Annotated in this window: 58 protein-coding genes and 2 tRNA genes (1 of these 60 running past the window's edge); 31 read left to right on the top strand and 29 right to left on the bottom strand. The window is 41.1% G+C overall.

Translation table 11 applies throughout. The features are described from left to right. Together QW087_07040 and QW087_07035 are read right to left on the bottom strand one after the other, a co-directional pair. Positions 1-10 carry the beginning of a nitroreductase family protein gene (locus QW087_07040; GenBank protein ID MEM2944475.1) on the bottom strand. 509 nt of this gene lie to the left of the window's left edge, so 10 of the gene's 519 nt are visible here — the first part of the coding sequence; the start codon lies at positions 8-10; its stop codon lies beyond the left edge, outside the window. A 361-nt stretch (positions 11-371) separates the two neighbouring features. After that, complete coding sequence (locus tag QW087_07035; protein ID MEM2944474.1) at positions 372-2039, bottom strand: glutamate synthase-related protein; 1668 nt, start codon at positions 2037-2039, stop codon at positions 372-374. Between the two features lie 289 nt (positions 2040-2328). On the opposite strand from QW087_07035, the gene QW087_07030 reads away from it, so the two are divergent. Beyond that, positions 2329-3138, top strand: a complete 810-nt coding sequence (locus QW087_07030; protein MEM2944473.1) for a site-specific DNA-methyltransferase — start codon at positions 2329-2331, stop codon at positions 3136-3138. Between the two features lie 369 nt (positions 3139-3507). Then, positions 3508-4470 (top strand): prenyltransferase, encoded by a 963-nt coding sequence (locus QW087_07025; GenBank protein ID MEM2944472.1) that lies wholly within the window; start codon positions 3508-3510, stop codon positions 4468-4470. Here the strand turns inward: QW087_07025 and QW087_07020 are convergent. Further along, the gene (locus QW087_07020) at positions 4430-5359 is read right to left on the bottom strand and encodes a radical SAM protein (protein MEM2944471.1); all 930 of its coding nucleotides are present in this window, start codon (positions 5357-5359) and stop codon (positions 4430-4432) included. The genes QW087_07025 and QW087_07020 overlap by 41 nt on opposite strands. A gap of 593 nt (positions 5360-5952) precedes the next feature. On the opposite strand from QW087_07020, the gene QW087_07015 reads away from it, so the two are divergent. Further along, the gene (locus QW087_07015) at positions 5953-6453 is read left to right on the top strand and encodes an NfeD family protein (protein ID MEM2944470.1); all 501 of its coding nucleotides are present in this window, start codon (positions 5953-5955) and stop codon (positions 6451-6453) included. Between the two features lie 68 nt (positions 6454-6521). Further along, positions 6522-7634 (top strand): SPFH domain-containing protein, encoded by a 1113-nt coding sequence (locus tag QW087_07010; protein ID MEM2944469.1) that lies wholly within the window; start codon positions 6522-6524, stop codon positions 7632-7634. A gap of 151 nt (positions 7635-7785) precedes the next feature. Here the strand turns inward: QW087_07010 and QW087_07005 are convergent, their stop codons facing one another. From QW087_07005 to hisD, 3 genes are all read right to left on the bottom strand, one after another. Continuing rightward, complete coding sequence (locus tag QW087_07005) at positions 7786-8022, bottom strand: cytochrome b5 domain-containing protein (GenBank protein ID MEM2944468.1); 237 nt, start codon at positions 8020-8022, stop codon at positions 7786-7788. A 322-nt stretch (positions 8023-8344) separates the two neighbouring features. Next, positions 8345-9190 carry a VIT1/CCC1 transporter family protein gene (locus QW087_07000; protein ID MEM2944467.1) on the bottom strand — a complete coding sequence of 282 codons (846 nt, stop codon included), beginning with the start codon at positions 9188-9190 and terminating at the stop codon, positions 8345-8347. Positions 9191-9301: 111 nt separating this feature from the next. Beyond that, positions 9302-10609 (bottom strand): histidinol dehydrogenase, encoded by a 1308-nt coding sequence (gene hisD / locus QW087_06995; protein ID MEM2944466.1) that lies wholly within the window; start codon positions 10607-10609, stop codon positions 9302-9304. 374 nt (positions 10610-10983) lie between these two features. Between hisD and QW087_06990 the strand changes: the two genes are divergently transcribed. Together QW087_06990 and QW087_06985 are read left to right on the top strand one after the other, a co-directional pair. Beyond that, positions 10984-11160 (top strand): 4Fe-4S binding protein, encoded by a 177-nt coding sequence (locus QW087_06990; GenBank protein ID MEM2944465.1) that lies wholly within the window; start codon positions 10984-10986, stop codon positions 11158-11160. Between the two features lie 171 nt (positions 11161-11331). Beyond that, complete coding sequence (locus QW087_06985; protein MEM2944464.1) at positions 11332-12069, top strand: PrsW family glutamic-type intramembrane protease; 738 nt, start codon at positions 11332-11334, stop codon at positions 12067-12069. A 14-nt stretch (positions 12070-12083) separates the two neighbouring features. Here QW087_06985 and QW087_06980 read toward each other — a convergent pair whose 3' ends face one another. After that, entirely contained in the window at positions 12084-13025 is a 942-nt protein-coding gene (locus QW087_06980; GenBank protein MEM2944463.1) for an NAD(P)/FAD-dependent oxidoreductase, read from the bottom strand. Between the two features lie 150 nt (positions 13026-13175). Here QW087_06980 and QW087_06975 point away from each other — a divergent pair, with 150 nt between their 5' ends. The 5 genes from QW087_06975 (at position 13176) to QW087_06955 (ending at position 15782) form a co-directional block, all read left to right on the top strand. Further along, positions 13176-13679 (top strand): macro domain-containing protein, encoded by a 504-nt coding sequence (locus QW087_06975; GenBank protein ID MEM2944462.1) that lies wholly within the window; start codon positions 13176-13178, stop codon positions 13677-13679. Positions 13680-13683: 4 nt separating this feature from the next. After that, a complete protein-coding gene (thpR, locus tag QW087_06970) occupies positions 13684-14247 on the top strand; it encodes an RNA 2',3'-cyclic phosphodiesterase (protein ID MEM2944461.1) in 564 nt (187 codons plus the stop codon). Between the two features lie 133 nt (positions 14248-14380). Continuing rightward, positions 14381-14860: a carboxypeptidase-like regulatory domain-containing protein gene (locus tag QW087_06965; protein MEM2944460.1), complete on the top strand. Its 480-nt coding sequence runs from the start codon at positions 14381-14383 to the stop codon at positions 14858-14860. A 96-nt stretch (positions 14861-14956) separates the two neighbouring features. Next, positions 14957-15346 (top strand): hypothetical protein, encoded by a 390-nt coding sequence (locus QW087_06960; protein ID MEM2944459.1) that lies wholly within the window; start codon positions 14957-14959, stop codon positions 15344-15346. Further along, positions 15339-15782, top strand: a complete 444-nt coding sequence (locus tag QW087_06955; GenBank protein MEM2944458.1) for a hypothetical protein — start codon at positions 15339-15341, stop codon at positions 15780-15782. Before QW087_06960 ends, QW087_06955 begins: the two co-directional genes overlap by 8 nt. Here QW087_06955 and QW087_06950 read toward each other — a convergent pair. Continuing rightward, on the bottom strand, positions 15764-16975 hold the full coding sequence (locus QW087_06950) for a cysteine desulfurase (GenBank protein ID MEM2944457.1): 1212 nt from the start codon (positions 16973-16975) through the stop codon (positions 15764-15766). The two genes, QW087_06955 and QW087_06950, sit on opposite strands and share 19 nt — an antisense overlap. A gap of 105 nt (positions 16976-17080) precedes the next feature. Here QW087_06950 and QW087_06945 point away from each other — a divergent pair, with 105 nt between their 5' ends. Both QW087_06945 and QW087_06940 read left to right on the top strand, forming a co-directional pair. Further along, entirely contained in the window at positions 17081-17995 is a 915-nt protein-coding gene (locus tag QW087_06945; GenBank protein ID MEM2944456.1) for a dihydroorotate dehydrogenase, read from the top strand. Continuing rightward, complete coding sequence (locus tag QW087_06940) at positions 17982-18755, top strand: dihydroorotate dehydrogenase electron transfer subunit (GenBank protein MEM2944455.1); 774 nt, start codon at positions 17982-17984, stop codon at positions 18753-18755. The genes QW087_06945 and QW087_06940 overlap by 14 nt, the downstream gene beginning before the upstream one ends. Here the strand turns inward: QW087_06940 and aksA are convergent. Together aksA and QW087_06930 are read right to left on the bottom strand one after the other, a co-directional pair. Continuing rightward, positions 18745-19926 (bottom strand): homoaconitate hydratase, encoded by a 1182-nt coding sequence (aksA, locus tag QW087_06935; GenBank protein MEM2944454.1) that lies wholly within the window; start codon positions 19924-19926, stop codon positions 18745-18747. The genes QW087_06940 and aksA overlap by 11 nt on opposite strands. Before the next feature lie 145 nt (positions 19927-20071). Beyond that, positions 20072-20926, bottom strand: coding sequence for a hypothetical protein (locus QW087_06930; GenBank protein MEM2944453.1), 855 nt, complete (start codon positions 20924-20926; stop codon positions 20072-20074). 337 nt (positions 20927-21263) lie between these two features. On the opposite strand from QW087_06930, the gene QW087_06925 reads away from it, so the two are divergent. The 7 genes from QW087_06925 to feoB all read left to right on the top strand — a co-directional run bounded on the left by QW087_06925 (position 21264) and on the right by feoB (position 28259). After that, a tRNA-Cys gene (locus tag QW087_06925) sits at positions 21264-21352 on the top strand. A 184-nt stretch (positions 21353-21536) separates the two neighbouring features. After that, positions 21537-22451, top strand: a complete 915-nt coding sequence (gene cysK, locus QW087_06920; GenBank protein MEM2944452.1) for a cysteine synthase A — start codon at positions 21537-21539, stop codon at positions 22449-22451. Between the two features lie 10 nt (positions 22452-22461). Next, positions 22462-23106 (top strand): serine O-acetyltransferase, encoded by a 645-nt coding sequence (cysE, locus tag QW087_06915; protein ID MEM2944451.1) that lies wholly within the window; start codon positions 22462-22464, stop codon positions 23104-23106. Between the two features lie 21 nt (positions 23107-23127). Beyond that, complete coding sequence (cysS, locus tag QW087_06910) at positions 23128-24555, top strand: cysteine--tRNA ligase (protein MEM2944450.1); 1428 nt, start codon at positions 23128-23130, stop codon at positions 24553-24555. Continuing rightward, positions 24537-25580 (top strand): radical SAM protein, encoded by a 1044-nt coding sequence (locus tag QW087_06905; protein ID MEM2944449.1) that lies wholly within the window; start codon positions 24537-24539, stop codon positions 25578-25580. Before cysS ends, QW087_06905 begins: the two co-directional genes overlap by 19 nt. Positions 25581-25683: 103 nt before the next feature. Further along, positions 25684-26352 carry a metal-dependent transcriptional regulator gene (locus QW087_06900; protein MEM2944448.1) on the top strand — a complete coding sequence of 223 codons (669 nt, stop codon included), beginning with the start codon at positions 25684-25686 and terminating at the stop codon, positions 26350-26352. Then, positions 26349-28259, top strand: a complete 1911-nt coding sequence (gene feoB, locus QW087_06895; GenBank protein ID MEM2944447.1) for a ferrous iron transport protein B — start codon at positions 26349-26351, stop codon at positions 28257-28259. Before QW087_06900 ends, feoB begins: the two co-directional genes overlap by 4 nt. A 47-nt stretch (positions 28260-28306) precedes the next feature. Here the strand turns inward: feoB and QW087_06890 are convergent, their stop codons facing one another. Then, positions 28307-30001, bottom strand: coding sequence for a glutamate--tRNA ligase (locus QW087_06890; GenBank protein ID MEM2944446.1), 1695 nt, complete (start codon positions 29999-30001; stop codon positions 28307-28309). 133 nt (positions 30002-30134) lie between these two features. On the opposite strand from QW087_06890, the gene QW087_06885 reads away from it, so the two are divergent. Continuing rightward, positions 30135-31400, top strand: a complete 1266-nt coding sequence (locus QW087_06885) for a UbiD family decarboxylase (GenBank protein ID MEM2944445.1) — start codon at positions 30135-30137, stop codon at positions 31398-31400. On the opposite strand, the gene QW087_06880 is transcribed toward QW087_06885, so the two are convergent. From QW087_06880 to QW087_06855, 6 genes are all read right to left on the bottom strand, one after another. Then, positions 31397-32710, bottom strand: coding sequence for an adenylosuccinate synthase (locus tag QW087_06880; protein MEM2944444.1), 1314 nt, complete (start codon positions 32708-32710; stop codon positions 31397-31399). The genes QW087_06885 and QW087_06880 overlap by 4 nt on opposite strands. Positions 32711-32795: 85 nt before the next feature. Continuing rightward, positions 32796-33902: a tRNA (guanine(10)-N(2))-dimethyltransferase gene (locus QW087_06875; GenBank protein MEM2944443.1), complete on the bottom strand. Its 1107-nt coding sequence runs from the start codon at positions 33900-33902 to the stop codon at positions 32796-32798. Further along, positions 33899-34444, bottom strand: a complete 546-nt coding sequence (locus QW087_06870) for an NTPase (GenBank protein MEM2944442.1) — start codon at positions 34442-34444, stop codon at positions 33899-33901. The genes QW087_06875 and QW087_06870 overlap by 4 nt, the downstream gene beginning before the upstream one ends. 116 nt (positions 34445-34560) lie before the next feature. Beyond that, the gene (locus tag QW087_06865) at positions 34561-34947 is read right to left on the bottom strand and encodes a dihydroneopterin aldolase family protein (protein MEM2944441.1); all 387 of its coding nucleotides are present in this window, start codon (positions 34945-34947) and stop codon (positions 34561-34563) included. Between the two features lie 49 nt (positions 34948-34996). Further along, on the bottom strand, positions 34997-35653 hold the full coding sequence (locus tag QW087_06860) for an acetate--CoA ligase family protein (protein MEM2944440.1): 657 nt from the start codon (positions 35651-35653) through the stop codon (positions 34997-34999). Positions 35654-35807: 154 nt separating this feature from the next. Then, a complete protein-coding gene (locus tag QW087_06855) occupies positions 35808-36389 on the bottom strand; it encodes a 2-oxoacid:acceptor oxidoreductase family protein (protein ID MEM2944439.1) in 582 nt (193 codons plus the stop codon). 102 nt (positions 36390-36491) lie between these two features. On the opposite strand from QW087_06855, the gene QW087_06850 reads away from it, so the two are divergent. Next, a complete protein-coding gene (locus tag QW087_06850; GenBank protein MEM2944438.1) occupies positions 36492-37103 on the top strand; it encodes a superoxide dismutase in 612 nt (203 codons plus the stop codon). 66 nt (positions 37104-37169) lie between these two features. Here the strand turns inward: QW087_06850 and QW087_06845 are convergent, their stop codons facing one another. Genes QW087_06845 through QW087_06835 form a run of 3 tightly spaced genes read right to left on the bottom strand, consistent with a single transcriptional unit; the run spans position 37170 to position 39361 of the window. Then, positions 37170-38003, bottom strand: coding sequence for a 2-oxoacid:ferredoxin oxidoreductase subunit beta (locus tag QW087_06845; GenBank protein MEM2944437.1), 834 nt, complete (start codon positions 38001-38003; stop codon positions 37170-37172). After that, positions 37987-39123, bottom strand: coding sequence for a 2-oxoacid:acceptor oxidoreductase subunit alpha (locus QW087_06840; protein MEM2944436.1), 1137 nt, complete (start codon positions 39121-39123; stop codon positions 37987-37989). Before QW087_06840 ends, QW087_06845 begins: the two co-directional genes overlap by 17 nt. After that, positions 39110-39361, bottom strand: a complete 252-nt coding sequence (locus tag QW087_06835; GenBank protein ID MEM2944435.1) for a ferredoxin family protein — start codon at positions 39359-39361, stop codon at positions 39110-39112. Before QW087_06835 ends, QW087_06840 begins: the two co-directional genes overlap by 14 nt. A gap of 214 nt (positions 39362-39575) precedes the next feature. Here QW087_06835 and QW087_06830 point away from each other — a divergent pair, with 214 nt between their 5' ends. Both QW087_06830 and nadA read left to right on the top strand, forming a co-directional pair. After that, complete coding sequence (locus QW087_06830; protein ID MEM2944434.1) at positions 39576-40502, top strand: aldo/keto reductase; 927 nt, start codon at positions 39576-39578, stop codon at positions 40500-40502. 103 nt (positions 40503-40605) lie between these two features. Continuing rightward, complete coding sequence (nadA, locus tag QW087_06825) at positions 40606-41514, top strand: quinolinate synthase NadA (protein MEM2944433.1); 909 nt, start codon at positions 40606-40608, stop codon at positions 41512-41514. A 129-nt stretch (positions 41515-41643) separates the two neighbouring features. On the opposite strand, the gene QW087_06820 is transcribed toward nadA, so the two are convergent. The 3 genes from QW087_06820 to QW087_06810 form a co-directional block, all read right to left on the bottom strand. Beyond that, positions 41644-42285, bottom strand: a complete 642-nt coding sequence (locus tag QW087_06820) for a LysE family transporter (protein MEM2944432.1) — start codon at positions 42283-42285, stop codon at positions 41644-41646. Positions 42286-42489: 204 nt separating this feature from the next. Then, positions 42490-43140, bottom strand: coding sequence for a hypothetical protein (locus tag QW087_06815; protein MEM2944431.1), 651 nt, complete (start codon positions 43138-43140; stop codon positions 42490-42492). A gap of 48 nt (positions 43141-43188) precedes the next feature. Further along, positions 43189-43440, bottom strand: a complete 252-nt coding sequence (locus QW087_06810; protein MEM2944430.1) for an Lrp/AsnC ligand binding domain-containing protein — start codon at positions 43438-43440, stop codon at positions 43189-43191. Positions 43441-43703: 263 nt separating this feature from the next. On the opposite strand from QW087_06810, the gene QW087_06805 reads away from it, so the two are divergent. Next, the gene (locus tag QW087_06805; protein ID MEM2944429.1) at positions 43704-44894 is read left to right on the top strand and encodes a DUF438 domain-containing protein; all 1191 of its coding nucleotides are present in this window, start codon (positions 43704-43706) and stop codon (positions 44892-44894) included. Between the two features lie 186 nt (positions 44895-45080). Here QW087_06805 and QW087_06800 read toward each other — a convergent pair whose 3' ends face one another. The 3 genes from QW087_06800 to aspS all read right to left on the bottom strand — a co-directional run bounded on the left by QW087_06800 (position 45081) and on the right by aspS (position 48318). Next, a complete protein-coding gene (locus tag QW087_06800) occupies positions 45081-45617 on the bottom strand; it encodes a RusA family crossover junction endodeoxyribonuclease (GenBank protein MEM2944428.1) in 537 nt (178 codons plus the stop codon). A gap of 44 nt (positions 45618-45661) precedes the next feature. Next, the gene (locus QW087_06795; protein MEM2944427.1) at positions 45662-46888 is read right to left on the bottom strand and encodes a hypothetical protein; all 1227 of its coding nucleotides are present in this window, start codon (positions 46886-46888) and stop codon (positions 45662-45664) included. A gap of 110 nt (positions 46889-46998) precedes the next feature. Continuing rightward, a complete protein-coding gene (gene aspS / locus QW087_06790; protein ID MEM2944426.1) occupies positions 46999-48318 on the bottom strand; it encodes an aspartate--tRNA(Asn) ligase in 1320 nt (439 codons plus the stop codon). A 166-nt stretch (positions 48319-48484) separates the two neighbouring features. On the opposite strand from aspS, the gene QW087_06785 reads away from it, so the two are divergent. From QW087_06785 to rimI, 5 genes are all read left to right on the top strand, one after another. Then, positions 48485-48715 (top strand): ferredoxin, encoded by a 231-nt coding sequence (locus tag QW087_06785; GenBank protein MEM2944425.1) that lies wholly within the window; start codon positions 48485-48487, stop codon positions 48713-48715. A 142-nt stretch (positions 48716-48857) separates the two neighbouring features. Beyond that, positions 48858-50000, top strand: a complete 1143-nt coding sequence (locus QW087_06780; GenBank protein ID MEM2944424.1) for a fructose-1,6-bisphosphatase — start codon at positions 48858-48860, stop codon at positions 49998-50000. Beyond that, positions 49990-50670, top strand: coding sequence for a triose-phosphate isomerase (gene tpiA / locus QW087_06775; GenBank protein MEM2944423.1), 681 nt, complete (start codon positions 49990-49992; stop codon positions 50668-50670). The genes QW087_06780 and tpiA overlap by 11 nt, the downstream gene beginning before the upstream one ends. A gap of 179 nt (positions 50671-50849) precedes the next feature. Continuing rightward, the gene (locus QW087_06770; GenBank protein MEM2944422.1) at positions 50850-52982 is read left to right on the top strand and encodes a phospholipase D-like domain-containing protein; all 2133 of its coding nucleotides are present in this window, start codon (positions 50850-50852) and stop codon (positions 52980-52982) included. Position 52983: 1 nt separating this feature from the next. Beyond that, positions 52984-53430 carry a ribosomal protein S18-alanine N-acetyltransferase gene (rimI, locus tag QW087_06765; protein ID MEM2944421.1) on the top strand — a complete coding sequence of 149 codons (447 nt, stop codon included), beginning with the start codon at positions 52984-52986 and terminating at the stop codon, positions 53428-53430. Here rimI and QW087_06760 read toward each other — a convergent pair. From QW087_06760 to QW087_06750, 3 genes are all read right to left on the bottom strand, one after another. Beyond that, positions 53427-54989, bottom strand: a complete 1563-nt coding sequence (locus tag QW087_06760) for an ATP-binding protein (protein ID MEM2944420.1) — start codon at positions 54987-54989, stop codon at positions 53427-53429. The genes rimI and QW087_06760 overlap by 4 nt on opposite strands. After that, positions 54965-56239: a DNA primase DnaG gene (gene dnaG / locus QW087_06755; GenBank protein MEM2944419.1), complete on the bottom strand. Its 1275-nt coding sequence runs from the start codon at positions 56237-56239 to the stop codon at positions 54965-54967. Before dnaG ends, QW087_06760 begins: the two co-directional genes overlap by 25 nt. Before the next feature lie 373 nt (positions 56240-56612). Further along, positions 56613-56837 (bottom strand): MoaD/ThiS family protein, encoded by a 225-nt coding sequence (locus QW087_06750; GenBank protein ID MEM2944418.1) that lies wholly within the window; start codon positions 56835-56837, stop codon positions 56613-56615. A gap of 132 nt (positions 56838-56969) precedes the next feature. Here QW087_06750 and QW087_06745 point away from each other — a divergent pair. Next, positions 56970-57072 (top strand) — tRNA-Ser (locus QW087_06745). The last annotated feature ends 599 nt before the right edge of the window (positions 57073-57671 follow it).

The raw sequence follows: 57671 nt of genomic DNA, 5'->3' as shown, positions 1-57671 counted from the left end.
ATACATCCACAGGAAATCACTCCATCAAGTCCTAGAACTCGTCTTCTCACTTGTTGATCTCATTTTAGTTTCCAGATTCAAAATCATCATAATAAATGTCAAGAAAAACAAAACTAGATTCCATGATCGATCAAAGATCGCCTCCGAATCTTGTTGCGTATTCTGCGCAAACACCAAGGCGGCAAATTGCTCTAAAAAATAATAATTTTTTCTACAATTAAGTATCGAAACCATTTTTAAACATTTGATTTAGAATAGATGTGTCAACTCGCCTGTAAAATTTTTTATTGATGACTTCAATTTAAAATAAGCCAAAGAATTAAAAAGAAGAATTAATTGAATTTCGATTTCGTCATCATCATATGCGATCATCAATGTCTAGTAGTCTCCGGTGCAATCCGTAGGGTTTTACTACTATTCACGGTCTCCCAGTTATCGAGTATCATCGGAATTACTCTATCTGCCATCCCTTCTAGCGTTTCAATGCCCGTAACTGCTGTTGCTTTTTCCGAAAGCGAAACAATATCGTCTCTGCTGAGATACTGCAATTTGAATTTTCTTGAACCCGCCATTAGTTGCTTCAAACCTTCTCCGAGACGATCAACAAAATACGTATACAGGCCGACAGCTCCCCATGGTATGTCTTTTCCCAATTTTTGATTTGGATATTTCGCTTCTATGTCATGAGCCGCGATGAAGAAGTTCTCAGGAGAGTCTCCATATTCATCAACAAAACTTCTTGGCAATTTCTTCGATTCGGCGAGACGAGTGAAGTAATTCGACTTCATTACAGCTAAGAGCGGTGCACGTGCCATTGCGATAGCCTTGATCACAGGACCATCTCCAAAATTACTCATAGCGATCGCTTTGAAGATCTGCGTTTCGTTGACGAACCCTCCAGCAATCGCAATATCAGGTATGAATTTTCCCCTTTCTTTTAGTATTTGAACGCATTTCAAAACCTGTGCCTCGAGATGGATCGTCGGTGTACTTGATTCATTCATCATAGGAACAGGACTCATACCCGTTCCTCCTCCAGCACCATCAAATGTGATGAGATCAATCTTCGCCTCAGACGCCGCCATCATTGTGAATGCGACGACTTCTGGCCTGTAAGCACCTGTTTTAAGGAATACATATTTCGCGCCTCTTTCTCGAAGCTTTTCAACATCCTCTATGAAAGTTCTGGCATCTGGAAATCCTACTCTGCTATGTCTCTCGAACGTCTTGAACGCGCCAGCCTTGAACGCTTCCTGGACGTTTTTGTCCTCTGGATCTGGCACAACAATATATCCACGTCTTTTTAGCTCTATCGCTCGTTCAATCGAAGTGAGTCTTACCTCCCCACCAATTGATTTTGCTCCTTGGCCCCATTTTCTCTCGATTATGTTAACCTCAAGTTTCGATAAGGCGTAATCATCTACTCCGCCACGCTGATCCTCCACATTCGTTTGCACTGCGATGTCTCCATGCTTGCCATCCCATAATTCCCTATAGGCCCGGATTCTACTACTCAAATCTGGAGAATTTACAACCCTGCCATTAGAATATTTGGCATCAGGATCCATGCCACAAACATTTTCTCCGATCACAAGTATTGTTCCTGCAATCGCCGCTCCTTTTGCCAACCCATCCCAGTTCCTCTTTGCAACTGCCGTCGATCCGAGTCCAGCAACAGTCACAGGAATTTTCAGTTTTATAGGCTTACTCGATTTTGTAGCCACACTTGTCGTGATATCAGCATTTTCGAAAAATGCCTTGTCAGGAATAGGTTCAATTCCCCACGCACCTATCAATTCAGAGAGTATCTGGAAATGCGACCAATCCAACATAAAATCCTTATTAGAGGCGGCTGTACTTACGCCAAAATATTCTGGACTGGGATAAAGTACTTCGCGACCTCTGAACGCAGATTTTCCGACTTCGCATAATGTTTGACATTCCTCGATGCATAATGGACACATTCCGCTAAGCGGACTCACATCTGATACTCGGGTTTTCGTACCCGTTGTTGATCTTGCATTTTCGATAACGGCCATTTAATACCTCCTTATTGATTGCAATGCCATGTATTAGCATGTCAATATGTCTGTTCGGAAATATCATTGAATTATTTGTAATTTTTGAAAAGAAGAAATTAAATCTACTGTTATATTAGCTGAAAAAACGCGGTATTTTTGAAGATATTCGAAAAATAGCATGAAAATATCGAAATAATAATTCAATAATTTTGAAACCATTTCACTTTCGATTAATTGAGACTTTATTGAGTCTTGAGCAATAATAAGCATGAAATAAAGCGATTTGGATTATTTGGCGGTAATTAAAATGCCAATCTCAACGGTGCCAGAGTTTGGATGGCTACCTACCAAAAGAACTTGCTCCTGCGAAGCAAAACGGTTGAATTGCCTTAGTCGTAATGAAATGGCAGAGCTCAGCTCTACAGTTCTGAATATAAATAAACGACACATATGGAGGGATGAACATCCTGCAAGATTTATTCCTGATTTGCCAGAAAGATACATCAAATTGTTTTCGCACAAAGGCGAAACTGTGCTCGATCCTTTTTGCGGATCGGGCACGACTAATGTTGTTGCAGCTTATAATGAAAGAAACAGTATAGGAATTGATGTCAACCCATATTCCTTTGAAATTGCGGTGAAACGAATCCAGGAAACACTCAGAAGTGCTTCTCTAAAAACCACCCATATGGTTCTTCAAGGAGATTGCCGAGAGGTCATGGGCAAGATGCCAAATGAATGTATAGATTTGATCATCACATCGCCGCCGTATTTTGACGTCGTAGATTATAAGCATGACCATCCCCAGCAACTGGGCAATATTCACGAATACGAGCAATTTTTGAACGAAATGAAAAAGGCATTTAAAGAAATGTTTCGAGTCTTAAAATTCGGAAAATACGCAGTGGTAAACACTCAAGATCTTTTCAAGAAAGACGCTAAGTGTCCGATTCATTCTGATTACATTCAAATCGCAAAGAAAATCGGGTTTGAAATAATCAATGTTAATATTTACATTCTAAATTATAGCACTGGTGGAAGGCTTGTATATGGTTATCCAGTCTCATACTATCCAAAAAACGATCATGAATACATCCTTATTTTCAAAAAAGAATAAAAATTTTTTCTGAATTTTGCGGAAAGATTCTTCTGATTTATCTTCTCGCCCCAAAAATTTTATATATAGCAACTCAGGACTTCGATCAAATTTTTATGAAAATGAATTGGAAGGTATTAAGTTCATTTTTGATAATAGAGATTTATTGCTGAAATACCAAGCTGGCCCGAGGCTCCTTTATCTTTGGAGCCGATCAAAGATCATTAAATTTCCAATTGAATAATTCCATTGATTAGGCTCTACTATCACGCAGAACAATCGCATATTCTGCTATAATCAGATATGTTTAATTTATACATTTGACGATTGAAACCTAGTAGAACGCGACGAAATAATTATGAGAATATGCATCATGACTTCTTTTTGCACATGACTAATGGATATTTGAAAGCAAAATGGGAATGGCTCAAAAACGTGTTTCGCTTCACATATAGCCTTCCTTTCGTACTTGCATCAGTTACTGGCGTATCTATAGCGTATATGTACCAAAATGATCTTATGGTAGGCCTTTTTATTGTCTTGGATGTTTTTATTCTGTCCTTGTTTGTTAATCTATCAAACGATTATTTTGATCACAAAAGTGGGGCCGATTCACGGAGATTCTTCTCTAGCAATAAGGAATTTGAGAAAAAGGCCAGGGAAATTCTCAATCCCAAGTTATATTGGTCTGGCAATGCATTTGATCTTGGAATTATAACAGAATCTCAAGGAAAATTTATAATGGCGATGCTCGCAAGCTTCGCGATTCTCCTTTCGATTCCTATTATCATCAAAGGCGGAATAATTGTAATAGTGCTGGGTTTGGTTGCTTTTTTTCTGAGTTATTTCTATACAGCCCCGCCATTGAATCTTGGTGCGCGTGGGCTTGGAGAAGTCGATGTATTCCTGTCTTTTTTTATGATTTCCTTCTTTTCTTTTTTCGTCCTAACCAGCAGCCTTAGTGAGGACGCATTTCTCGTTGCCATCTCAATTGGCTTATTAATGATGACAATGCGAATAGTTGATGAAATGAATGGATATGAAGCGCACGTAAACGCTGGGGAGAGGGATCTATGCGTTAGGTTAGGCCTTAAAAGAACATCAAAGATTGTGATTCTGATGATGGTTGCAGTCTACTGCACTTCCATATTCCTGGCTATTCATATTCATCTCATTTATACCATAACACTCATCACAATTCCGATCTCAGTAAAAATAGCGAAGACATTATTTGATCGCAATGACCCATACAGATTTGTCCGTCCTGCCCTTTTCATGTTCGTACTATCCTTCTCATATCAGTTGCTTCTTATCATTGCGTCGATAGCGCGAATCTTCCTGACATCTGGATGATCGTTTCCATGTTCCCTCTGGTAATTAACCGATATTCTCTCACTGCATTGAATCCGCATTGTTTGCAGGACTCTGTTCCGCGAAGCGGACAGCCAAAGTGTTTTGAATCGTCTGGCAGAACGAATGCGGAAAGCCAGTAGGGGCATTTTTCCGAGTAATCTTCTTCAAGGAGCTCTCTAAGTGCCTTTGCAGTATTAAGCACAGAGTATCCTTGCTTCTTCATTTCGATGACCAGGTTCACCACCTTTCTTTTTTCTTCAAAATCTAAAGCAAGTGAATTAGGAGGGGGTGTTAAGAAGTTGATCATGATTCCTTTGATTTTTGGGTTTCGTTCAACTAGTTTAATTGTTTCCTCAACAGCATCTTTGTTAATCTTATTAACGACCATATTTGCAAAAATATTCGGATGAGCTATCTCTTCAAGATTTTTCATAAGCGCACTATACGCACCAGATCCACGAATGGTATCGTGGATTTCTTCCGGGCCGTCGATACTGATAGAGATAACATCACTTTCACCAATGATTCTTCGTGTCCCATTTGTTGTATAGCCAATGACAAAATACCCTATTTCTTTTCCAACTGCGATTAAATCACTTAATGTCTTATTACCATCTCTCCAAAGAGTTGGTTCCCCGCCTTCAAAAAAAAGAATTCTAGCGCCTGCCTCGTAAAATTTTTTCATTTCTACTACTGCGGTGTCAAAGGACATTGATATTGGACCGGTAAGTTTATCGAGGTGTGCAGCAATGCTGCAGTGCTTACATCTCAAATTGCATTCATAATTAATCAGCATGGTATTGACTAGTGGATCTCTGGTTCCAGCCATTACCTTTGAAAGCCATAAAGCATAATAGAAAAACTGATGAAATTTACCGCTTCTTTTCATATTTGTTAGCAAACCTGCAAAGCATATTTAAATTATGCATTTAACTCGGGGGTGATTACACATATATCGTCACTGCTCATTTTTGCTAAATGTATACTTTATAAAGACAAGTCATTAATGAGATCTTAGGAACTATGTGAGATCCATGTATACCTCTTATTGTTTAAAATGGATCTTGATATCTTCAAAAAGTTTGTGATTTACTTGGCTCTAGATGTGTATAGCCATTACAATACCCCATTTTTTGAAGGGACCTCTGAATTTTTCACAATCATATTATCATATTAAGTATGAAAACTTTCAAATTTCATTCATCGTCACGACAATGAAAACCGATAAATCATATATTTCTCAGTACCCAGATTTCATTTTTTCAATTCAGAGGTAGATTATTTACACATTTGCCGATTTGTAATCGAGTTCGAATTTTGTTTTTGCCTCTCTCATCCTGAGTACTTATCTTATTGGAATTCAATATAGAGTCGTCTATTTGGCATATCGCATTCCTGAAATGCATAGAAGCAACTAAATCTCATTTTTGATGAGAAGGTGAACTATAGCATCAAATACCCCAAGCACAATTTATATGAACGATGAATATAGGAACAATCCTCGCACTAGCTTTTGTTGTCATTGGAATCATCATGCTAATCATAGAGGCAGCATATCCAGGTTCGTTTATACTTGTCCCAGCGACTGTCCTTATTGTTTTGGGCGGAATCGGTCTCATTTCTCCGGCGTGGTTGCTTAGCTGGTGGGCGCCAGTTGCAGCAGTCATCGTTTTAATCCCAACCACATTAATAACAATAAAATTATACCAAAGACTGGCACCGCCTGTTCCCCCAGAGACAACGGTAGCGGCATCCTTAGTTGGCGAAATTGGCATCGTAGTAAGAGAAGTGGCTCCAGATAGCCTTAAGGGGAAAGTAAGAATTCAGAATGATATCTGGAGTGCAACTTCTTCCAAGACCATACCAGTCGGGAAGCGTGTGATTGTAAAAAGTAGCGAAGGGGTGCATGTTTTCGTAGAAGAAATAGATGAAGCAAGCTTAGAAAAAGAAAGAAGAATGGAGGAAAGAAAGGTAGGCCCCTAAAAAAGGGATGATGGATTTGTTGAAGTATGATAGATATCATGATGAGATGTTGAGAAGAGGTGGCTAAAATGGATGTTATGGAAGCGGTTATACTTGCATTATTGCTGCTGGCAATCTTCACTGCAATAGGTATTCTCGCAAGTGGTATCAAAATTGTAAGACCATATGAACAAGCCATTTATATGAGATTAGGCAGATTTGTGAGAGTTCTCAATCAAGGTTTCAATTATGTAACCCCGCTGATAAATGAAGTTGTTAAAATTGATCTAAGAACACAAGTGCTTGATGTCCCTCGACAGGAGGTTATTACGAAAGACAATTCCCCGACGAATGTAGATGCCATCATTTATATTAAGGTAATAGATCCCACCAAGGCATTTTTCCAAGTAACCAATTACAGAACTGCAACTATATATCTTGCACAGACGACCCTCAGATCAATAATTGGGGACATGGAACTCGATGAAATACTATCCAACAGAGAGAAGATCAATCTCCATTTAAGAGATGTACTGGATGAGGCCACCGATAAATGGGGTGTAAAAGTAGAAGCGGTAGAAATCAGAGAAGTCGATCCCGCTGGAAAAGTAAAGGAGGCTATGGAAGAGCAGACCTCGGCCGAAAGGTTACGCAGAGCAGCAATACTGAAAGCTGACGGACAAAAGAAAGCAGCAATCCTTAATGCGGAAGGAGAGAAGAGGGCCCGAATATTGCAAGCCGAAGGAATCAGGCAGGCAAAGATTCTCGAGGCTGAAGGAGAAAGGCTAGCAACAATCTTGAGAAGCCAAGGTGAAGCTCAGAAACTTAGAATTCTTTCTCTTGGTGCGACACCCCTTGATTCAAAGGCACTAACTGTTCTATCTTTGGAAACGCTTAAGGCACTTGGAAGTGGGCCAGCAACAAAGTTCATTTTGCCCTTCGAATTGACGAGATTAGTTGAGGGCGCGAGTGAATACCTTGGAATCGCCAGACAAACTCCACCCAGAGAGGTAACAAAAATCGAGGATGTTGAAAAGGCTGTTGGAAAAGTTGACGAGATTCTTGGGCCAATCCCCACACAGGAAGAGCTGAAGAGAGATCTGCAGTCACTGGAAGAGTTGATGGAAAAAGAGAAAAAGGAAGTCGAATCAATCGCGGACGCAACGAAGAAGGAAAGATCAAGGAGCGTTCCAGTCGATTGATCTTGGTTTCAGAAACAAACCTAGGAGAACTACCTAGATTGTAGATTCATGTGGCAAAGAAATAGAAAAACGAATAAGCGTTTCATAAATTCGATAGGGTTAGGACGCTACACACTAGGTGCATTGTCTCAATTGCCCTTCTTATAGCCTCCTAATCCTCTCTAAGATGGCCGATGACAGGAAATCGTTCGAGTACATCCTCATCATGGGGTGCATCGCCGATTTCTTTCGTAAGATCCATACCCGCATAATGTTCAAATTGATGTTCGCCGTCTTCCCACAATGTGCTCTTAGAAACATCATATACTTTCCCCTTAACAGCGATGTAGGCTGGCCTGCCGTCTTTCCCATCAAATTGTCTCAATTCTTCTCTCGTGAAGATCTTCATAGTTTTTTCTATGGAGTCCTAGATTCATAAAATTATTGCGAGAATATTTCGATAAGCTGCATTATTGTGAAATAAAAAATGAAAGAAGCGGAGCGAAATTCCAAAGATTTTAATGAGGATATGCATGAAAGTCGCAGAGGGAGATTTAACATAGGCCCCTCTTAAATCCCAAAAAACCATTATCGTAATGGCAAGTTTGGGGCAAGCACTTCTATTAGAAGCATGATTTTAAATGAAGTGGCAGCAGGTTTTATTGAAATTATAATAAATAGATTGTAAACAAAGGAATTCTGAGGGAGATAAATAAGCGATAAAAATTTCACTAGATGTCAATATTAAACGCTATTCTGACAAAGTAGCCAACAAGAAAAGAAAAGAGTGCAACTCCAAGGCTCAACCCCGCCATCTCAAGAAATCGGCTTTTGAATGGCAAGTCCTTTGCGATGGATATATAGTATGTAAATGCGACAATTACAAGAATTGAGACAGCAATTGTCAACAGTAAAGCCCAAAAGACATTATCGATCATGAAGAATGGGATTATTAATGCAATTACTGTGAAAATGTATGCGGCTGTTGTGTAACCCGATGCTTTCTTAGGATTTTTATTTCCCGTCTCCGCCCTTGTAGAAAGATATTCAGAAACACCCATCGATAGTGCTGCTGAAATACCTGTTATCAATCCAGCCATCGCTATTAAATTAGCGCTTTGAAATGCAAAAGTAAATCCCGCTAGACTACCAGTAAGTTCAACAAGTGCATCATTTAGCCCAAGGATTATCGAACCAGTATATTTCAAACGCTCTTCATTTATCAATGAAAGAAGTAGATTTTCATGCCGATCTTCATCATCGACCATCTTCTTGATCTCTTCGATTGATACTGATAGCTTGTTATACATTTCCTCCGCCTTGGTCTCATTTTTTTCCATTAGTTTTAGAGTAAATGTGAGACCAAGAAAATTTGCGAGGATAAGATAGCCAAAGATTATGAGTCTTCTTGGGGGAACATCCTTTCTGGTTAAACTTCTCAAAATGCCATAGTGTTGTTTTTCATCTCTTGAAAGACGCTGAAGTATTTCAGAATTTTCTTCCATTTTTGATTTTCTTCTCAGCAATTCATATACATAATGTTCAGTAATCTCGTTCCTCTGCGCATTTACAAGCATCTGATGTATTGAGCGTTGGTGCAGACTTTTGTTGATCATCTTATTGGTGCAGATTTAGATTGACCATTTCATATACATTTCTATTATTAATTCAAGCGTTAGAATTAAATGTCACCCGCGTTCATCGCTATTACGTTCTTTGGCAGAATTTTCCTTCAGGATCTTTTTCAATCTTATTTTAATGGATTGAGCGTGTCCTTCTAAACCCTCTGATAGGGCGAGCTCTTCGACAATAGGAGCAAGAACTTTGAGACCGTCTATTGAAAGTTTCTGAACAAAAGATATTTTGCAGAAATCCAGGACGCTAAGACCCGAATAAACTTTCGCATAACCAGCAGTTGGCAGCACATGGTTCGGTCCAGTTGCGTAATCTCCACATGCGACAGGCGTGTACGGTCCGGTGAAAATGGATCCAGCATTTCTTACACCGTCCGCAATTTTCAAAGGCTCTCTCGTCTGAATTGACAAATGCTCAGGTGCGACCTTATCTATTATAGATATAGCTTCGGACACACTTCTTGCTCGTACGAGACCAAAATTTTGCATGGATCTAAGCAAAATATCTCGTCTCACTGATGATTGCATCATTTGCGAAATCGCTTTAAGAACCATTTCTGAAATTTCATCGTTCATCGATATGAGCATGCACATTGCATGAGCATCGTGTTCAGCCTGAGCGAGTAAATCCGCTGCAACAAATTCTGGATCCGCACTTTCATCTGCGACAATTACGAGGTCGCTTGGACCTGCGGGAAAGTCAATTCTAATGCGATCCGCGAGATGATGTTTTGCAGCAGCCACATACAGATTTCCTGGTCCGACGATTTTTCTTACTCCCTTGATGCTTTCGGTTCCAAATGCCATTGCCGCAATAGCTTGAGCGCCGCCGATTGAATAAACTTCCTCAGCTCCTGCGATTTCGATTGCTGCCAACGTGGTATTGTTGATGGGCGGTGGCGTACAGCAGCAGATCTCATTTACACCTGCAACCCTTGCAGGAACAATACACATTAAAGCTGTTGATGGATAAGATGCTCTTCCACCAGGAATATAAACTCCCACACGATCGATTGGGGTGACGCGAATCCCCGCTGAGATTCCCTTATCGATCTCCTCAATCCAATTTAGTCTTTCCATCTGCATCATATGAAACCGTTCAATGCGCGTCTTTGCAATTTCTAATGCTTTTCTTAATGAATCTGGAATGTCATGAAGCGCTTTTCGCAGATTTTCTTTTTCGATTTTTAACGATGACAATTTAATTCCATCAAATTTTTCGGTCAACTCAATTAGAGCAGCATCACCCCTAATCCTCACTTTTTCAATAATATCACTTACTCCATCCATTACCTGGTCAAGATTTTGAGATCTTCTTTTCAGCCAGTCATCAAGACCTATAGGTCTAATTTCATAAGGCATATCAGGTTCATGTCAGTGGTTATTATTTTAATATTTTTCATCGAAAAAGACTTGATACTTGATGTTGAATACGAATCAACAACCAGACAAGCATGGTACCTATACAAAATGGCGCCCGGAAAATTACACTTCAATGGCATTTCAAACAATGATCATTAATTGCTAGAAAGTTTCGATGCTGCGTGGCTACGCTGGCGGTAATTCTCCTCATCATTCTAGTTTATTCTCGACTGTACTAAGATTTTCGATCTATCATTACCAATTTTCAATGGTTTTCTGATTTCTAAGAATAATCTTGAAAATCGGAATCTTGATCTTTCATCCGCAAAAAAACTTTATAGGGCGATTCTTTTAATGGCGCCGGAGGTTCTCGCATGGTAGCAAAAATCAATGCAGATGAATGCGTCGGATGCGGTGCATGCGCCGACGTATGCCCTCAAGAGTGCATAGAAGTCGAGGAGATCGCAGTTGTTGATGAGTCAAAGTGCCTGGATTGTGGTTCGTGTGCGGATGAATGTCCCAATAGTTGCATAACCATTGTGAAGAATTGATTGATTAAATATCTGCTTATAAAATCCGGCTCCTGATGAGTACTATGAATTGAAATAGTTATTGTAATAAATCATTCTTTGTTTTTTATTTAGTGCCTAGACAATAGATAGTTTATTTGTTGTGATCTATCTTCGTGTACTATTTGAATACCAAACTCATATCGGGTTGCGATGTCCGATGCAGACTTTCTTATCCTCGCAATCCTGGTTCTCGCCGCAGTTTTGCCTTCCGTGATTTTCTTATCGTGGTTTAGATCGACGGGCTACGGTAAAAAAGAGTCATGGATGCACCTTATAGTCCTATTTATATATGGGGCTATCATAGCGATTATCGTTGCGATCATAATTGAAGTTGTTGCAATTTCACTTCTACTTAATCCAATCTCGAGAGAATACGAAATTTTTACAAAATACCCATCTTTGCCATCTTTAATCCTGGTTGTGTTGATAGCTCCTATCTCCGAAGAATTTGCAAAAATGCTTGGGATTATGAGATTCTCCAAAAAAATTGAGCGCATGAGGAGCGGGCTTGTATTTGGGTCTGCTGTGGGTTTAGGCTTTGCAGCAACTGAGAATCTTCTTTATGAATCGATTGCCTTGTTTGAGGGCGGGATTGTTACATTCTTAATCGTTGCACTGATGCGTAGCTATTCATCAGCGCTTCTTCACGCCTGCGCATCGTCGATTGCAGGGTATGGCATCGCTCGGAGATCATTTAATAAATCCTCGGTCATGCCATTCTATCTACTTGCAGTTTCGGCTCACGGGTCTTTCAATCTTTTTTCCTCGCTCGGTGGCTTGTTTGAGGATAAGAATTCTTCTATACTTGCAAATGTCCTCGGGCTGATATTTTGTTTCATTCTCGTTATCATAATGACCAAGGTGATCAGATCAAGAATCAGGTCATAAGGAATTGAAATATCCTACGACCAATAAGGCTTCATTATATATTTGTAAGCGCTGTTGGCAGCGATTGCTGCTTCACCACAAGCCGTGACAATCTGCTTGTATTTGCCGCTATATGTTATAACGTCACCACATGCAAAAATTCCTTGCCTTGATGTACGCATGGCCGTATCAACCTTGATTAAATCGTTCTCGAGTTCAACTTTCCATCGTTTTATATCCTTTGGATCGGGAATGTACCCAATACTTATGACAACAACTTCTGTTTCAATTTCTCCCTTGTCTTTGCCATCAACTCCTTTAAGCACAACACTTCTGACTACATCATCTCCTCGTATCTCACTAATTTCCGCATTCATTATTGCTTTGATATTTGACTGTTTGACTCTTTCTACAATGAGTTCGTCCGCTCTGAATTCTGATCTTCGATGGACTATATAGGTTGTTTTCGCAACCTCAGATGCGATCAATGCCATCTCAAGAGCGCTATTTCCGCCACCAACAAATAAAACACGCCGATCAACGAGATCCTCTTTTTGGGGAATCTTATAGTAAACTCCTTTGTTTTCAAATCTCTCTTCCCCAGGGACATTCAGTTTTTTTGGCTTGAAAAGCCCAATTCCAGTTGCTATAATTACGGCTTTTCCTTCGTAGACATTCTTTTCAGTAATCACGCGGAATTTTGAATCATAATTTTCAATATCCAAAACCATCTCGTGCTCGTGCAATATGCATCCCATATTCAGAGCATGTGCAATTATTCTTTTCGCTAGCTTTTCGGCTTGGGTAAGAACACAACCTGGATAATTTTCTATACCCTTATCAGGATACAGCGAAACAAGCTGGCCACCAGCATCACCTGCCTCCAAAATTAGTGTATTCAATTTTCTTGAACGCGCGTAAATACCAGCTGTTAATCCTGCAGGTCCTGCACCTATGATGATAAGATCGTATGTCATCTTTGAATATGAAAGAGTTCATTTAAATAAGATTTTTCTTTCAATTTTCTCGCAACTTCTCATCAGGGCTCGCCTTGAGCCCGAGACAAGATATCCTTAGATATAACCATGCGAATTTATTGTCATATGCAACGCATGATCAATAATACCATGATTAGTGTGATCAAAGGAGACATAACTGAGGCAGAAACGGAAGCAATCGTAAATGCCGCAAACAACATGCTCTGGATGGGTGGAGGAGTTGCAGGTGCCATCAAAAGGAAAGGTGGCAGGGAAATAGAAAACGAAGCTGTATCAAAAGGACCGATTCCAGTCGGAGAGGCAGTGGTTACAGGTGCGGGACGTCTTAAGGCCAAATATGTTATACATGCAGCCGGCATGGGTCAAGATCTGAGAACAGATGCAGATAAGATAGCGTCTTGCACTCGGGCAAGTCTCAAGAGGGCTGATGAGCTAGGAATTCAAAGTATTTCTTTTCCAGCCATAGGTACCGGCGTAGGCGGATTTCCAGTAGACAAGGCCGCAGAAATAATGATTAGAACAGTTGTTGAGCATATTAAAGAAGGCACAGGTATTAAGTTCATACAATTTGTATTATTTGATCATCAGTCCGAAATTGTCTTTGAGAAAATACTAGCGGAAATTGGGAGGTAATCTTGTGCCGACCTTTAGGGGGTTCATATCTATTGATATTTCCGAAAACGAGAACATTAATCGTATATTAAAAGAGCTAAAAAGTGTTAATTCATCCTTGAAATTAGTCGATGCAAAAAACCTACATATAACATTAAAATTCTTGGGTAATACTGAAGAATCAGACGTTCCGAAAATAACGAAAATCATTGAAAAGGCGACAGATGGAATTAGTCCGTTCGAAGTTTCCCTAATAGGCATGGGTGCATTTCCGTCAGAAAGAAAAATACGAGTGATTTGGATCGGGATTAAGGATTCTTCGATAATTTCCATTATTGCAAACAGACTTGATGAGGAATTAATATCATTAGGCTACGAAAGGGAAAGAAGAGAATTCTCTCCCCACTTGACCCTTGCGAGAGCCAAAGAAATAATCTCATCTAATCAATTAAGGGAAATTATTGCTCAGCATCGTTATGAGGATTTTGGCAGAGAATCTATTCGTGCTGTGAGACTAAAGAAATCATTATTGAAACCTGAAGGCCCTACGTATATTACCATTGCTGAGCGCACGTTTGATCGACTTTAGAATTCTCACTGTGCAAGAATTGCGATGCTCATTACTAAATTCCTATGCTATGACTTGCCTATGACTTGCAAGGTAAATTAATCGTAATCGCACATGTGATATTCTTCCTTTTGAATCAATCCTTGGAATTACTATGAAATTGAGAGTAAAAAAGATTTCAAAAGACAAAAGAGGAGGAATCGAGGGGCTTCCACTACAATTGATTATAATGGTGGCAATTGCTGGCATAGGGATGACAGTGATTCTTGGTTGGATGTCGAATCTCGAAACTCCTAAGAGCATTGGGGCCGTCTATGCCTCACCTTCTGAAATTGTCTTAGCAGATGAAGACGGCAATGGTGTGTACGAGGGAAAGGGAATATCTCTTGCAATCACAGTTCTCGACCAAAACGGTGATCCTATTCCAGGAGCGACGATCGTCCTTGAAGGAGCTAGCATTGCCACGGAGGACGGAAGGACCCCACATATCATCACAGATCCCAGTGGTAAAGCGGTATTCAAAAATCTAACTTTGAGCCAGAAAGGAACAAAGGTCGCATTTGTATCCGCGACTATTGCAAAGAACGGGTACGGTACCGACACGAGCCTTGCAATTCCAGTCATATGTGAGTGATACAATATGATCTCTCTCAATAGATCTGGTCTCGAGGGACTTCCATTGAAACTACTTTTAATTTTTTCCCTTTTGGTAATTTCTATTCCCATTGTAATGAATAGTGCCATATATTTCGATAATCTAGTGACAGAAAATGACCTTCTCCGCCAAGCTTTTGAGATACGTAATTCAGCTCAGTCTGCTTATTTATCTGGTCTTGGTAATGTAAGAACCGTTGTAATAGAAATCCGAAGTACGACATTTGGTGAGCCTTGTGCGCTTGAGGTGGGGGGCGGAAGGAGCGACGGAGAAGCATATAAGATAAAGTGCTTTATCGGGGGTAATCATTGCGGAACTCTGTATATTGATAATCCTGCCATCCCCATTATAACAGATAGTGGCTATCCATTGAAGATTGAAAATGGAAAGACGATGATTCGTCTAGAATGTATCGAATTTGAGGGAGAGATTTTTGTAAAAATTGCGGTGGTAACTGATGATTGAATTCTTGTTTTCACGTTTGGCGATCATAACTTGCGGCATGCTCATTCTCGGTATTTCTCTCTCCGCCTTTAATGTGATTGATGAAAAAGCTGAAGAATCTAGACTCGAGAAATCACTCGAAGAAATTAAAAGCTGCATAAAGACAGTCGCATTGTATCCAGAGGTAGAGCAAATAATTGAAATGCGCTCCGTGCTCTTTGATCCAGAGTGCGCTCTGATTATTAAGAAGGATTACATCAAAATTACTTTAAGGCAAATCCAAATCGTATCTCGATTACATCAAGATATCAAATTATATGGAGATGGTGAGAATTATGGCAGCAGGAATCTCACAGAGGTCGAATGGATCGAGTTCAGATGCGAAGATATCATGCACCTTCGCAATGAAATTACTGACAATGGAACCGTCGTAATTGTTCAGATCGAGAAAAGATGAATAGCTTGCTGCAAAGTCTTGATAAGAATTTCACAGTCCTCAACAGTGTTATAAACATAAAATGATGCGCGAACGCATCCATCAATTTGACGATTGATGAAAAAGATATGCGAGCAGTGCATGCCAGATCTTACCATGACTCCTTTCATTTGATCCAAAATCATCGCAACATCATGAGGAGTGAGGCCCTTTACATTGAACGAAAAAATATTTCCCCGCAATTTGTAGTCCGCTGGACCGATAATATCAATCCTATCATTATTCTTGAGAATTTCCGTCACATGACGATTGAGCATCTGCACGTGACTGCAGATTTCATCCATCCCAATCCTTTCAAGATATTCGATTGCTGCTCCCGAGCCTATTATCCCTGAATAATTCAGTAAACCAGATTCAAGCTTCTCAGGAAGGGAAAGATAGTAAACTTCGCTTGCTGTTACTCTATCAATAGATCCGCCTCCAACCACAAGGGGATCTAAGTTTTCCAGCAATTCTTCTTTTCCGAAAAGAACACCGACACCAGCTGGACCAAGCATTTTGTGCATAGAAAAAGCATAAAAATCTGCATCAAGCTCGGTGATATTGAGAGGCATATGGGGGGCAGCCTGTGCTCCATCAAAAACCACGACGGCTCCATAGTCATGTGCGATTTCGGCGATTTCTTTCGCAGGGATGCTTGTCCCTGTAACATTATTAGCATGCGCAAAACTGACAACTTTCACCTTTCTAGACATTAGATTTTTGAAGACCTCGATGTCAAAAATTCCCTCTCTTGTCGTTGGAATGATCTTTCTTTTGATCCCGCGTTGCTGCTCAAGTTGCAGCCAGGGAATATAGTTACTGTTGTGCTCTATATCACTGATTAGCACTATATCTTCGTTTTTCAATTTTAGTCCCTTTGCCACTAAATTTAAGGCTTCTGTGCAATTTTTCGTGAAAATAATTTCATTAGGATGAGGACAGCCAATAAATTTTGCAATTCGCTCTCGCGATTCTTCCACTCTAATCGATACCTCCGTTGCAAAGTGGTGTACACTACGCCCGCTGCACGCTGGAAATCTGTAATAATATTCATTTGAGGCATTGATGACCTGTCTCGGCCGCAGAGTCTGGCATGCATTGTCGAGGTAAACGGGATCGTCGCTTCCTCCGGAAAATACCGGAAAGTCTCTTCTTATTTTATAAGCATCCATTTCTAAATCGGTAAGAAACTTTGTAATTATCTTAATTTCTATCTACATTGAACGGCTTTTGGAAACGTGGCGTTTTAATATTGCGAAATGGTATGACATACTGCAATGGTATCACTAGACGTTAAATTAGGCGCACTTTCTCTCGAAAATCCAACTATGTTGGCTTCGGGCATACTGGCAGAAAATGCTGGCATGATAAGACTTGCAGCTCTGTCTGGCGCTGGAGCGGTTGTAACTAAGTCGATAGGAATTCTGCCGCGGGAAGGATATCCTAATCCTACTTTGGTGGATTTAGGTTTTGGATACATTAACGCGATGGGATTACCAAACCCTGGCATTGACGAATTTGAGAAAGAGCTTGAAGATGCTTTTCCGAGTCGCGTACCCATTGTAGGTAGTATTTACGGAACAAATCCAGATGAATTCGCATTCTTGGGCACGAGAATGGAGGCAATGGGAGTGGCGGCGCTAGAGCTGAACTTAAGCTGCCCCCATGCAAAAGGATACGGCATGGAACTCGGCATTGATGCAGACGCTGTTTATAGTATCGTGAGGAAGGTCAAAAACTCGGTGAATATTCCCGTGTTTACAAAATTGACTCCCAATACTGATAGAATTACTGACATTGCAAAGACCGTGGAAAGAGCGGGCGGCGATGGTGTCGTCGCGATCAACACATTAAAAGCGATGGTAATCTCAATTGATTTTAAGAGACCTATTCTGGCGAATTTATACGGTGGTCTTTCTGGGAAAGCAATTAAACCGATTGGAATCCGATGCGTCTATGAACTTTATGAAAATATTCACATTCCGATTATAGGCGTTGGTGGTATAGAAAATTGGAAGGATGCAGTTGAATACATAATGGCGGGGGCCACTGCAATTCAGATAGGAAGTGCTGTAGGCAAGAAGGGATTAAATGTGTTCAGGCAGATAATAAATGGACTTCGGCGCTATATGAAAAGGGAAGGCTATACCACGATTTCAGAAATAACTGGTGTTGCACATGAGTTTTCATGAAATAGTAGTAATTGAAGAAGTACGAAAAGAGACGCAATTGATAACAACATTGAAATTCAAGTTCAAAAGACGCTGTCATCCAGGACAGTTCGTGATGGTATGGTTACCTGAATGCGATGAGATACCTATGTCACTTTCGTACATTGGAGAGCTTTGTGGAATAACCGTAAAAACTGTTGGATCAGCGACGAAAAAGCTTTCCTCTCTCGAAGTCGGAAGTCGAATTGCTGTAAGGGGGCCATATGGCAAAGGATTTTCTCCTATTAGAGGAAGATCCCTTTTTGTGGCGGGTGGGATTGGCGCTGCCTCACTTTTGCCAGCAGCGGAAGTTATGGATAAGGAGACTATTGATTTTGTAATGGGGGCAAAAACAAAAAGTGAATTGATTTTTATCGACAGAGCAAAAGAATGTGTTAGAAAGTTGGAAATCTCGACCGATGATGGAAGCTTTGGAATTCAAGGGACAGCAGTAGAAGCGGCTAAGGAATTAGTCCAAGGTGAGAAATATGACTGCATATACGGCTGTGGACCCGAAATGATGCTTTTTAAGTTGTATAAACTGAGCGAAGAATTAGGTATTGATTGCCAGTTGTCCCTGGAAAGGTATATGAAATGCGGAATTGGTCTGTGTGGCTCATGCGCAATAAATGGGTTGCAAGTATGTAAAGATGGACCAGTTTTTCATAAAAAAGATCTAAACATGCTTAAAGAATTCGGGCAGTTCAAGAGAGATTCGGCTGGAAAAAGGATTATTTTCTAATGTTGGTTATTTCTTTTTTGACTATTTCTAAGAACTCTTCATCTGATACTCGTCCCTTCATTTCTCCCAAGCGCTTTACATGCTGGAGTATTGCATGAACATGTTTTTCGTCCGTGCTTATACCCAACTCTTCCAGACGTTTTCTTATGTAATTCATTCCAGTATGTTTTCCCATAAGCAATCGCCGCATATTTCCGACGGTCTCGGGGGGGATACATTCATAGGTCATTGGACAACTGAGAATAGCGGCGACGTGTATTCCCGATTCATGAGCAAAGGCATTCTCGCCAACCAAAGGGTGATGGGGCGAAAGTGTGCAGCGAGAATACCTGGCAACAGTCTCAGAGAGCTTTTTTAGCTTAGTACAGTCTATACCCAAATCACATCCATATAGGTATTTCATTACGGTGACAAATTGCTCGAGTGGAACATTACCAGATCTCTCCCCAATCCCATTAACAGTCGTGGTAACAGCTGATGCCCCTGCTTTAACGGCTGCAATTGCATTTGCAAGCGCCAGACCGAAATCGTTGTGTAAATGGATGGAAATTGGTTTCTTGACCTTTTTTGCCACGACTGACACAACATGAGAGACCGCCTCCGGGGAAGCACAGCCGACCGTATCCGTTAGCCCGAGTCTTGATGCCCCGCAATTCTCTGCAATTTGCAGAAATTCCATCAAGAAATCAAGATCAGTTCTCATGCTATCTTCGGAGCTCATGCTTGCCATGACACCCCTTTCCTTGCAATAATCCAATGCTTCAGCGACTTTAGACAATACCTCTTCCCTGCTCATCTTCAACTTGTACTTTAAGTGAATATCAGACGTTGCTATGAACAGAAGAACGAGATCTACGCCTGCATCAACAGCATCGTCGATATCTTTCTTAACCAATCTAGATAGTGCTAAGATTTTTGCTTTTAAACCCATTGAAGATATTGCTTTTATCGTGTCTTTTTCAGACTCCGATACTGCTGGGAAGCCTGCTTCAATCTCAGGAACGTGGGCATCATCCAGGAGCGCTGCAATTTCAACCTTTTGATCTCTTGTAAATGCAACACCAGGCATTTGCTCTCCATCTCTAAGCGTTGAATCATAAATGATAATTTTGCCCATATCGTACCTGACATTATACGGACTTAAGGCTATGAGACCCGCATCTAGAGGCATGCCATTAGAATAATCTATGGAGGATAATTATTTTTTTAATGATATTTCGTCACATAAGTGTACTGAATGGCAAATTAGTATCCTTAAATTGATTCAATAAGAATCACGTGCTTTTGATACAATCGTAAAGAACGCTGAAGATTGTTCATAAACGCTTCCTCGCCAAGGCTGCGAGTTCACTCATAGCCTTTGCAACCTCCTCGAGGGTAGCGCCCCAGGGCACGACAGCTGCATTCCCCCTCATTTCAAATCCCTTCTTTACTTTACAGCACTTGATCAAAACAAAACACCCGTTAGTTTTGATGTAATTTCTAGGACATATGTTGATAAAATTGATCTCAGTGCCATATAGCTCCTTAAATATCCTCATCGATAAATCACATCCAACAAGCGTTGATTCAACGTCAATTTCCGGTTCATCGTCAAGGAAGTAAATTACCTTATTACAAGAAATTCCTGACGCTTTACAAGGAAAGATGACTCCCTGAGTTGGAGTATTGTTGCCAATGATTTCCAAGTCAATTTCCTCGTGTTTGAGCAATACTGGTATGTCTATTAATCCTGTCATCACTGCTTTCTCTGCTAAGATAAGGAGCTTCGACGGGTTTGGAGGAACTATGTCTATAACATAAATCTCAACAGGGCTTTCATCCTTTACAAATGACACGTGATTAAACATACCCTTGACAACAACAGTCATGCCTTCGTAGTGCTCAGAGAGTCTTGACATCTGCGAACGATTGTTAACGTCGATCGTGCAATCATCAACAAAAACAGTGTTTTTCGGTAAAGAGATAATCTTGTAAGCCAAGATCTCGCTAAAAAGATCATTTCCTGTCTTCTTTTCAACCTCTACGACGGCATATTCATCGTTGTTTTCCAGAATGTAATATCTTGTTCTGATGTACGCTTTTTTACCTTTAATATACTTTGAGATATTTTCGGAAGTAAGTTGAAATCCAACCTTCTTTAACGATACTTCTTTACAATGATCAGGCATCATGTATTACCACGAACACCTTCCGAATTGAGATATCTTTTGGTTTGTCATCTTGAAATATGGAAAATTAAAAATGATAGAATGCTAAAATAGATGGGGAGAGTGAAAACATTTCGTGATTATTTTGAAAATTCTTGCCATACAAAGTATTTTCGTGCACACAATAACAATTTAAGTAATTTCGTATGCAAGTTGAGAGAAACACAAGATTCTCAAATCTTCAAAATATTCCCATATGCATTTACCTTCAACCGCATCTGTCACGAAGATTTCTGGAATCGATGTCAAAGGCCAGGAGCATAAAATAGAAATAACAATAACAGGATTACTTTGCTGCGCCGGGATGACAGAGCGGCCATGTGGCGGACTGCAGCACTCGGTTGCAGATATCCGCAGACTCGAGTTCAAATCTCGATCCCGGCTCCATATAGTTCAAAGCTCAACATGTGCGTGATTGATCTCCATCTATCCTTTTTTTAAGTTCATTCTCTATCCATATTCAATTTTGAAATCATTTTAGATCCACGTTCATACTGCATGATTAATATCCCCAATATTTGATTACTCAAAATATTCATAAAGTAAGGAGCATTAACAATGGTGAATGTCTATGATTTACAACACTATACTTGAAACCATCGGAAAAACGCCAATAGTTAAATTGAATCGTCTCGTACCGAAGGGATCAGCTGAGGTCTTTTGCAAACTCGAATCGTTCAATCCAATGTCATCTATCAAAGATAGAATAGCATTAGCCATGATAGAAGATGCTGAAAAAAAAGGGTTGCTTAATAAAGACACTTATGTTGTTGAGCCCACATCTGGAAACACGGGTATTGGGCTTGCTATGGTTTGCGCTGTAAAAGGTTACAAATTGATACTTACAATGCCTGAATCTATGAGCATTGAAAGACGAAAAATGCTTGCAACTTTTGGCGCAAAGATCGTTCTCACCCCCGCATCAGAAGGCATGATGGGAGCCATTGAACGTGCTAAGGAAATATGTAAATCAAATCCCAATTGCTTTATGCCGCAGCAATTTGACAATCCTGTAAATCCCGAAATTCACATGAAGACGACGGCGATTGAGATACTAGAGGATATACCATCACCAGATGCCTTTGTCGCCGGCGTGGGAACAGGAGGAACGATAACTGGAGTTGGAAAAGTACTAAAAGCAAGAAATGGCAAGACAAAAATCGTCGCCGTCGAGCCGCTCAGTTCAGCTGTTTTATCTGGTGGGAGGCCAGGCGGTCATGAGATTCAGGGAATTGGCGCTGGATTCGTTCCGAAAATACTTGATCTCTCAATTATCGATCAAGTAATCGCTGTAAAAAATTCTGATGCGAAGCTAATGACACGGGCGCTCGCGAAGGAAGAAGGGATCTTTGCTGGAATATCATCTGGAGCAGCTGTGTTTGGCGCACTTGAGGTGGCCAAGGAACTTGGAGATGGTAAAAAGGTCGTTACAATTCTCCCAGATACAGGAGAAAGATATTTGAGTACTAATGTGTTTCTCGAATGAGCGCATTTTTATGAACTGGAAAGATGACGTTTACACAGTCCTTGAGCGAGATCCTGCACCCAAGTCGTTTAAGGAAGCTTTACTATTTAGTCCTGGCCTGCATGCTCTTTTCTTGTACAGAATTTCTCATAGATTCTATCAAAAAGGTCAATACTTACTGGCAAGAGCTATTAATTACTTTGCAAGAATTTTAACAGGTGCAGACATCCACCCTGGCGCCAAGATTGGAAAAGGTTTTTTCATAGATCATGCAACAGGGGTGGTTATCGGTGAAACTGCCGAAATTGGTGACAACGTGTGTATATTCCAGGGAGTTACTCTTGGTGGCGTCAGCACAGATAAGGGAAAAAGGCATCCAACTATTGGGAATAATGTCGTGATAGGTGCAAATGCCACAATTCTTGGTAATATCAAAATTGGTGACAATGTTAAAATCGGCGCAGGGTCAGTTGTGGTCAAGGATGTGCCACCGAATTCTACCGTAGTAGGTGTACCAGGTAAGGTCGTAAAAAAAGATGGTGTTACAAAGCTTGATTTGAGACATGATATATTGCCAGATCCTATAGTTGATGCATTCATGCAAATCACAAATAGTATTGCAGAATTAGAGCACAGGGTCACCGAACTAGAAAAAGTAGTGAAAAAAGAAAAGTAGTTTGGGAACGGAATGCGTATCGTGAGGCAGGAGATTATGACTTTAGAAGTGTATAATACCTTAACGAAGAAGAAGGAACCATTCATTCCATTAGAAGATAAAAAGGTGAAGATGTATGTGTGTGGAGTTACAGTTTATGATGATTTGCACATGGGTCACGCCAGGCATATAATCGTATTTGACATGATTGCTAGATATTTGAGGTATCGAGGATACGAAGTCACCCATGTAACGAATTTTACAGATGTCGATGATAAGATTATAAACAGAGCTAATGAGCTAGGTATTTCACCACTCGAGCTTTCGGAGATTTATATTAAACGCTATTTTGAAGAGATTGAAGCACTAGGTGTGAAAAGGGCAGACCACTATCCTCGTGCGAGTGAGTTCATACCTCAAATTATAGACATGATCAAGAGAATAGAAGACGCAGGTTTTGCTTATAAAACAGATGATGGCAGCGTGTACTTCAGCATGGACAAAGTCGAAGAATATGGTGTTTTATCAGGTGCTCGAGTCGAGGAATTAATCGCAGGAGCACGTGTGGAAGTTGATGAATTTAAAAGAAATCCAGCAGACTTTGCCCTCTGGAAGGGTGCAAAACCAGGAGAAATATCATGGCCGAGTCCATGGGGAAATGGCAGGCCGGGCTGGCATATCGAGTGTTCTGCGATGTGTCTAAATCTCCTGGGAGAAACAATTGATATCCATGGAGGAGGAAATGATCTCATATTTCCGCACCATGAAAATGAAATTCTTCAATCAAAAGTGGTGACTGGTAAATTGATGGCGCGTTATTGGTTACATAACGGTATGCTTCAAGTGCAGGAAGAAAAGATGTCAAAATCCCTGAAAAATTTCTTTACAGTGCGACAACTGCTTAATGAATATACGAAGGAAGAAATCAGGTTTTTCATACTTAATACACATTACAGGGGGCCGCTTTCATATAGTGACGCTGCGTTAAAGGAGGCTGCTGTTAGTCTAAAAAGATTGCACAACACATATTTAGAATTGAAAAATTGCATAGGTAACCTCGGCGGAAACGAAGAGGTATCTGACCTTATATCTTCGACACGCAGCAATTTCGTGAAATTCATGGATGATGATTTCAACACAAGGGGCGCCATTGCAACGCTCTTTGATTTTGTAAGAGACGTTAATAAGTTGATGGCACAACAGAAGCTTGGCAACGAAGGGGCGAATCAGATAATTGCTTTTTTAGAGGAAGTTGACGAGGTGTTGGGCATTTTGCCGAAGGATGCAAAGAAAAAAAATGATAGATCTCACCTCGTAAATGATCTCGTTCAGATGATCATTGAGATTCGTCAGGAATTAAGAAAACGCAAAATCTACGATTTAGCCGACCAAATCAGAAAAATGCTGGCCGAAAGAGGAATAAAGTTGGAGGATACAGCAGAGGGAGTAAAATGGAAAAAACCAGATTAGAACTCGTAAGGAAGAAGGCAGTTCTAATCACCGGGGGGGCAGTGCGAATACCTTCGGACATTTCCATTCCATTTCGCTTGAGTAGGTCTACGGCAGGTCCAGGTGCTGGGAAGCCTGCGATAGTGTTATCTTTTGGCGGGTTGAGAGTCAAGAAAGAAATATCTAGGGATCATGGTGACTTCGAACTCGTACTAAAGGATGGGAGTTATGCCCTCATGCACAAAGGTGCAACTTTTTTGGAAAATGTTAAGTTTGAGCCCACGCTATTTCATTCTCCGGAACAGGCTTTCTTCAATATAGAGACCTCTTGTATTTATGACTGTAAATTCTGTTTCACCAAAAGAATCGATTCAAAAATTGTCAAAAGACTAGATGCCGAGAAAATTATTGATATGATCGTTGCAGCGTCGAGACGAGATGATTTCAAGGCCGTTGCTTTAACAAGTGCTGTTGCAGAATCGCCGCATCAAACGGCACAGAAGATGGCATATATTGTCTCTAGAGTAAGGGAACAGCTCGATCCCGAGGTTCCAATTGGCGTTGAACCTTATGTTGATACAATCGAGGATATCGAAATGCTTAGGGCAGCCGGTGCCGATGAAATCAAAATCAATATTGAAACATACAATAGAGAAATCTTCTACAAAATCTGCAATAAACTTGAATTTGATAGAATTCTTAAAATGATACTGAATGCAGTTCGTCTATTCGGCGTTGGGAAAGTATGCTCAAATATCATAGTTGGTCTCGGTGAAAGTGACGACAACATCCTTGCTGGAGTTGAACACCTTGCTAGGATGGGATGCGTCGCCACTCTTCGTCCCTTAAGAATCAACAATCTGAACAAAGAGCGACTAGAAAGTGCACTTGGATATGAATTAAAGGCAATATCACCGGATAGATTGATCAAACTAGGTCTTGAACATAAGGAAATCCTCGAGTTGTATCAACTATCAACACGAAGCTTTAGAACTATGTGCCATGCTTGCACCTGTTGCGACTTGGTACCATTTAGAGATTTTTAAGTTCATTTTTTGTCCATCTATGCTGGCCACATCATGACGCCTTATCAAAAAGATATTTAGGGAACCCAAAAGAATGAATAGAACGAGAATCATTTTCTTATTGATGCCGAGCGACAAAACAGAAGAATATATTGAATGTATTTATGATCTGACTCGGAATGGGAAACCCGCCAAGACCAGTACGATTGCAAGATGTATGAGCGTTAAGCCAGCCTCTGTTACTGAAATGCTCGGGAGACTTTCTTCCAATGGGTATGTTACGTACGAAAAGTATAGAGGGGTATCGCTTACACAAGAGGGTTTGAGGGTTGCACTAAAAATCAAAAGAAAGCATCGTCTTCTTGAGTCTTTTTTGGTCAGAATTCTTGGAATGAGGAAGGAAGAGAGCCATGAGGAAGCATGCAAGCTAGAGCATATTCTTTCCGATGAAATTGAAAAAAAGATTTGTCAATTAATGGAGAATCCACAGATTTGCCCAGACGGAAGTCCCATACCGAAATGTGAGGGGGAATGCAAATTATGCAACACCGAACAATCTTTGCCGCTATCAAAAATGGATAGCGGCGAAAAGGGAATCATTACCCATTTGATGTGTAACGAAAATGCAACGAAAATTCGACGGCTAGTATCTATGGGATTCGTACCGGGCAGAAACGTGATTGTTGAACAAAGTATTCCAGTTGGCGGCCCACTAATTGTGAAAATTAATGACACGAGAATAGCGCTGGGAAGGGATTATGCATCGCTCGTACACATTAAAAGGTGCGAATGATGCGGATTGCTCTTTTAGGAAATCCAAATGTGGGTAAGTCCGTACTGTTTAGTAAAATCACTGGCATTGGCGTCATTTCTTCGAATTATCCGGGAACGACCGTTGAATTCGAAGAGGGGAAAATAACTTTTCGCGGCGAAACCTTGCTTTTTTATGATCTACCAGGCATATATTCGCTTTCAGGGATCTCTGAAGATGAAATAGTCGCCACGAAGCTTCTTGCAGAGAAAAAACCGGATATTCTTATCGTTGTTGCAGATGCAACTCGCCTTGTGCAGAGCATTGTTCTGATCTTGCAATTGATTGAATTGGGATACAGAGTGATCGTAGCACTAAATTTCATGGATATCGCCCGGAGAAGATATAAGATCGATACTCAGCTTTTATCGAGAATCCTAGAGATACCAGTAATTCCTACGGTTGCGATCACTGGCGAAGGCATTAATGATCTTTTGTCGTTAATTTCAAATAGAACAATTCAGCGATCAAGCTTTGTCGTCAGGTACGATACACACATTGAGAGAATCCTTCAAGAATTAGCAGATCACGTTAAAGAATGGAAAACAGAATATAATCTTAGGGGAGCATTACTCAAATTGCTCGAGGGAAATCATTTTTTTAGCGAGTTTTTCTGCGACGAAGTCAAGAATCTTTCGGAGGAGCTCAAAATCGAATTTGAAAATACACATCATGAGACTATCGACGTACATATCGGTCGCGATAGATATGGCGAGGCTGGCAGAATCGCCTCACAGGTTGTTGGAGAAATAGAAAGAGAAGAGACTCTAGGAGAAAAGGTTTCACGGATAACAATTCGACCGATAACGGGAATACCCATATTGATTCTCATACTCGCAACCGTTTTCCTTTCCATAGTATATCTTGGCGGATTCATTGAATCTTGGCTAGTGGAAACTTACAAAAAAATTACAGAAGACCTCTTTAGTAGCCTTGCATCATTCATTGGTGGCCAGATTGGTATTGCAATTTCTCGAGGCATAGATCTCAGCCTGCAGGCAATACTGTCAATAGTCATACCGTATATTTTCGTTTTTTACCTCATTCTTGCCATTCTTGAAGATACTGGATATCTTCCTAGAACAGTTGCATTACTTGATGGTTTGATGCATAGACTTGGATTGCATGGGCGTGCGATTATTCCGATGATTGTTGGCGTGGGCTGCAATGTACCAGCAATACTTGCCACAAGAATTCTCGAGTCAAAAAGAGAGAGGCTCATCCTTGCGACACTTATAGTGATGTCTATACCATGTTCTGCACAACTCGCAATCATATTTGGCGTTGTCGGACATTATGGCGGACTTACTTATGCATTGGGAATTATAGCAATTTTGTTCTTGATACTCTTAGCGATCGGTCGGCTCATGCATAAACTCGTAAAGCTGGAGCCGTCAAGTGTTGCGATGGAAATGCCGGATCTCGTCATTCCAAAATTCAAGAATATTTTTTTCAAGACCTACATAAGAATAAGAGATTTTTTTATTGTAGCTTTCCCAATTCTTTTCATCGGAAGCCTGTTACTAGAGGTTCTTATTGAATTTCAAGTGCTCGAAATGATCGTTGAGCCGATGTCATTTCTGACTTTAGGATTGCTTGGTTTGCCTTCGGTGACGATTATTGCGTTGATATTTGGAATTCTAAGAAAAGAAATGGCCTTTCAATTGTTGGTTTTGCTTTTCGGAACTACAAATTTGGCCCTCGTCTTATCGCCAAATCAACTTTTTGTATTTGGTCTAGTAATGGCGACATATATACCATGTTTATCTACAATTGCAGTGCTTCTTAGAGAATTCAATGCAAAAAAGACACTTATGATTTTGTTATTTTCCCTCATGTTGTCATTAGCTATGGGTACAATAGCTAATTTCCTCCTAACTTCTATTTAAGAGTGCCATGGAAAAGAATTTGAGATTGCTGTCGACCGTGTTTTTAATCAAGTATGAGTAAAAACTGCCGTTATTTCTGGGTCAATCGATTCGATCTTAACAAATCCGAACCGCTCAAATTGCACGACCCTACCAACATCCTGCGGCAAAATCGGTTCTGCGTAGCCTTCCTTTTTGCTTCCATCAGGCATCAATATGGTAGCACGTTTACCATATTCTGGAACCCAGTGAACGATTTTCACGCCTTCCTTCAATATTGAAAGGTCGTTGCCTGTATATTGAGCAACTGTCTCATTTAGATGTACATTGCATAGATCTTTCAGTCTCAATCTGCCCTTCCATTTTATAGATTCAAGATCGGTTTTGGTCAGATAGATTCGAATGGGTGATCCTTTCAACATCATATGTCTAATACCGCGATCAGGGTGATCGGGATGAAACGGCGCGTGGGATTCGAGTTCGTCAACGCCGCAAATTGACACCAAAACAGGATCCCATACAAAGAAATATCTATTTGCTAAGGGGTCCACAAATTGTTTATTAAGAGAGTAGAGCGTTTCCCATGAAAAATGTATGTCTACATCTTTAATGCCGCATTCAAGCCAATATTGACGAATTGATTCTGGACTTATACCCCTTCTCTTTAGCGCCCTCACGGTTCCCAGGCGAACATCATCCCAACCTGAATACTCGCCTTTCTTGATTCCTTTAGCGATATAAGAGGTTTTGAGAAGTAGGTCAGGAACTGAAACGAGACCATAATGATGGTACCACGGAAGTTTCCACCCGAAGTATCTGAATATGTATTCCTGTCTCTGCGTATTATTCAAGTGATCTTTACCACGAAAAACGTGGGTCATTCCAAGAAAGTGATCATCAATTGCAACGCTAAAATTCATCATTGGATAAACTCTATAACGAGTACCCGTAAGGGGATGAGGGACGGAATCGACGATCCGAAGACCTACGAAATCCCTTATCGCAGGATTCGGATGATCTAAATCTGTTTTCACTACCAATATCGCCTTTTCCTCAGGGTAAAAGCCAGAAAGCATCCTGTCGAATTCTTCATGCTGAATTTCCTTTGGGAGTTCCCTGTGAGGACACGGCTTCCCGTTCTCCTTCAATTTCCTCCAGGACTCAACAGGACATGTGCAAACGTAAGCTTTTCCCATATCAATGAGCTGTCTCGCAATATCATAATACAACTCCATTCTGGAACTCTGGATGACGGTTTGATGAACCCTTACTCCTAGCCAATCGAGATCTTCTCGAATCATATCATATGCTTCGGGATCAATTTTCTCAGGATTCGTGTCTTCGATTCTATTAATAAATGTTCCATTGTAACGCTTGACGTATTCATCGTTTAAAATCGCGACTCTAGTATGACCAATGTGTAGCGGTCCTGATGGACCCGGAGCGAACCTCATCACAACCTTACCCTCTTTCGCGCCAGGTAAGTCAGGCAACAAATGCTCTCTTTCGCCCCTCACCTTCTTTTCCAAGAGTGTGGGGTCGATACTTTCAAGTTCTCTGCGTTGTTCCTCTAACGAAAGCTCGTTAATTTTTTGAATCTCTGTTGTAACGATAGCAGCAATCTCCTTCGCATTTTTTTTCAATTCAGGTTGTTCGGCTAGTACCTTCCCGATTACTGCTTTGACGTCTGCCTTTCCGTTAAAAAAGACAGCGTTCTGGAGAGCATATTTCCTTACAATGCCTCGAATGGCATTAGAATCCATGTAGGCTGGCATTTACCAAAGTTCTATTTTATCTTTTGTATGGACTCAGCGTCACCTATTCGCATACAAAGTGAATGATTCGATTGCAGCTGATTGGAATGGGTATTATAGGGGTTACGATTATTACCATCTTATGTCTCTTCGACGAATAATTTCAGATCTCAGCGATGCGGTATTTGTAAGAAATAAAGTATCGACTGAATTTGAAGTTACAAAGTGGCTCATGAAGAATCCAGATAAACCTGTTATCTTTCAAAACATCAATGGTTGTGAGGTTGTTGGTAATCTATGGTCGACGAGGGAGAGAATCGCACGGTTTCTTGGCATAGAAAAAAGGGAAATCATGAAGAAACTCCTCGCTGCAATAGAAAATCCGGTATCGCCTGTCAAAATTGAAAATCCTCCATTCAGAGAAAAGATCATTGAGAAAGTAGACTTGAGGAAACTTCCGATACCTAAATGGTTTCCCAATGATGGCGGAAGATATATAACGTCAGCTGTTGCAGTTGCAGAATACAAAGGAAAGAGAAATCTTTCATTTCATCGCCTAATGCTCATAGATCGCAATCGAATGGCAATAAGACTCGTTCCAAGGCACCTTTTTACAATGTACAAATCTTCAATCGAAGAAAATGAAGAGCTGCAAGTTGCTTTCTGCATAGGTGTTTGTCCTACTATTCTTCTTTCTGCAGCTACATCCGTACCATTCGAACAAGATGAGTTAAATATTGCTAGCTCTTTAAGAAAGACGTGCACAGGGGAGCCACTTGAGGTTGCAGAAACTGAGAACGGAATCACGGTTCCCGCGCACTCAGAAATCATACTAGAAGGTAAGATAACAAGGAATACAACAGAGGAAGGGCCGTTTGTTGACATCACGGGCACCTATGATCAAAAGAGGATCCAGCCCGTTGTAGAAATAGAAAGAATTTATATGTCTCCTCATCCACTTTTTCATATCATTCTACCAGGTGGACTAGAGCATTATCTACTTATGGGGCTTCCGAGGGAGCCTCTTATCTATAGATCGGTAAGCCAAGTTGTCCCGAAGGTTCATGGCGTTAGATTGACTGAAGGAGGCTGTTGCTGGTTGCATGGGGTAGTATCTATCACTAAGAACCGCGAAGGCGACGGCGTGAATGCTATACTCGCAGCTTTCTCTGGTCATCCATCGATGAAAAAGGTCATTGTTGTTGATGAGGACATTGACATCTACAATGACAGAGAAGTAGAGTGGGCCATTGCAACGCGTTTTCAAGCATCTCGCGGACTCGTGATAATCAACAATGCGGGAGGCTCTTCTCTTGATCCAAGTTCAAGTGAAGTGACATCAAAAATGGGAATAGATGCCACCAAACCATATCGTGCGACTGGATTTGAGAGGGTAAAACTCGATTAATTCCTTGACCAGGCTAGGACTCTTCGATCGATCGTCTCATTCCTTCTTGGACCAATGCTAATTATACTTATGGGTACGCCAGTAAAATTGGAGATGAAGTTAAGATAATCCTTCATTTCGTTGGGAAGGGCATCGAAACCTCGCTTAGCAATGCTTTCTCTTTCGTCTCTGACCCACTCATCCCAGCCGTCAAATTCTTTGTATATTGGCTTTGCCTTTTTGATTTTGGCGATACTTGACGGAAAATTTGTGGTAATTTCGCCATCGATTTCATATGCCACTGCTACCTTTATTTTCTTGAGTCCGCTCAAAACGTCTATTTTTGTAACGGCTATCGAAGTTATGCCATTCAGCCTGGCAGCATAATTGACAACCACCAAGTCTAACCACCCACACCTTCGAGGTCTTCCCGTAGTCGTACCAAATTCCCCTCCCCTTTGCAATAGGAAAGAAGCTGTTTCGTCGTTTAGTTCTGTTGGGAATGGGCCTGATCCGACTCTTGTTGTATATGCTTTAACCACACCAAGGATTTCTTGTATTGAAGATGGGGGCACGCCTGCACCAGTACAAATAGCACCGCTAATACAATTTGACGATGTCACATATGGATAAGTACCGTGATCAATGTCGAGCATCGTTCCCTGCGCCCCCTCAAATAAGACTTTCTTTTTATCTGCGATTGCTTCGATGATAAGATTAGAAGTGTCTGTGACATACTTTTCAATATATTTTCCGTAACCAACTAAATTCTCGAAAATTTCATTCCTGGGAAAGAGATATGATTCTTCATATGCTGTTAACACTTTCTCCTTAACTGGGAGTACTATTTCCAGCTTCTCAGCAAGTGCTTCTCTATCGAACAAGTCACAAATTCTAATGCCATGACGTGCAATTTTGTCTGAGTAACTCGGACCGATGCCTCGTCCCGTAGTCCCAACACCTTTCTTGCCCCGATGTGCCTCTTCTACTCTGTCCAGTAATTTGTGATAAGGCATTATGATGTGTGCTCTGTCAGAAATTCTGAGACCATCGAGACTTCTGCCAGTGCCTTCAATGATCTTCATTTCTTCTACAAGCTCCTCCAAATCCACAACTACTCCATTTCCAATAACAGAGAGCGTATTCGGTCTGATAATGCCAGAGGGAAGAAGATGAAGCTTGAATACTTCATTATCAAGTGCAATTGTATGACCCGCGTTCGTTCCACCTTGAAATCTTACAACAATATCAGCCCTTTCCGCAAGATAGTCAGCGATTTTACCTTTCCCTTCATCTCCCCATTGCATTCCAATTATTGCGAGTGTCGGCAGAATATCACCTTCTTGAACAAATGCGAATTCGGATAAAAACCTTGTTTATTAGTATGTATATATCTCTAGAATCCCAAGTCTTATGTCATGAGATCGAAATTTCTCTGATGAGGGACATTAATTCATTATATGGAATATCGCACTTCAGACCTCTTGGAGAAAAATGGGTCTTCGAAACTCTTCCATGTTTGCTCAGTTTCTCAAAAACAACCGCCAGAGGTGGAGGGGATACTTTTAAGACTGATGCGAGTTCATTGATGTCATAGAAAAAAGGCGGAGTATCTAACTCATTTTTCCATATTTCGAGATACTTTGAGCAACGTTTCTTACACGCCAGAGTTTCGAAAATGGTCATGTTCCTTAATAGATCCTTGTCAAAAAGGTTTCCCATCCATAAAGGCCCGATTTTGACACCATCATCTCGAGGAGTAAGCGATCTTTCTTTCGAGATATGGTTAAAATAAATAAAGCCTAGTTGCTTCAATGAATCGTCTGCATTGCCCGCGCCATCTAAAAGTCTCAGGTGCACTCTTAGGTAGTGGTCTGCATAGAAACACAGTAGCGGCAGTATTCCGCGGTCAAATTTCGCAGCCTCTCTAGCCAAAAAACCAATTAGGATTCTTAATGCCAGTTCATGCCCAAAAGAGCACCTAATGGAATGTGCCCCATAGCGCCGCATGCATTTTCTTGTGTGTGTGCCTGCAAGGACCGCGGTATCGGTCGCCGTAATTGCCAGAATTCCTTCTCGATGGCAATTCTGAATAGCCGCATCAATATAGAAAACAGGTGAGCCAAATGGATCAAGATCAATATAGTCAAATCCCTTTTCAAAGAGAAGAGTCCTTACATCAGAATTACTTGCAATACAATTGTCAAGACGATTGAGTTTAATATTTGCCTTGATAAACTCGAAAGCGAGGCGATTTACATCATTTATTATAAACTCAAAGTCAACATTCAACTCGTTTGAAATTCTGATCGCTCTAACACCCGTTCCAGCGAGTCCATCTAATGCTACTCCGCAAAACCTGAGAGCTGAAAAAAACATAACGCTGATATCCCTGTTGAAAGCGTTTTGTCGATTGTAGAAGACATCCACGCGTTTCCCAGGTCCTCTTACTGAATGATCTCTGGGGACAAGAATGCGGGTGCTACCTTCGATTATTTCAACAGCAGACGAAATAGCGCTCACAAGAGCTCTCCTTTCATCAACTTCATAATTTTATAGGGTAGAAGGTTCCTATTGATGGGGGTGACTTCCAGTATCCTGACATCGTCCCTTCTCCTAATATCTTGTAGGAGAGGATTTCTCGATTTTTTGTGCAGAGTCAACAGTAAGGGTTTTTCGATTTCTAGCGCTCCCTTAACTGCCTCAACAAATTTTTCGCTTTCAACTTCCATTTTACCCACTTCATCGATCACAACAACATCGGCAGCTTCGCAAGCCTTCTTAATCGCTTCAACTCCGACCTCTTCAAGAACTGAGAGATCTACGCCGAACTTCCCAACCATTACTTTGCTCTTAATATCAGTACTAGCGAGAACAGCCTTCCGTTTCGTCTGCCAGTCAATTACATAAAAGCCGAGCCTCTTATTATCCTCAATTATAGGTTCGGTGATCATCCCTCCAACCTTCATTTCTTCTGCTTCCAGCATTTCGATGACTTTGAGAAGTGCATGAGTCTTGCCAGCACCCGGCAAGCCCGTGATACCAATCTTTATCCCTTTTGCCATAATTCCACCGATATTATTGACGTTCAGACAAATCAATCATAAGGAAGATGTGAAAATGGATATGGCATTTTCATATTAATTATTTTTTTGTCAAATTAAAAAAAATCCTATTTCTTTCATTGCTGCTCGCTAATGCTTTCAATAAACATTAACGGGTAATTCAAATCTTCAATGTATTTCATTCGCGCACGAACCCTGATTTCGTCAATCTTAATCACGAGCCTTACATCAAGCATTTGTCCAGTTAAGGTTTGATAGTCATACTCATTTCTCTTTCTTCTCAAAGTACTCCGATCAATTTTGACACTGACATCCTCCACGAATGGTTGAACACGAACACCCTCCTCAATAGCTTTCTCTAGGCTATCAACATTGGATGAACTTATTGGAGTGCCAACAAATTGATGGTATATTGTTCCCAACTTGATACCGGCTTCAAATGCTGCCCTTTCTCTTTTGGAACAGTTGAAATACGCGAGTGCGAGAGCTTCTCTATTTGCCACAGTATCTCCTCACATTGCTATAAACAACGTAATGCATTGTTTATATTTATCAACAGGGTTCAAGTATCATTTTTGCATCAATTACAACAGCATCATCTTCGCGCACGAATACTGGGTTTAGATCAAGCTGGTTGATATCGGCTTGATATTTATCTCCAAATGCCGAAATTTTCACCAAAAGATCAACAATCGCTTCCCTACTTACCTTCATTCCACGAAATCCATAAAAAATCCTACTCGCACGAATGTCATCGATCATTTCTTGTGCGTCTTCTTTGGTGATAGGTACGAGTCTAAAAGCAACATCATGATAAAGCTCAGTTAAAATACCACCCATGCCAAACATGATGCTTAGCCCAAATGTCCGATCTTTGATCAGACCGACAATTACTTCTGCACCTGGTTTCTCCATAGGTTCTACCAATATGGGAGTATCCGGAAACTGCGATTTCAAAGCTGAGTAACTTTTTTTGAGTTCCTCTTGATTCCTTACGTTTAGAATCACTCCACCCACGTCGGTCTTATGAAGAATTTCCGGCGATGAAATCTTTACTGCAACTGGAAAGTCCAATTTTACAGTTTCGAGTTCGTGTTCATCGAGAAGAACAAAACGGGTCGTTTTTATTCCATTCTCATTAAGCAGGGTTTTTACTTCGCTTTCTGAAAGATATCTTCTTCCTTCGAGTCGAAATTTTTCCAGATCCATATTTTCGCCTCGTGGTGAATTGACATATAGATATTACTTTTTTCTATCAACAACCCTTTCAATGATTTGTAGACGCATTTTAATTTGCGCAAATCGAAATAGGCCGAAAGGTATGATTTGTCATAACCATATTTGTCGGATCGTCTTGCTCCGATCAATCATGTACTTTCCGATACGTCTTCTTAAACAGCGACTTTAGAGGCTTGCTTAATTCAATTCCTTCCATAAGTGCGTTCTTATTCATTTCAAAGGTCCCTTTGGGCGATACGTCATGAAGAGCATGAACGACTGATTTGATGCTAATCAATTGAGTGAGATTTACGAATGCTCCAATCATAATGATATTTGCAACAGGAATCTTCCCCACTTCTTTGGCTCTCTTCACTGCGGGAATTTCAAAATAGCGAAGATCTGGTCTAGAAGCTACAGCATCAGAATCGATGATTACGATCGTTTCCGGCTTCGTGTCTTCTATGAATTCATCGTATGCCGACTGTGACATAAGTATGAGAAAATCAGGTTTCTCAATGAAAGGGCAAAAATCCTGGTGATCACTGATTTTTACATCGCATTTTGATACACCGCCTCTTGCCTCTGGACCATAAGTTTGCGTTTGCACCGCATATAGTTCTTTATTTCCAGCATTTTCATAAAGAGAGGCTGCCCGAGCTATGACGATTCCCGCAAATATGATTCCCTGCCCACCGACGCCAGCGATTCGCAATGAAATTATCATTAATCAGGAAATGGGGTTTGATAAAAATAACCATAACCCAAGAATTAATTTAAAACAAAATTTCAAATAACGGTTGATCCCCTCTTAAAACGGGTGAAATTAATGAACAATGCAAAGCTATATTCTCTTCCGAAATTGAAGTTCGGATATAGTGAACTAGCGCCTTACATGTCTGAAGAACAGCTGGCATTACACCATGATAAGCATCATTTGGCGTACGTCAATGGAGCGAATTCCATACTTGAGAAAATTGATAAGGCCAGAAAAGATGATCAAACTCTTGACATGAAATCGACCCTCAAAGAGCTGTCCTTCCACATCGGCGGTCACGTGTTGCATACTTTGTTCTGGGAAAATCTGTCCCCACCCAGCTCCCACAGTGGCACGCCTACAGGAAAGGTTTCTGAAATCATTTCGAAAGAATTTGGCAGCTTTGATCGTTTCAAGAATGAATTTTCACAGGTCGCAAACAGCGTTGAAGGGTCTGGCTGGGCTGTGTTGGCATTTTGCAAAATGACGCAACGACCTCTCATTATGCAGATCGAGAAACATAACGTTAATATCTATCCTGGATTTAAATTGCTGCTAGTTTTGGATCTATGGGAACACGCATATTACATCGACTATAAGAATCTCAGAGGAAAATTTGTCGATGCATTCTGGAACATCGTCAATTGGAGTGAGGTAGAGAGAAGACTTTCTGAGGTTCTGTGACTAATGGCAAGAATCTCCAAAATTTATATCTTATATTTTTATACTATTAGTAAAAACTGTTTTGTCTTAATTTTCTTCTATACGTTTTGCATCAGTTTTTATCGACATCAATATCTCAGCAAGTGAGGGTCTATCTCTTTCTACAAATTCACCAACAGTTATTTGTCCACTAATATTTAGATCGACTGGATCCATATCCCAGTATCTCGTTTTTTCCCTCTTTGCGGTCTTGATTTTAAGCCATTCATACATCTGTCTTGGATCACCCATTCGATTCCTTCTTCCAAATCCAGTTGGACAGGGAGAGACAATTTCAATGAAAGAAAATCCCTTTTTCATAAGCCCTTTTTTCATTGATTTTATGATTTCTTTCACATGTCGAACAGTCCATCTAGCAACAAAATTAGCGCCCGCTGTCACAGCAAGTTCAGCAAGATCAAAGGGATATTCCTTGTTTCCGTAGGGCGTCGTTGTGCTAAAAGCATTGTAGGGGGTCGTCGTCGATGCCTGACCGCCCGTCATTCCATAAATATTATTATTAATACATATGACTGTCATTTCAGCGTTACGTCTACTTGCATTGATGAAATGATTGCCTCCAATTGCGCCTAAATCACCATCTCCAGTAAAAACAACAACTTTCAACGCTGGGTTGGTCAAATTGATGCCTGTCGCAACAGCGAGCGCACGTCCATGAGTAGTATGTATGGAATCAGCCCGTATATAACCCGGAACTCTTGAACTACACCCAACACCTGATACAAAAACAACTTTATCTTGGTTCAAATTGAGTTCGGAAAACGCCCTATAAAAGCAATTCATCACGGTACCTATACCACAACCTGGACAGAAAATGGTTGGCCACCGATCCTTTCTATACAGATCAAAGAATTGCAACATCATGATCACCTTCGATGAATTTCACGATTTCGTCAGGTTTATGAACCTCACCCCCAATCTTCGAGAAAAGCCTCACGTCTTTACAACCTTCCAAACATGCTATTTTTTGAACCTCTCGAAATACTTGACCGAGATTCATCTCTAGAACAAAGATTTGAGAGGATTTTTCGCTGATTTCCTTTATCGCTTCTACAGGTGTGGGCCATAGCGTTTTCAAATGGAGGAGACCAATTGAATCATCAGATCGAGCGACTTCTCTAGCCGCAAGCGCGGGCGAACCATAAGAGATGATAAATCTCTCTGCATCTTCATTAAGAATTTCATAGATACAGATTTCCTTACGATTCTTAATAATCTTTTCAGAAAGCCTTGTTACAAGTTCAGTGTGTACATCGGGATCGTTTCTCGGGTAGCCTGCAATATCATGAGAGAGCCCCGTTACGTGCACACGAAATCCCTTACCAAAGACTGGAAATTTCGGTACGAGAGTTTCATCATACGCAAAACCGTCATGCCAAACTTTATCGGTCCTTACTTTGCGATCAAATATTTCAATATGATTTGGAACTTTTAGCTTACCACGCATATGACCTATTTCTGCATCTGAAAGAAGAATGGTCGGAACTCGAAATCTCTCAGAAAAATTGAACGCATGAATCGTAAGATCAAACATATCTTGAACCGTTGAGGGAATCAGCGCTATGATCTCATAATCACCATGCGAGCCAAATCTCGATTGCATCACGTCCCCTTGAGATGGCAGTGTAGGAAGTCCCGTTGAGGGACCACCTCGCATTACATTGACGATGACGAGCGGCGTTTCGGTCATGGCTGCATAGCCAATGCTTTCCTGCATCAAACTGAATCCCGGTCCAGATGTTGCTGTCATAGCTTTAGTGCCTGTCCATGAGGCGCCGATAACTGCGGAAATCGATGCGATCTCATCTTCCATTTGAATGAAAACCCCATTCTCCTCTGGAAGCCTTGTTGCAAGAGTTTCGGCGATCTCAGTAGATGGAGTTATTGGATACCCTGCAAAAAACTTGAGACCAGCGGCTATTGCTCCCTCAGCACAAGCCTCATTTCCCTGCAAAAAATATGTACCCTCAGGGAGTCTCATTCGTATCGCCTTCTTCCCATTCGAGTGCATGGTCTGGACATGTTAACACACACATTTCGCAGACTGCTTTGTTTCTGTCCCTTCTCTTCCAATTTGCACATTTCTCAGGGAATGCTACAAACGGGAGGCAATATCCTCTTTCACTGATTTGTGGGCTCTGCCGAAACACACCGCGCGGACAAACTATATTACACAAACCACATCCCTTGCAGTAATCAGCGTTAATCTGAACCCGCATGATTCCCCTCTTTTGATCCCAAATACCTCATTTTTCGTTTATAAACTTATACACTGGTCACGTCCATCCCATCAAGTCTTTTAGAGTATTTATATTGCCAAGCATTAAAATTCCCAAATTTCGTCTATACAACACCGATTCAAAACACAAACTAGTAAATTGTTAAGGCATCCCGAGAAGGATTTTTAACGCTTATTTAGTATAATGCGCCGATATGAAGTACCGCCGGCTTGGGAAGAGCGATATGGTAGTTTCGGCGATCAGCCTCGGTGCGTGGCAATGGGGAACGGGCTACTATTGGGGATACGATAGACTTATCGATAAGAACGAGATCATTCGGGCTAAAGAAAAGGCAATCGAGTTAGGTGTCAACTTCATAGATACAGCTGAAGTATATGGTTGGGGGAAGTCAGAGAAAATTATTGGTGAAATAGTGAGAAAGGAAGATGGAATATTCGTTGCAACAAAATTCTTCCCATTTAGGCTTACACCCGACGCTGTTTTTAGAGCCGTAGACAAGAGTCTCAAGAGACTTAAACGGGGAATCATCGATCTTTATCAGGTTCACTTTCCAAACCCTGCTCAATCTGTTTCCAGACTTATGAGAAATATGGAGCGACTGATTAAATTAGGAAGGATCAGATATATAGGTGTGAGCAATTACAACATAAAATGGCTTCAGAGAGCTCAGGAAGCTCTTTCATTTTCTGATATTGTTTCTAATCAAATACATTACAGTTTAATATACAGAAAACCAGAAGAAGGGGGACTCTTGAAATACTGCCGTGAGAATGAAATTGGGATAATTGCATATAGTCCTCTGGAGCAAGGATTGCTTACTGGAAAATACAACGAAAGAGCGAAACCGACAGGATTGAGAAGAATAAAGCCCGCATTTTTTGGGCGTCATTTAGTTAAATTAAAGCCGCTAAATATCACTCTTGAATCAATCGGTTCAAAACATTCCAGAACCGCGGCTCAGGTAGCGTTAAACTGGGTGATTCGGGACACAAATATAATAGCAATTCCGGGCGCGAAAAATGCCTATCAAGTAGAATTGAATTGCCATGCAGTTGATTTGGACCTGACAGACGAAGAACTAGATCAATTAGAAAGAGCATATAGGAAATACGCGGTGTGAGGTATTGAAAATTCTCCAATTATGATGCAAGAAATTGACTTTCAATTGGGAGACCTCACAATCGCAAACATCTTTTTATAAGATATTTCAGATTAACCGAAAGATGGATGATCGAAAGCTGATAACACAATTGAAACAGAAAAGAAATGCAGTAATTCTTGCACATAATTATCAGAGGGCCGAGGTTCAGGAGGTAGCTGATTTTGTTGGTGATTCATTGGGACTCGCTCTTGAAGCCTCAAATATAAATGCTGATGTCATTGTTTTTTGTGGCGTCGACTTCATGGCTGAAAGTGCCAAGATTCTCAACCCCGATAAAATCATTTTGCATCCGGAGCCCAGAGCAAAATGTCCAATGGCTGCAATGTGCGAGGCAAAAGATCTTGTAGAATTTCGTGCTAGAAATCCAGATGCAAAGATAGTGGGCTATGTAAATACAACAGCTTCCTGCAAGGCACAAATGGATTTGTGCTGCACTTCATCAAATGCCATCAAAGTCGTGGAGTCAACACTCGGAAAAGATATTCTATTTGTACCCGACGAGAACTTGGGCAAGTACATTAAGCGATTTGTAAGCGATAAGAATGTGATTCTTTGGCCTGGATATTGTCCAACTCACCATGCCATTATCCCAGAAGACATAACGAATATTAAGAAGGAGCATCCTGAAGCTTTAGTGATCGTTCATCCTGAGTGCAGACCAGAAGTCATAGATCTAGCAGATGCAGTGAGATCCACCGATGGAATGATCAAATTTGTTAGGGATTCAAGAGCAAATGAATTCATAATTGGAACTGAGGTGGGTCTAATACATCGATTGAAAAGAGAGAACCCAGATAAATCATTTTACGGAATACCCTCTGCAGTTTGTCCTTCGATGAAAATGATCACGCTAAGCACGATTCGGCAAGCGCTTGAAACTTTATCTCCAAGAATCGAACTAGATAAGAAATTGATTGAAATGGCAAGAGTGCCTTTGGAAAGGATGACACGTGTCGGACGGAGCGAATAGGTAAGCAAATAGATTTTCTGATACTTCATGACGTGACGTATTTCAAGATGCTGTAGATTTCAGGTAATAGAATCAATGACTCTTACATTGCAAAAACAGACTTGAATCAACATGTGGACTCCGTAGGATTTAACTTCCAAGAAGCTTTAGAATTGAGCTGAGTAAAAAATAAACTGAGAAAAACAACATAATGAAGCCAGAAAATAGAAGCAGGTACCGATGTCTTTTTCCATCAATAAATTTTTTAGATCTATGCGTGAAAACAGAGACAGTCTCGTACCATATAAAATCGCAACCTATGTGCGCAACGATCAGAATGGGTAGCATAATCAATCCAAATTCAAAAGAACTTGCGATAAGTGCCGCACCAACTGTTGACCACCAAAGAATGAAATAAGGATTTACACCAGTTGTGATCGCTCCCGAAATAAACGAACCGTATCTTGTTTCCTTTTCTTCTGGATTCATAACATTATCCTGTGCAAAAAGTAGACCTCTTGCCATATATGCGAGTATTAATGCACCCAGCAAACCAATGACGGCGAATAATACATCGTCTCTTAAGAGCTCTCCCAACCCAAAATATATTGAGATTATCAGGGGGATCTCAATTGATGCATGCCCTCCCGCAATTTTAAGACCTGCATTCATATCCTTAAGTCCCTTTGCAATTGTCACAGCAAATACGGGTCCTGGGACTATAACTCCTGAGAGACTTATGAGAATCACTGTCAACAAAAAAAGGACGGAAGAGTCTATTGGTGGAGCCATAGCTGTCTGCTACAATCTATGCCGAGTATAAAACACTTTCAGACAGGATTTTAGATTCTTACTCATTTAACCACTCGTCTTATTTCAGTGAATTATTTTTCGACAAAAGACAATGAGAGGTTATCGCCAAAAATCTAGTTTTGCTGATCGGGCACATTTTAAAATAGATTAGATATGAAAACACCCAGATAATCAAGAAACAGTTTACATATACCATTGCTTGGACTTATTAACGTAATCGACGGGATCCGTTTCCTTAACTGATGCTCCATCCACATCAATGATGAAAACACTGTGGATCCTTGAATTTAAGATTTCATCCATTGTTACAGGAGGGTTGGAATAATACATATCACAGTACCGCTTAATTTCCTCTATCTCCTCAGATGTTCTGAATCGAGGAGGTTTTATGAAGCATTCAGGAATCGGCAGGATGTAATGTGGTGGTGTTCCCAGAGAAAATTTATTGCAGTAACTACTGTATCGCGCGATTTTGCTAGCAACTCTCGCCCTTACATAATTGCCAGGATCCAAAGCATGCGATGGCGGTACGTATCCTGTTTCTACTTCAACAATCAGTGTGCCTAATCCTTTCGAAGCCCAAACATCGCAGGCAAGGTTCTCACCGATTTCGCGCTCCAATTCGACTTCATATCCTCCGAGAAGCAAATATTTCGCAACAACCAATTCCAGTATTGAATGATTTACTTTTAGCATATTGCGATCTCTCAACTCATTTAGGCGATTAGCCAGACCACTTAATTTTGGTCTCAGTTCCTCAGGCATCGATATTTCAAGAAGTGTGAGAATTTTTGTCACATCATCTTTGAAATCAGTCAGGAAATCACCTTTCATGCAAATTCCTTGATTTTCAAAGAGCTGAAATTGCTAGCAGATACCATCTCATCCATGATTGCCCTTTCCTTTTCTGCTTATTATAAGAGTCAGTGTCGATCGAATTCCCGTGATTTTCCTTATTTGATTACTAATTATGGCCTCGAGATCTTCCATCCTGTCTGATTCTATCTTCGAGACGATATCGTAAACACCGTATACCAAATAGACTTCAGAAACACCTTGAATATTCGATAATGCAGTCATCACCTCTCCTTCCTTACCGACTTCCGTATTGATCAATATAATTGCCGATGGCATATCAAAGCGCAAATATGCGATCGGAGGGTAATAATCTCTTTTATATCACGGCGGATTCGCATGTTTGAAGGCTCTCATACCGTGCTACCTAAAAAGAAGAAACTAGTCATTTTATCGCAAAATGTTGAAATAATTGCTAAACCTTAAATGCATCTGTTTAATTCATCGCGTAACTGCACACCAAACACATTGTAGTGATTGACTTGCATGTTATTTTAAAATAAGGATTGCGAAAAGGGGATTGTGAAAAGGAAGGATGCAACATGAGCGATAAAGATGAGGCGGCAAAAAGAATAATAAAAGAAATAATAGAGGAGTTGAAAAGAGGAAAGACTCCAAATGAGGTTAAGGAGAAATTTAAGGAAGCACTGGCCAAGGTAGATAGAGGAGATATCTCCGTTATCGAAGACTCGCTGGTTAAAGAAGGAATTCCCCTTGAAGACATCGAAAAACTATGCGATGTGCATTTAGCTGTTTCAGCAGAAATGTCACCAGAAAAGACCATCGTTGGACCAGGTCATCCCATCTTCATCCTCATTGAGGAGCACAAATACGTCAGGGATTTGGTCGACGAGATTTCTAGAATAATCCCATCACTTGAAAACTTGAAAGACTCAAAGGACACGATGAATCGTTTGCGGAAGCTGATTGGGGATCTCAAGGAGTATAACAAACACAAAATAAGAGAAGAAAACGCGCTGTTCCCAGTTATCGAGAAACATGGTGTAACCAAGCCTCCATCTGTAATGTGGTCTGAACACGACCAGCAGAGGGATTTGATTAAGAGGATATCGAATCTCGTTTCGCAGGAAATCACCGAGCCTCAGGACATCGATGAGTTGAAATCGATGCTAAAATCTCTTTCTGGTTTAATAAACTCCCATTTTTATAAGGAAGAAAATATCCTGTTTCCAACTGCTTTCAAATTAATCGATTCGGAAGAATGGGTTCGTATCAAGGAATCTATGGATGAACTCGGATATTGCTCATTCACCCCCTCACATGCAATTGGTGAAGGGGGACGCAAAATTTCGACGACGGAGATCAGAGGTACTGACATTCTGCTAGAAACGGGCACACTCTCGATTAAACAGCTCGAAGGGATCATGAACAGTCTGCCCATCGACATAACATTCGTTGATGATCACGACACAGTGCGCTATTTCAATCAAGCTCCTGATAGAATCTTTCCAAGAACAAAAGCCATAATCGGTCGCAAGGTACAGAAATGCCATCCAGAAAAGAGCGTTTCCATTGTTGAAAGGATTCTAAATGATTTCCGAAATGGGTCTCGAGATTCGGCAAAATTCTGGATTAGAATGGGGCAGAAATATGTTTACATTCAATACATTGCAGTGAGAGACAAAAATAATGAGTATCTCGGGTGCCTGGAAGTGACACAGGATATCGCACCTATTAAAGCAATTGAAGGGGAAAAGCGATTACTTGATTGAAGAGTTATACAAAAAGAGTCTAAATCCTCTTAGCTATAACAGAAAAAACAATACTTCTAAATATGAAAAGACTTTCGAAATAATAGGACGGAGCCTACGGTAAAAATTCTAGATGAAGAGAAGAGGGTCAGCTGATTCCTTGTGGGAAGTGATGAACCCTATGAGTGCAGATCTCAGGGCTCCGTCCTACTGATGTCTGAGTCTCCTGACAGTAATTCGAACTCCTGGAGATTCATTCTCAACTGCGTAGCGTTTCAGCGTCCTGATCGCAACGACCTGAGAGTCATCAGGAATCAAGACCTTTGCAAGTCCATCAAGAACAGTTCTCACCAGTTTGTCGACATCAGGTCTTCTTGTATTCAGACTGATCTTTTTTGGAAGACTTTTTGGCCGTTGAAATATGAATTCTGCTTCGACCTCATAACCTAGGTTCGGATCGGGTGAATAAAATGAAAAATTTCTCCTCTCATTTGCATGCTGAGCCTCTGATGCAATCCTCAATTGCCACCTTCGAGTGTCCTTGTTGCCGTGAATTGTAACAACTTTGTCGATTTTCTTCAAGTAATATGAGCGAGTACTTCCTTGTGGTTTTGGATCTCCACATACAAAGAACTCAATGCAGTCCTCGTCTTCACCATGTTGAATATAGTGATCAGCATCTTCGGCTGGACCTGGAATATAGCACTGATCTTCGATTTCATTTCCTTTCTGCCGACCAGCCATTATTCATCACACACCGACGTATAATAAATTCTGCGTGATTAACCCTATTGAAGAATGTCGTTATTATTTTTCTCGGGAAAGGGGTCGAGCTTCAGTGCTCTTCTAATCGCATCGCCCAGCACCATTAATCCCATCAAAACGAGTGTAAGCCCGATGATCCAATTGTATTGGAAATCAAATAGAGCTGTTCCCAAAACATTATTTTTTGTGAAAGCTAGTGCAGCAAAAAGTGGGATGTATGCAATAAAACAACGAAGAGCAATATATCTGTTATCAACTGCCCAAATAAGCAGTATTGCAATAGGAAAAACGTAATATCCGGTTAAAGCGCGGGGATAGAAAATCAGGAAAAAAAAGGAAAAAAGTAGTGTCGTCTTCAGAAAACCAAGATTCTTCTTGATCGCATACAGAAATGCACATATCATTGCGACAGAGAATATTGTGAGAAGAATAGTCCGTGAAATGGAAAGTCCTGCCAAGACTAGAAATGCCCATATACTATGTCCTCCAGCAGGACCAGCACCTCCTTCTAATGAATAATACCTCGGAAAATTGATGAATTGTTCTGGTGCAACAATCAAAAAAGGAAGGGAAATACTGATAGAGATTCCGATAATTATTGTCAACTGAATAAACCTCTCCCTCCAATTCTTCGCCTTCAAAAAGAGACCTGGATATAGTAATGCCGTAAACACTTTCGTCCAGATGCCAATTACCATCAAAGCTGTAGCAAGCTTGAGACGACCATTAAGAGCGAAAAGCAATGAAATGACGAAGAAAAAAACGATTACAGGCTCATCTTGTATACCGAATGTCGCTTCGACAGTTTCATACGGTACCGCGTAAAAAAGCAAAGCTGTGCAGAAGGCCTTGAAATCATCCCACTTCCGCAAACCAAAATAAAATGAAAGCGCTGTGATAATCTGAAACAGCGAAAAATATACTTCGTAGACCCAGTCATCTCCTCCAAATAACTGGGGGGGAATCATCAAATAGACGATCAATGGCGGGGATTCGCACCAAAGATCACGATATAACCATCCGCCATCCAGGACAAGTTGGGTCCTCTCGCGATAGTATGGCACATCGGGCGGGGGTCCGATGATTTCTGATAGATGCGACCTTAGAAAAAGCTGGTCGACGGCGATAATTCCGCCAAGATATATGACACCTATCAAAATAATTGTTACTGCTCTCTTCTCGGGTTTGATCGCTGCCAATTTATATTTGATTCTTAAAAGAAATCTATGCAACATATTGGCGTGAAGCAAGTCAAACCACCTATGATTGCGGTAATCCAATCAGACCCCTTGAACCCTACCTACTCGGAGAAAGCCTTTTACATTGGGCAATTGGAGAATCAGATATCTAAGCTGTTCTATCATGGAGATAAACGATTCCGGTCTCGTGGGAATAAGATCGCCTCTCTTATATTTGATAAGTTCAGCATTTTTTGCACGAATCGCTCAAGGCCCAACCCCCAGCCACCGTGAGGAGGCATTCCATAGGCAAATGCACTTAAGTAGAAGTCAAAAGAAGATATGTTAAGTCCTTTCTTCTCCATGCGCTCGATGAGCTTTGGATATCTGTGCTCTCGCTGTCCTCCGGATGCAATTTCTTGTCCTTTGTAATCAAGATCAAATGAATGAGAGAAAACCGTACCTTCTTTTTCCATGATGTAAAATGGTTTTGACTTCTCAGGATACTCGATTATCCAGTACATTTCGTAGCCTTTGGCCATCATAATTTCGCCGAGTAACTTCTCGCCTTCAGTACCAAGATCCTCACCCTCCTCGACATTCATTCCCTCAGATGAGAGCATATCGACGGCTTGTGAATACGTCACTACTGGATAAGGCGATCTTGGTAATGTGACAGCGCAACCGATCAAATCCAGCAAATTCCCGCATGATTCGATTACACCAGAGATTACGTGCTGCAGGCAACCCTCAATCATGTCGAGAACGTCTCGTTGCGATTCGATGAATGCCATTTCCCCATCAAAACTCACGAATTCAGAGACGTGCCTTATAGTATCAGAAGGTTCTGCGCGAAAGGCTGGTGCAATCTCATACACACGATCAAGCCCTGTTGCCATCAACATTTGTTTATAGAGTTGCGGACTCTGAGCAAGATATGCTTTTTTTTCGAAGTACTGGACTGGGAATAATGTAGCACCACCTTCAGCGCCAGAGGCCACTATTTTTGGAGTGAATACTTCAACAAAATCTCTACTTTTTAAGAACTCGTCTATTTTCCGTAACACAATAGATTTAATTTCAAAAATGGCTCGTATTTCTGGTTTTCTTAAATCAAGATGCCTATTGTTAAATCGTGTTTCCACTTCAACATTGACCTTATCGACCACACCAAGAGGTAATGGAGTTCTTGCTTCACTGAGAATTTTGCAGTTTTTCGGAATAATTTCGTATCCCTTTTTTGCCTGTTTGCTTTCTTTTACTATTCCAGATACAAGGATTACTGATTCCCGAGGAACTGTTGTGAGAGCTTCGTATAGATATAGAGGGGTACTCTTCTTATGAATGGTAATTTGAATGAGACCGTATCTATCCCTCAAGATGACAAAAGAGATACCACCAAGATTTCTGATCTCTTGAACCCAGCCTTTTACGATCACTTCCTTTCCAAAGTCTTCCGTCGTAATCGTCTTTGAATTCCTCTCAGAATTTGTTGCAACCATGGTAATTCCTTCGGGAAAAGCACGCGAGAGATATATAAATCATGGAGATCGTGGGCGACTTGGTTAACGTCTAGTTTCGGATGATGAATCAAGGCGCCGTTCAAAACACCAAGCATCGAAGAGATGACCGAAAATAATATTACAATTGCGATCAAATAAGGCACTCATGTGTCCGAAAGTTGATATTGATAGAGAAGAGTGTACTGGTTGCGGACTCTGCTATAACGAAGAATGTCCTGAGGTCTTTGTTGAAGGAGATGATGGTCAATCTGATGTCCAAGAGAAATATCGATCAGGAGAGCCTGGACAAGGCGTCATTCCTGAAGATCTTAAAGAATGCGCAAAGAGGGCAGCAGAAGCATGCCCTGTGAATGCGATAATTGTATTAGAAGACTGAATCGCTTCGCTCAACATTTTTTGGCACAGCTTGGTTTTCTATTTCCCTTTTCTTTTTGACGTGATTGCAAATAAAATCTTGCATCATGCAAATATTTTATTAGAGGTATCTGCGATTCTGGTTCAGAGGATTGGGATCAAAAATGACAGACAAAGTGACTATTTCTGTTATCAAAGCCGATGTAGGATCAGTTGCCGGCCATTCACGCCCCCACCCGAAGATGATGGAAAAATGCCATGAGATACTAAAAACTGGAGTTGAAAGCGGGGTAATAGAGGATTTTTTTGTTACCAGGGTTGGGGACGATATCAACTTATTCATGAGTCATCGAAAGGGTGAGAACAATCGAGAAGTTCACGGCCTCGCATGGGATGCCTTTCAAGCAGCCTCAAAGGTTGCGAAGAATATGAAACTCTACGCAGCTGGGCAAGATATATTGAAAGACGCTTTTAGTGGCAATGTGAGGGGGGCTGGACCAGGCGCTGCAGAAATGGAATTCATCGAGAGAGTTTCTGAGCCTATTCTTTTTTTCATGGCAGATAAGACAGAACCGTCAGCTTTTTCTCTTCCGTTGACAAGAATATTTATGGATCCATTTTCAACGACGGGGCTAGTAATAGATCCAAGAGCGCACATGGGATTTCGCTTTGAGATTGTTGATGTTTGTGAATCAAAAAAGATCGTGATGAGTGCTCCAGAGGAAAGCTATGACATTCTCAGCCTACTTGGCGATACCACAAGATACGCCATCAAGCGCGTATTCAGCAAATTGGAAGAAATAGGTATTGCAGCAGTAGTTAGTACTGAGAAACTCAATTTCGCTGCTGGCAAATACATCGGGAAAGACGATCCTGTCATGATAGTACGCTGTCAGAGCGGTTTGCCAGCCGTTGGGGAAGTTCTACAGCCCTTCATGTTCCCTCAGCTCGTTGCCGGATGGATGAGAGGCTCTCATCACGGTGCATGGTATCCATGTTCTGTTGACGATTCGGATCCATCCTTTTTTGATGGACCCCCTCGTATAGTTTGCCTTGGATTCCAAATAAACAACGGGAGATTTCAGGGACTTGAAGACCCGGGTTCGCCACCAGGTGCACATATACCAGTGGATTACTTTGCTGGGAGTGTATGGGATGAGGCAAGAAGGCGTGCCATAAAAGCAAGCATTTACATGAGAGGTCACGGCCCGTTTATGCCGGGTATACTTTCGCCAGAAGAAATGGAATACACTACAAGACCTTCTGTTCTGAAGAAACTGAAGGACAGGATGATAGATGTCGATTAAAATTTCGACGCCTGCAGTCATAGTGAACTTCAAATCATATTCAGAAGCCGAGGGAAAGAACGCACTTTTTATAGCGGAAATTTGCGAAGATGTCTCAAAGAATACCGGGGTTTGCATCAGCGTTTGCCCGCCAATAGTAGAGCTCTCGATGATTGCCGACCGAGTTAATATACCCGTATTATCTCAGCACGCCGATCCATTGGATGCCGGTGCCCAGACTGGTAGAATTACTCCGTCGTCTATTAAGGCAGCAGGCGGAGCGGGGACATTACTCAACCATTCAGAAAGAAGAATGATTTTATCAGACCTTGCGAAGGCAATTTCAATATGTAACGAGATAAGCCTGCAGAGCGTCGCTTGCGCTGATTCTGCCGAAACGGCTGGTGCAATTGCTTTTTTCAGGCCAGATTTTATTGCCGTAGAGCCACCACAGCTCATAGGCGGCAATGTCTCTGTCACAACTGCAAAACCAGACGTCGTAACGAAAGCTGTCGAATCGGTGAGAAAAGTGGATGAACAAATTCCAGTGTTTTGTGGGGCGGGCGTGAAAACTGGGAAGGACGTTAAAAGGGCAATTGAGTTAGGAGCAGATGGAGTACTCCTTGCATCTGGAATCATAAAATCGAAAGACATCAGGAGGACTCTGGAGGATTTGTTAAAGTACATCTAGAAACCATCAGCGACTAACAAAGACCTATTCAACCTTTCATCAAATTCATTCTCGTTTTCACGCTATCGTTTCATAGCGACAAATTTTTTATATAATTAGGATAGAATTGTTCTCACCGAGCGGAAGCATATACTAATTGTAGAGATTTTTCGTTTATACATGAGAGATGTTTTTCTCTTATGATGAGAGGCCTGAAGAGTGCTATCACCTCTGTCCTCCTCCCCCTTATGGTTTTTGGCCTCTCATCATCTCCTGCAGAGCAAATACTGATTGTTCCTCTTGGTAATGCTCATGAAATTTCAACATCGGAATTAGATCAAACATTCTTAACCATCAACACCCAAAATGCGACTGGCTCTCACATGAAAAATCCCTTTGAGCTTCCTTCTCTATTGATAGAAATTGCACCTTCGTTTCTTTGTGAGTATGTCGTCATAAAGATTTTTTGCGACAATCTTTCGATCCAAAACTGGTCAATAACGGATAACGAAGGAAAATTGATCTTCATAACCAATACAGTTCTCAAAGAGGGCGAGGAAATTATTGTAACGCAGAATAAGACTCTAATTGAATCAGTATATCCATCAAAAAAGATTATGGAAATAGGTAAGGAAGTGTTAAAGGCTTCTGGACGATTTCAATTGGCCGATACTGGAGACGAGGTTTTGCTCCTTGATGCTTATGGAAATATCATCGATGCTATCATTTATGGAGATTCTCATTACCAAGATCAAGGTTGGGCAGGCGAACCGGTAAATACATGCGGTAAACGGGAGGTCCTGGTGCGAAATAATGGGTTGCAGGATACAAATACTTCAAGAGACTGGAAATGCAGTTCTCCTGGAAGATCGTCTTTCATTCCCTTTCAATGCGATGCGAACATCGAGCCCTTTACATCGCCTGAACATGCAAGAATACGCATCATCAGAGAGTTACAATTTTCAGTGGAATCTGTCAAAATAGCTCTCTATATGATGGATGACCCCCTAATAATCAGTGAGTTACGAAATTGCCTTGAGAGAGGGGTCAATGTGTCGATCTTACTCGAAGGACAGCCTGTCGGAGGCTTGTCGAGTGAAGCACGAAATTATATCTCTTATCTTTCAAAAGCCGGTGCAGAAATCCACCTTCTATTTTCTGTTGATGGCTACAAACGCTATAGATTTCTTCACTGCAAGTATGCAGTTCTCGATAGCAGAAGAGTCTTAATCATGTCGGACAATTGGGTAACTGAAGGGCTTGATAAGAACAGAGGATGGGGAGTTGTCATTGAGAATCGATCCATTGCAGCCTATTTCTCCACCGTTTTTGAGGAAGATTTTCGACTTTCAAGTCTCGATATCCTAGACGCATCGGAGTTCCTTGGTAAAGAGATTGATGAATTAGATGATCATCCAAAAACAGTCGATGAAGGCTTTAGATCTATTGATGACATAAGCAAACTTGAAAAGATCCAAGTATTTAGAGGAGAGATTCAACCTCTGATCTCTCCAGACTTTACTATACCATTGTTAATAAACCTGATCAAAAATGCAAGATCGAGAATTCTTGTCGAACAATTTTCTTGCGAATTATCATGGTTACAAAATAGTGAGATCATCTATGCCTTGAAAGATGCGGCATTACGGGGAGTGCATGTAAGGATCCTTCTTGACGCATCCTGGTTTAATTACGTTATCCCAGGAAATCACGCGTTGATCATCGAAAAACTCAATGAGTTCGCAAATTCGTCCTATTGCGATTTTGAGGCTAGGGCGCTATCGCCATACCACGGATTCACGGTGCTTCACAATAAAGGAATGGTCGTGGATGATTATGTTGTGGTATCGAGCATGAACTGGGTAAACAACTCCTTTTTCGACAACAGAGAGGTTGGCGCTATTATCGAATCAAAAGAAGTTGCTGATTTTTTTGCAAAAATCTTTTGGGAAGACTGGAACATCGATCCGTATCCCCCAGTGATAGTGACCAATGGAGCATACTTGAACATCACTGCAGGTGTCTACTTAATAATGGATGCATCGAATTCCCATGATAATTCTTGGATTGACAAATATCTTTGGGACCTCAATATGGATGGCAGCATCGAATGGCAGGGCGCAAAGTGGCCTGTTGCCTTCGAGCCGGGAAGACATCTTATTCTACTTACTGTCATCGATGCATATGGAAATAGCGCTAACGTCACGATCCTAGTGAATGCAACAATACCAGAAAATCATATTTTCGCAGACTGGATCCTTAAGATCATTGTGGCAGTATTTTCTTGTGGTAGTCTTCTTGCAATCTGCAAAAAAATTAAGCGGAATAGATGATATGATTCAGTTGTTGAAACTGAGACGCTTCTCCATTACAGATCTCAGAGAAGTGTACGATCTTGCTTGCACCGAATTGAGAGAACGCTATTCACCTGACTTATTCCTAAATATACATTCTTACTGGCCCGACGGTTTTATAATCGCCGAAGAATCCGGGAAGGTTTTGGGTTTTATTCTTGGCCTCAATATCACAAAAATAGAAGCGCGGATACTCATGTTGGTGGTGAGAAGAGATCTCAGGAGAAAAGGTCTTGGTACAATGCTTTTAAATGAATTCCGTTCAGTATGTGCAGTCAGCGGAATTCGGTGTATTTCCCTTGAAGTTAGAAAAAGCAACCTCGTCGCGATCAATCTATATAAAAAGCTCGGATTTGAAATCTCGGGGGAAATATCAGGATATTATTCTGATGGAGAAAGCGCTTATAAGATGCAACTGTTTCTCTAGAAAAACATCTGGTCCTGATCGTAATGCTCGTTCCAGAAATAATACGGTGAACGTTCTTTTTGAGACGTTGTTATATCCGCAGATAGACCTTTCTGAAACGTACCGTATTTATCTTTTATCTGCTCTTCAACTGGACGGCAATATTTTAATGCAGCTTTAATATGCCTTTCTTCTATAAGAGTATCGCCATTGATAACCGCAAGATCGCCAGCTGATCGAATCAGCCCTCCGAGTTCTCTGAGCCGCAAGGTAAGCGCATTCGCCTTACCATCTATGATCTTTGCACGCCTGCGGGCTTCGTGAATAATCGCCTTAATCCCAGAACGAGATGCATGCGGAATGCGACCGTCCATTGAAATTTCCTGGGCGATGAATTGTGCGATCAGCGCTCTATTACTTTCATTGTCATCCATTGTCGTTTCCATTAAGACTTCATAGCCGTTCCCAGCGATCCTTGAACGAAGTGGCGAGAGAATCTGGTCAAGATCCTGAATATTGCATGCGCCGACAAAGATAAAATCACAAGGCACGTTGTCTACCTTTACGCTTGCTCCTGCACTTTGAGGATTTCGACCAGATATTGGAAATCTTTTTTCCTGCATTGCCGTGAGAATGTATCTCTGGAGCTGTCCTAAATGAGGCAGTTCATCAATAAATAGTACTCCTTCATGCGCTTCATGAATGGAGCCAGGAATGACCCTCTCGTAAGGAGGTGTGCCAAGTGATGGGTGACTGCCATATGGATCGTGTCTCACATCTCCAAGAAGCTCCGTTTCACTTGCTCCCGTAGCTAGCACAAATGGATTTCGTTCCAGTGCAATAAGAACTTTGCGTGGGCTTACTTTCTCGAATTCTCTTCTTCTTTCCAACGCCTCTTGGTCGAGGACTCTTATCATCTCTCCACAGCGCTCAAATACGATAACTTCTTCCTTACCGAAACGCTTTCTTGTCGTTGTTACTCGATCATTCATTCCTGGAAATCCAGATATACCAGCTGCTCCTATAGTTACTTCAAAGATTCCTCCGATAAGATCTCCAAACGGATTGCCGCTGACACCATCTCCTAGTTTTAGCCTTTGACAATGAGGACAATAGCGGTCACGAGGCGACGAATAAGTACCACAGTTCTTGCATCGATAACCAAGTTTTTCTGCGACATTGATAGGCGCATCCTTTGGGCTGATGAGCTCTCCTTCAGCAGATTCTTTTGATTCCATTTCCCGTCTCACTTCTTCAGCCTTTTTCACTTCTATAAGAGGTCTTTCGGGATTCTCAGGGTTGTGAACAACTCTGATCTCCTCCGTAGGTCTGGGAAGGTGAAGTGCAAGAGCTTGTGCTATCATAGACTTACCGGTTCCAGGAGGACCCACCAGAAGAAGGTGTCTTCGTTGTTTAGCTGCAACCCTTGAAATTTTCACCGCATCTTCCTGCCCAATAACTCTCATCAAAGGGTCATTTGGAATAAGTATATCAGCAGTTGTTTCGATCGAGCCTAAATCTGGCTCGCATCTCATATCAATCTTTTCTGTTTTCATCAGCTCAGATCGTCCTTTGTCCATACATCAACAGATATTGGCTGTTTCGTCACATTTGCCATTTTTGTACCTATTACAGTCTGAATCTTCTTTTCTGCCGCCAGGTCTAGAATTCTTTGCGTAATAACTCCATCAAAGACAATCGCTGCCACATCCTTAGTGTCTTCCTTAAGTACATTAACGAGGTCTTTACTTGGAACTTCTTTAATGACGTTTCCATTGCTATCGAGGAGTCTCGCGTTGAGCGTTGATGACAACTCTGAGAGGATCTCTTTGTACCTCTGCTGTGCCGGTGATAGTTTTTTCTTTCCCTGGACTGACCTCTCATCAATAGCTTCGTGCTCTTGAATAACTTCAAATTTTTCGCCTCTGTCAAGTCTTTCAATTTTTTCAGACTTTATTGCCGAGTGATGAACTGAATTTATCTGTGCGGTTTCACCGCCGAGACCGTACATTTCAATATACTGCTCTGCTGGTATCTTGTTTCTCAGGCATTTCATGATCTGTTTCTGGGTAAGCTCCTCTACTTCCTGACCTCTTGGAGCTCTAGCGACAAAATCAACCTCTGCCACCTGGAAGAGTTCTCGAAGAATCAGTTCGCCTCCACGATCCCCATCAACAAATGCTGTAACTATCCGCTCCTTTGAAAGATCGCTTATAGTCTTCGGAATATTCGTGCCCTCGACCGCAATAGCATTTTTTATCCCAGCTCTTAACAAATTGAGAACATCGGATCGACCCTCTACAACAATAATTGCATCAGAATCGGGTACACTTGGACCCGCTGTAAGGCGTTCTTTGCCGTAGTATATTACTTCCTCAGCTTGAACGGATTGACGAACACTCTCGGTGAGGTCAATACCCGTGCTTTTCGATTGTCGTATGAGATCTGAAAGCAGTTCCTTGGCTCTCTCAATAATCTTTGCTCTCTTTGTAATTCGAACATCCTCAATCGATTCAACGCTGATTCTCGCCTTGCACGGTCCAACTCTATCGATCGTTTCCAGTGCTGCTGCAAGAATAACCGTTTCGACTTGGTCAAGACTTGAAGGAATTAGAATATCTCCCTCAGATTTACCCTGACGAGAACTTACTTCCACCTCTATTCGCCCGATTCGGCCACTTTTTTGGAGGTCTCGAAGATCTAATTCATCTCCCAGCAGTCCCTCAGTTTGGCCGAAAATAGCCCCCACCACATCAGGCTTCTCAACGATACCATCCGCCTGCAGTCTCGCCTTGATCAGATACTTGGTGGTGCTCGGATCAATGTTCATCAAGATCACCTCGTAATTAACTCCTTATTTTTCTGGAAAAACAGGGGGCACCAATCCTTGGAATCACTCTTTGCATCCACTACGAAGTAGTATACTTACTTGTGATTTAGATTCTAATTTATCCTTGCTAACCATTCTTTTAACCATCCTAATAGGATACGATGAATGGATGACAGTGATTATGTGAGGAAACGGGCCCTGCCCGTTTTTCCAATCCACTACACTCTATTGCCATTTAAATATTTTTCGACCTTGCGATCTTTTTCTAAAACAAAACTACGAATCAGCGTGCCCATTTGATAGACATAAAAATCAAATGAAGTTTTCGAAATTCGAGACGATAAATGAAAAGAGATACAAGTTTTGAAATAGGCTATCCTCCTGAAGCGACTCGTATTATTCTAATTAAATCCTTATCGTGAAGTTCTTCAGTCAAAGGCACAGGAACGCTATTTCTCATCACGATGCACTCATCGGGAAGTAGATTTAGGCGTCTAACGACTTCCTCAATCGTGGAACCCTCCGCTACTTCTAAAATTCTCTGACCCTCGTGTTCGGCTCTACCTGTCACAACTGTGACCAAGATTTTCTGCTCCATTTTTTTCACAACACATCTGAACTAGTACCATATTAAATCTCTTTTGCATTTAAACATCGCAATAATTTGAATTTTGAACATCAGATTTGAGTAAAGATAAAAATAACGGAATCATATTTGCGTTTTCGCAACGCCGAGGTAGCCTAGTCCGGAAAGGCGGTAGCCTCGAGTGGCTAGATGCCTGAGTGAGCTACTGGCGGTCACCGCCTCGGGAGTTCAAATCTCCTCCTCGGCGCTTAAGCTGTGTGTGAACTCAATATACCCGAGCTCATTGACAAGTACCGCAAACAGATCTGCTTGAAATTCGAATTTGATAAGACGAAAGGAAAATGATCCTTTACTTGATGGCAATTTTATCTATTTGATCTCGCACTTAGTCTTTTATTCGGTATATCGGTGGTGGATAATGTCATTTTATGATACCAGGAATGAAATACTCCAGATCGAGATGCGATAGAAGCTAGAAAAGTTCAATATATCTTGTAATAACGAAGTGTCTTGGTATGCTCTTGCAGTAGCACAGAAATAAACCTTTACTTTTCTAATAAAAATCTGCAAATCAACCACGTGAGCAGAGCAATTAACTTTCAATTACACGATTAACAGAGTTTTTCGAGATTTATCCTCGTGTTTAGAATTCAAGAAATTTACTAACTTTTACAAAAGGTCGATCGAACTCATTTACCTATTTTGGGCTGGATATCAAAGTGAGCATGGCACTCTTTTGGATATCCAGCTTTTAGCGTTTGAATGTCTATTAACTGCTTCAGTTGTTTTCAAAATGAGCTTAATTGAATGCAAGCATTGGTCTTTTTTTTGACCCGTTTCCTGCTG

This window comes from Methanomassiliicoccales archaeon (assembly GCA_038850735.1).
GTDB lineage: Archaea > Thermoplasmatota > Thermoplasmata > Methanomassiliicoccales > JACIVX01 > JACIVX01.
The sequence above is the reverse complement of the archived record's forward strand: the minus strand, read 5'-3'. Positions and strand labels throughout refer to the sequence as shown.

Coding starts and splice junctions, on each gene's coding strand:
- QW087_07000 (MEM2944467.1), bottom strand. CDS start 9,190: ATGCTTGTAAATGCGCAGAGGAACGAGATTACTGAACATTATGTATAT.
- QW087_06900 (MEM2944448.1), top strand. CDS start 25,684: ATGCCGAGCGACAAAACAGAAGAATATATTGAATGTATTTATGATCTG.
- QW087_06870 (MEM2944442.1), bottom strand. CDS start 34,444: ATGGCAAAAGGGATAAAGATTGGTATCACGGGCTTGCCGGGTGCTGGC.
- QW087_07025 (MEM2944472.1), top strand. CDS start 3,508: ATGACTAATGGATATTTGAAAGCAAAATGGGAATGGCTCAAAAACGTG.
- QW087_06960 (MEM2944459.1), top strand. CDS start 14,957: ATGAATAGTGCCATATATTTCGATAATCTAGTGACAGAAAATGACCTT.
- QW087_06760 (MEM2944420.1), bottom strand. CDS start 54,989: ATGGACAAAGGACGATCTGAGCTGATGAAAACAGAAAAGATTGATATG.
- QW087_06750 (MEM2944418.1), bottom strand. CDS start 56,837: ATGGAGCAGAAAATCTTGGTCACAGTTGTGACAGGTAGAGCCGAACAC.
- QW087_06850 (MEM2944438.1), top strand. CDS start 36,492: ATGAACAATGCAAAGCTATATTCTCTTCCGAAATTGAAGTTCGGATAT.
- QW087_06845 (MEM2944437.1), bottom strand. CDS start 38,003: ATGTTGCAATTCTTTGATCTGTATAGAAAGGATCGGTGGCCAACCATT.
- QW087_06785 (MEM2944425.1), top strand. CDS start 48,485: ATGTGTCCGAAAGTTGATATTGATAGAGAAGAGTGTACTGGTTGCGGA.
- QW087_06990 (MEM2944465.1), top strand. CDS start 10,984: ATGGTAGCAAAAATCAATGCAGATGAATGCGTCGGATGCGGTGCATGC.
- QW087_06975 (MEM2944462.1), top strand. CDS start 13,176: ATGATTAGTGTGATCAAAGGAGACATAACTGAGGCAGAAACGGAAGCA.
- cysE (MEM2944451.1), top strand. CDS start 22,462: ATGAACTGGAAAGATGACGTTTACACAGTCCTTGAGCGAGATCCTGCA.
- QW087_06770 (MEM2944422.1), top strand. CDS start 50,850: ATGATGAGAGGCCTGAAGAGTGCTATCACCTCTGTCCTCCTCCCCCTT.
- QW087_06805 (MEM2944429.1), top strand. CDS start 43,704: ATGAGCGATAAAGATGAGGCGGCAAAAAGAATAATAAAAGAAATAATA.
- QW087_06780 (MEM2944424.1), top strand. CDS start 48,858: ATGACAGACAAAGTGACTATTTCTGTTATCAAAGCCGATGTAGGATCA.
- QW087_06930 (MEM2944453.1), bottom strand. CDS start 20,926: ATGCCTGATCATTGTAAAGAAGTATCGTTAAAGAAGGTTGGATTTCAA.
- dnaG (MEM2944419.1), bottom strand. CDS start 56,239: ATGAACATTGATCCGAGCACCACCAAGTATCTGATCAAGGCGAGACTG.
- aksA (MEM2944454.1), bottom strand. CDS start 19,926: ATGCCTCTAGATGCGGGTCTCATAGCCTTAAGTCCGTATAATGTCAGG.
- QW087_07030 (MEM2944473.1), top strand. CDS start 2,329: ATGCCAATCTCAACGGTGCCAGAGTTTGGATGGCTACCTACCAAAAGA.
- QW087_06955 (MEM2944458.1), top strand. CDS start 15,339: ATGATTGAATTCTTGTTTTCACGTTTGGCGATCATAACTTGCGGCATG.
- QW087_06940 (MEM2944455.1), top strand. CDS start 17,982: ATGAGTTTTCATGAAATAGTAGTAATTGAAGAAGTACGAAAAGAGACG.
- cysK (MEM2944452.1), top strand. CDS start 21,537: ATGATTTACAACACTATACTTGAAACCATCGGAAAAACGCCAATAGTT.
- hisD (MEM2944466.1), bottom strand. CDS start 10,609: ATGCCTTATGAAATTAGACCTATAGGTCTTGATGACTGGCTGAAAAGA.
- QW087_06950 (MEM2944457.1), bottom strand. CDS start 16,975: ATGGATGCTTATAAAATAAGAAGAGACTTTCCGGTATTTTCCGGAGGA.
- QW087_06985 (MEM2944464.1), top strand. CDS start 11,332: ATGTCCGATGCAGACTTTCTTATCCTCGCAATCCTGGTTCTCGCCGCA.
- feoB (MEM2944447.1), top strand. CDS start 26,349: ATGATGCGGATTGCTCTTTTAGGAAATCCAAATGTGGGTAAGTCCGTA.
- QW087_06810 (MEM2944430.1), bottom strand. CDS start 43,440: ATGCCATCGGCAATTATATTGATCAATACGGAAGTCGGTAAGGAAGGA.
- QW087_07020 (MEM2944471.1), bottom strand. CDS start 5,359: ATGAAAAGAAGCGGTAAATTTCATCAGTTTTTCTATTATGCTTTATGG.
- nadA (MEM2944433.1), top strand. CDS start 40,606: ATGGATGATCGAAAGCTGATAACACAATTGAAACAGAAAAGAAATGCA.
- QW087_07010 (MEM2944469.1), top strand. CDS start 6,522: ATGGATGTTATGGAAGCGGTTATACTTGCATTATTGCTGCTGGCAATC.
- QW087_06835 (MEM2944435.1), bottom strand. CDS start 39,361: ATGCGGGTTCAGATTAACGCTGATTACTGCAAGGGATGTGGTTTGTGT.
- QW087_06815 (MEM2944431.1), bottom strand. CDS start 43,140: ATGAAAGGTGATTTCCTGACTGATTTCAAAGATGATGTGACAAAAATT.
- QW087_06905 (MEM2944449.1), top strand. CDS start 24,537: ATGGAAAAAACCAGATTAGAACTCGTAAGGAAGAAGGCAGTTCTAATC.
- QW087_07035 (MEM2944474.1), bottom strand. CDS start 2,039: ATGGCCGTTATCGAAAATGCAAGATCAACAACGGGTACGAAAACCCGA.
- QW087_06800 (MEM2944428.1), bottom strand. CDS start 45,617: ATGGCTGGTCGGCAGAAAGGAAATGAAATCGAAGATCAGTGCTATATT.
- QW087_06890 (MEM2944446.1), bottom strand. CDS start 30,001: ATGGATTCTAATGCCATTCGAGGCATTGTAAGGAAATATGCTCTCCAG.
- QW087_06980 (MEM2944463.1), bottom strand. CDS start 13,025: ATGACATACGATCTTATCATCATAGGTGCAGGACCTGCAGGATTAACA.
- tpiA (MEM2944423.1), top strand. CDS start 49,990: ATGTCGATTAAAATTTCGACGCCTGCAGTCATAGTGAACTTCAAATCA.
- QW087_06840 (MEM2944436.1), bottom strand. CDS start 39,123: ATGAGACTCCCTGAGGGTACATATTTTTTGCAGGGAAATGAGGCTTGT.
- QW087_06885 (MEM2944445.1), top strand. CDS start 30,135: ATGTCTCTTCGACGAATAATTTCAGATCTCAGCGATGCGGTATTTGTA.
- rimI (MEM2944421.1), top strand. CDS start 52,984: ATGATTCAGTTGTTGAAACTGAGACGCTTCTCCATTACAGATCTCAGA.
- QW087_06945 (MEM2944456.1), top strand. CDS start 17,081: ATGGTATCACTAGACGTTAAATTAGGCGCACTTTCTCTCGAAAATCCA.
- QW087_07005 (MEM2944468.1), bottom strand. CDS start 8,022: ATGAAGATCTTCACGAGAGAAGAATTGAGACAATTTGATGGGAAAGAC.
- QW087_06965 (MEM2944460.1), top strand. CDS start 14,381: ATGAAATTGAGAGTAAAAAAGATTTCAAAAGACAAAAGAGGAGGAATC.
- QW087_07015 (MEM2944470.1), top strand. CDS start 5,953: ATGAATATAGGAACAATCCTCGCACTAGCTTTTGTTGTCATTGGAATC.
- aspS (MEM2944426.1), bottom strand. CDS start 48,318: ATGGTTGCAACAAATTCTGAGAGGAATTCAAAGACGATTACGACGGAA.
- QW087_06855 (MEM2944439.1), bottom strand. CDS start 36,389: ATGATAATTTCATTGCGAATCGCTGGCGTCGGTGGGCAGGGAATCATA.
- QW087_06860 (MEM2944440.1), bottom strand. CDS start 35,653: ATGGATCTGGAAAAATTTCGACTCGAAGGAAGAAGATATCTTTCAGAA.
- QW087_06820 (MEM2944432.1), bottom strand. CDS start 42,285: ATGGCTCCACCAATAGACTCTTCCGTCCTTTTTTTGTTGACAGTGATT.
- QW087_06830 (MEM2944434.1), top strand. CDS start 39,576: ATGAAGTACCGCCGGCTTGGGAAGAGCGATATGGTAGTTTCGGCGATC.